Source organism: Nocardioides luteus (assembly GCF_000960475.2).
Classification (GTDB): Bacteria; Actinomycetota; Actinomycetes; order Propionibacteriales; family Nocardioidaceae; genus Nocardioides; species Nocardioides luteus_A.
The window spans coordinates 1-57671 of the sequence record NZ_JZDQ02000012.1; the positions used below are offsets into that span (position 1 = coordinate 1).

General features: G+C 69.5%; 51 protein-coding genes (1 of these 51 running past the window's edge). 29 read left to right on the forward strand and 22 right to left on the reverse strand.

Going from position 1 to position 57671, the window contains the following annotated elements; genetic code table 11:
* Positions 1–145: 145 nt before the first annotated feature.
* Together UG56_RS09950 and UG56_RS09955 are read left to right on the forward strand one after the other, a co-directional pair.
* Positions 146–997, forward strand: a complete 852-nt coding sequence (locus UG56_RS09950) for a bifunctional methylenetetrahydrofolate dehydrogenase/methenyltetrahydrofolate cyclohydrolase (RefSeq protein ID WP_045549337.1) — start codon at positions 146–148, stop codon at positions 995–997.
* A gap of 51 nt (positions 998–1048) precedes the next feature.
* Positions 1049–1360: a DUF3017 domain-containing protein gene (locus tag UG56_RS09955; protein WP_084100853.1), complete on the forward strand. Its 312-nt coding sequence runs from the start codon at positions 1049–1051 to the stop codon at positions 1358–1360.
* Positions 1361–1419: 59 nt separating this feature from the next.
* Here the strand turns inward: UG56_RS09955 and UG56_RS09960 are convergent, their stop codons facing one another.
* Complete coding sequence (locus UG56_RS09960; protein ID WP_071327002.1) at positions 1420–2520, reverse strand: MIP/aquaporin family protein; 1101 nt, start codon at positions 2518–2520, stop codon at positions 1420–1422.
* A 223-nt stretch (positions 2521–2743) separates the two neighbouring features.
* Here UG56_RS09960 and UG56_RS09965 point away from each other — a divergent pair, with 223 nt between their 5' ends.
* Together UG56_RS09965 and UG56_RS09970 are read left to right on the forward strand one after the other, a co-directional pair.
* Positions 2744–4936, forward strand: a complete 2193-nt coding sequence (locus tag UG56_RS09965; protein ID WP_045551708.1) for an NADP-dependent isocitrate dehydrogenase — start codon at positions 2744–2746, stop codon at positions 4934–4936.
* 253 nt (positions 4937–5189) lie between these two features.
* Entirely contained in the window at positions 5190–8705 is a 3516-nt protein-coding gene (locus UG56_RS09970) for an ATP-binding cassette domain-containing protein (RefSeq protein ID WP_256206537.1), read from the forward strand.
* A 34-nt stretch (positions 8706–8739) separates the two neighbouring features.
* Here UG56_RS09970 and UG56_RS09975 read toward each other — a convergent pair whose 3' ends face one another.
* Both UG56_RS09975 and UG56_RS09980 read right to left on the reverse strand, forming a co-directional pair.
* Entirely contained in the window at positions 8740–9276 is a 537-nt protein-coding gene (locus tag UG56_RS09975; RefSeq protein ID WP_045550003.1) for a Clp protease N-terminal domain-containing protein, read from the reverse strand.
* On the reverse strand, positions 9276–9488 hold the full coding sequence (locus UG56_RS09980; protein ID WP_008364037.1) for a helix-turn-helix domain-containing protein: 213 nt from the start codon (positions 9486–9488) through the stop codon (positions 9276–9278). Before UG56_RS09980 ends, UG56_RS09975 begins: the two co-directional genes overlap by 1 nt.
* 121 nt (positions 9489–9609) lie before the next feature.
* Here UG56_RS09980 and UG56_RS09985 point away from each other — a divergent pair, with 121 nt between their 5' ends.
* Positions 9610–10812 (forward strand): MFS transporter, encoded by a 1203-nt coding sequence (locus UG56_RS09985; protein WP_045550002.1) that lies wholly within the window; start codon positions 9610–9612, stop codon positions 10810–10812.
* Here the strand turns inward: UG56_RS09985 and ggpS are convergent.
* On the reverse strand, positions 10809–13094 hold the full coding sequence (gene ggpS, locus UG56_RS09990) for a glucosylglycerol-phosphate synthase (protein WP_256206538.1): 2286 nt from the start codon (positions 13092–13094) through the stop codon (positions 10809–10811). The genes UG56_RS09985 and ggpS overlap by 4 nt on opposite strands.
* Before the next feature lie 402 nt (positions 13095–13496).
* Between ggpS and trpS the strand changes: the two genes are divergently transcribed.
* From trpS to UG56_RS10015, 5 genes are all read left to right on the forward strand, one after another.
* Positions 13497–14534: a tryptophan--tRNA ligase gene (gene trpS / locus UG56_RS09995; protein WP_045550000.1), complete on the forward strand. Its 1038-nt coding sequence runs from the start codon at positions 13497–13499 to the stop codon at positions 14532–14534.
* 13 nt (positions 14535–14547) lie between these two features.
* On the forward strand, positions 14548–15072 hold the full coding sequence (locus UG56_RS10000; RefSeq protein ID WP_045549999.1) for a 2'-5' RNA ligase family protein: 525 nt from the start codon (positions 14548–14550) through the stop codon (positions 15070–15072).
* Positions 15073–15113: 41 nt separating this feature from the next.
* A complete protein-coding gene (locus tag UG56_RS10005) occupies positions 15114–16001 on the forward strand; it encodes a YihY/virulence factor BrkB family protein (protein ID WP_052693806.1) in 888 nt (295 codons plus the stop codon).
* A gap of 133 nt (positions 16002–16134) precedes the next feature.
* On the forward strand, positions 16135–17190 hold the full coding sequence (locus UG56_RS10010) for a hypothetical protein (protein WP_143054985.1): 1056 nt from the start codon (positions 16135–16137) through the stop codon (positions 17188–17190).
* Positions 17191–17326: 136 nt separating this feature from the next.
* Positions 17327–17551, forward strand: coding sequence for an SCO4848 family membrane protein (locus UG56_RS10015; RefSeq protein ID WP_045549997.1), 225 nt, complete (start codon positions 17327–17329; stop codon positions 17549–17551).
* Position 17552: 1 nt separating this feature from the next.
* Here UG56_RS10015 and UG56_RS10020 read toward each other — a convergent pair whose 3' ends face one another.
* Positions 17553–18014 carry a MarR family winged helix-turn-helix transcriptional regulator gene (locus UG56_RS10020; protein ID WP_045549996.1) on the reverse strand — a complete coding sequence of 154 codons (462 nt, stop codon included), beginning with the start codon at positions 18012–18014 and terminating at the stop codon, positions 17553–17555.
* Positions 18015–18062: 48 nt separating this feature from the next.
* On the opposite strand from UG56_RS10020, the gene UG56_RS10025 reads away from it, so the two are divergent.
* Positions 18063–18479: an organic hydroperoxide resistance protein gene (locus UG56_RS10025; RefSeq protein ID WP_045549995.1), complete on the forward strand. Its 417-nt coding sequence runs from the start codon at positions 18063–18065 to the stop codon at positions 18477–18479.
* Positions 18480–18909: 430 nt separating this feature from the next.
* Positions 18910–19170 carry a hypothetical protein gene (locus UG56_RS10030; RefSeq protein WP_143054986.1) on the forward strand — a complete coding sequence of 87 codons (261 nt, stop codon included), beginning with the start codon at positions 18910–18912 and terminating at the stop codon, positions 19168–19170.
* 81 nt (positions 19171–19251) lie between these two features.
* Here UG56_RS10030 and UG56_RS10035 read toward each other — a convergent pair whose 3' ends face one another.
* The 4 genes from UG56_RS10035 to UG56_RS10050 all read right to left on the reverse strand — a co-directional run bounded on the left by UG56_RS10035 (position 19252) and on the right by UG56_RS10050 (position 23988).
* Positions 19252–19992: a succinate dehydrogenase/fumarate reductase iron-sulfur subunit gene (locus tag UG56_RS10035; RefSeq protein ID WP_045549993.1), complete on the reverse strand. Its 741-nt coding sequence runs from the start codon at positions 19990–19992 to the stop codon at positions 19252–19254.
* Positions 19989–22043: a fumarate reductase/succinate dehydrogenase flavoprotein subunit gene (locus UG56_RS10040; RefSeq protein ID WP_045549992.1), complete on the reverse strand. Its 2055-nt coding sequence runs from the start codon at positions 22041–22043 to the stop codon at positions 19989–19991. The genes UG56_RS10035 and UG56_RS10040 overlap by 4 nt, the downstream gene beginning before the upstream one ends.
* Before the next feature lie 13 nt (positions 22044–22056).
* Positions 22057–22776: a succinate dehydrogenase cytochrome b subunit gene (locus UG56_RS10045; RefSeq protein ID WP_045550005.1), complete on the reverse strand. Its 720-nt coding sequence runs from the start codon at positions 22774–22776 to the stop codon at positions 22057–22059.
* Between the two features lie 108 nt (positions 22777–22884).
* Positions 22885–23988, reverse strand: coding sequence for a glycosyltransferase (locus tag UG56_RS10050; protein ID WP_045549991.1), 1104 nt, complete (start codon positions 23986–23988; stop codon positions 22885–22887).
* 170 nt (positions 23989–24158) lie between these two features.
* On the opposite strand from UG56_RS10050, the gene UG56_RS10055 reads away from it, so the two are divergent.
* The 7 genes from UG56_RS10055 to UG56_RS10085 all read left to right on the forward strand — a co-directional run bounded on the left by UG56_RS10055 (position 24159) and on the right by UG56_RS10085 (position 34629).
* Positions 24159–25667 carry a sulfatase-like hydrolase/transferase gene (locus tag UG56_RS10055; RefSeq protein ID WP_045549990.1) on the forward strand — a complete coding sequence of 503 codons (1509 nt, stop codon included), beginning with the start codon at positions 24159–24161 and terminating at the stop codon, positions 25665–25667.
* Between the two features lie 48 nt (positions 25668–25715).
* On the forward strand, positions 25716–27260 hold the full coding sequence (locus tag UG56_RS10060) for a sulfatase-like hydrolase/transferase (protein ID WP_071327004.1): 1545 nt from the start codon (positions 25716–25718) through the stop codon (positions 27258–27260).
* The gene (locus UG56_RS28330) at positions 27257–27625 is read left to right on the forward strand and encodes a DUF1707 domain-containing protein (RefSeq protein ID WP_071327005.1); all 369 of its coding nucleotides are present in this window, start codon (positions 27257–27259) and stop codon (positions 27623–27625) included. The genes UG56_RS10060 and UG56_RS28330 overlap by 4 nt, the downstream gene beginning before the upstream one ends.
* A gap of 50 nt (positions 27626–27675) precedes the next feature.
* Positions 27676–28692: a type IV toxin-antitoxin system AbiEi family antitoxin domain-containing protein gene (locus UG56_RS10070; protein WP_084100859.1), complete on the forward strand. Its 1017-nt coding sequence runs from the start codon at positions 27676–27678 to the stop codon at positions 28690–28692.
* Between the two features lie 186 nt (positions 28693–28878).
* Positions 28879–30669: a methylmalonyl-CoA mutase family protein gene (locus UG56_RS10075; RefSeq protein WP_045548588.1), complete on the forward strand. Its 1791-nt coding sequence runs from the start codon at positions 28879–28881 to the stop codon at positions 30667–30669.
* Positions 30666–32837, forward strand: coding sequence for a methylmalonyl-CoA mutase (scpA, locus tag UG56_RS10080; RefSeq protein WP_045548587.1), 2172 nt, complete (start codon positions 30666–30668; stop codon positions 32835–32837). The genes UG56_RS10075 and scpA overlap by 4 nt, the downstream gene beginning before the upstream one ends.
* Before the next feature lie 52 nt (positions 32838–32889).
* Positions 32890–34629, forward strand: coding sequence for a serine/threonine-protein kinase (locus UG56_RS10085; protein WP_143054988.1), 1740 nt, complete (start codon positions 32890–32892; stop codon positions 34627–34629).
* Here UG56_RS10085 and UG56_RS10090 read toward each other — a convergent pair whose 3' ends face one another.
* Together UG56_RS10090 and UG56_RS10095 are read right to left on the reverse strand one after the other, a co-directional pair.
* Positions 34630–35616: an LLM class F420-dependent oxidoreductase gene (locus UG56_RS10090; RefSeq protein WP_045548586.1), complete on the reverse strand. Its 987-nt coding sequence runs from the start codon at positions 35614–35616 to the stop codon at positions 34630–34632. It abuts the gene before it with no gap.
* 40 nt (positions 35617–35656) lie between these two features.
* Positions 35657–36394, reverse strand: coding sequence for an SDR family NAD(P)-dependent oxidoreductase (locus tag UG56_RS10095; RefSeq protein ID WP_045548595.1), 738 nt, complete (start codon positions 36392–36394; stop codon positions 35657–35659).
* A gap of 76 nt (positions 36395–36470) precedes the next feature.
* Between UG56_RS10095 and meaB the strand changes: the two genes are divergently transcribed.
* Both meaB and UG56_RS10105 read left to right on the forward strand, forming a co-directional pair.
* Positions 36471–37469: a methylmalonyl Co-A mutase-associated GTPase MeaB gene (gene meaB / locus UG56_RS10100; RefSeq protein WP_371264383.1), complete on the forward strand. Its 999-nt coding sequence runs from the start codon at positions 36471–36473 to the stop codon at positions 37467–37469.
* 12 nt (positions 37470–37481) lie between these two features.
* Positions 37482–38666, forward strand: coding sequence for an amidohydrolase (locus tag UG56_RS10105; protein ID WP_045548584.1), 1185 nt, complete (start codon positions 37482–37484; stop codon positions 38664–38666).
* Here the strand turns inward: UG56_RS10105 and UG56_RS10110 are convergent.
* The 4 genes from UG56_RS10110 to UG56_RS10125 all read right to left on the reverse strand — a co-directional run bounded on the left by UG56_RS10110 (position 38663) and on the right by UG56_RS10125 (position 43924).
* Positions 38663–39946, reverse strand: a complete 1284-nt coding sequence (locus UG56_RS10110; RefSeq protein WP_177191454.1) for an ABC transporter permease — start codon at positions 39944–39946, stop codon at positions 38663–38665. The two genes, UG56_RS10105 and UG56_RS10110, sit on opposite strands and share 4 nt — an antisense overlap.
* 2 nt (positions 39947–39948) lie before the next feature.
* Positions 39949–41229, reverse strand: coding sequence for an ABC transporter permease (locus UG56_RS10115; protein WP_177191455.1), 1281 nt, complete (start codon positions 41227–41229; stop codon positions 39949–39951).
* Positions 41226–42740 (reverse strand): ABC transporter ATP-binding protein, encoded by a 1515-nt coding sequence (locus UG56_RS10120; RefSeq protein ID WP_045548583.1) that lies wholly within the window; start codon positions 42738–42740, stop codon positions 41226–41228. Before UG56_RS10120 ends, UG56_RS10115 begins: the two co-directional genes overlap by 4 nt.
* 95 nt (positions 42741–42835) lie before the next feature.
* Complete coding sequence (locus tag UG56_RS10125) at positions 42836–43924, reverse strand: BMP family lipoprotein (RefSeq protein ID WP_045548582.1); 1089 nt, start codon at positions 43922–43924, stop codon at positions 42836–42838.
* 179 nt (positions 43925–44103) lie between these two features.
* Between UG56_RS10125 and UG56_RS10130 the strand changes: the two genes are divergently transcribed.
* The 3 genes from UG56_RS10130 (at position 44104) to UG56_RS10140 (ending at position 47023) form a co-directional block, all read left to right on the forward strand.
* Positions 44104–44517, forward strand: coding sequence for a cytidine deaminase (locus UG56_RS10130; RefSeq protein WP_045548581.1), 414 nt, complete (start codon positions 44104–44106; stop codon positions 44515–44517).
* A 17-nt stretch (positions 44518–44534) separates the two neighbouring features.
* On the forward strand, positions 44535–45818 hold the full coding sequence (locus UG56_RS10135) for a thymidine phosphorylase (protein ID WP_045548580.1): 1284 nt from the start codon (positions 44535–44537) through the stop codon (positions 45816–45818).
* A 161-nt stretch (positions 45819–45979) separates the two neighbouring features.
* Positions 45980–47023 (forward strand): S66 family peptidase, encoded by a 1044-nt coding sequence (locus UG56_RS10140; RefSeq protein WP_045548579.1) that lies wholly within the window; start codon positions 45980–45982, stop codon positions 47021–47023.
* Between the two features lie 2 nt (positions 47024–47025).
* Here UG56_RS10140 and UG56_RS10145 read toward each other — a convergent pair whose 3' ends face one another.
* The gene (locus tag UG56_RS10145) at positions 47026–47481 is read right to left on the reverse strand and encodes a MaoC family dehydratase (RefSeq protein WP_045548578.1); all 456 of its coding nucleotides are present in this window, start codon (positions 47479–47481) and stop codon (positions 47026–47028) included.
* A gap of 35 nt (positions 47482–47516) precedes the next feature.
* Here UG56_RS10145 and UG56_RS10150 point away from each other — a divergent pair, with 35 nt between their 5' ends.
* Positions 47517–48596 carry an adenosine deaminase gene (locus UG56_RS10150; RefSeq protein ID WP_045548577.1) on the forward strand — a complete coding sequence of 360 codons (1080 nt, stop codon included), beginning with the start codon at positions 47517–47519 and terminating at the stop codon, positions 48594–48596.
* Here the strand turns inward: UG56_RS10150 and UG56_RS10155 are convergent.
* Together UG56_RS10155 and deoC are read right to left on the reverse strand one after the other, a co-directional pair.
* Entirely contained in the window at positions 48571–49182 is a 612-nt protein-coding gene (locus UG56_RS10155) for an ATP-binding protein (protein WP_045548576.1), read from the reverse strand. The two genes, UG56_RS10150 and UG56_RS10155, sit on opposite strands and share 26 nt — an antisense overlap.
* A gap of 30 nt (positions 49183–49212) precedes the next feature.
* On the reverse strand, positions 49213–49890 hold the full coding sequence (gene deoC / locus UG56_RS10160; RefSeq protein ID WP_045548575.1) for a deoxyribose-phosphate aldolase: 678 nt from the start codon (positions 49888–49890) through the stop codon (positions 49213–49215).
* Between the two features lie 208 nt (positions 49891–50098).
* Here deoC and UG56_RS10165 point away from each other — a divergent pair, with 208 nt between their 5' ends.
* The gene (locus tag UG56_RS10165; protein ID WP_045548574.1) at positions 50099–50668 is read left to right on the forward strand and encodes a hypothetical protein; all 570 of its coding nucleotides are present in this window, start codon (positions 50099–50101) and stop codon (positions 50666–50668) included.
* A gap of 67 nt (positions 50669–50735) precedes the next feature.
* Here the strand turns inward: UG56_RS10165 and UG56_RS10170 are convergent, their stop codons facing one another.
* Genes UG56_RS10170 through UG56_RS10180 form a run of 3 tightly spaced genes read right to left on the reverse strand, consistent with a single transcriptional unit; the run spans position 50736 to position 53689 of the window.
* Complete coding sequence (locus UG56_RS10170; protein WP_045548573.1) at positions 50736–52385, reverse strand: phospho-sugar mutase; 1650 nt, start codon at positions 52383–52385, stop codon at positions 50736–50738.
* A gap of 34 nt (positions 52386–52419) precedes the next feature.
* Positions 52420–53217, reverse strand: coding sequence for a purine-nucleoside phosphorylase (locus tag UG56_RS10175; protein WP_045548572.1), 798 nt, complete (start codon positions 53215–53217; stop codon positions 52420–52422).
* A gap of 19 nt (positions 53218–53236) precedes the next feature.
* Positions 53237–53689: a gamma-glutamylcyclotransferase family protein gene (locus UG56_RS10180; RefSeq protein WP_071327006.1), complete on the reverse strand. Its 453-nt coding sequence runs from the start codon at positions 53687–53689 to the stop codon at positions 53237–53239.
* A gap of 72 nt (positions 53690–53761) precedes the next feature.
* On the opposite strand from UG56_RS10180, the gene lpdA reads away from it, so the two are divergent.
* Positions 53762–55162 (forward strand): dihydrolipoyl dehydrogenase, encoded by a 1401-nt coding sequence (lpdA, locus tag UG56_RS10185; protein WP_045548571.1) that lies wholly within the window; start codon positions 53762–53764, stop codon positions 55160–55162.
* 67 nt (positions 55163–55229) lie between these two features.
* Here lpdA and UG56_RS10190 read toward each other — a convergent pair whose 3' ends face one another.
* Complete coding sequence (locus tag UG56_RS10190; RefSeq protein WP_045548570.1) at positions 55230–55763, reverse strand: TetR/AcrR family transcriptional regulator; 534 nt, start codon at positions 55761–55763, stop codon at positions 55230–55232.
* 120 nt (positions 55764–55883) lie between these two features.
* On the opposite strand from UG56_RS10190, the gene UG56_RS10195 reads away from it, so the two are divergent.
* A complete protein-coding gene (locus UG56_RS10195; protein ID WP_045548569.1) occupies positions 55884–56399 on the forward strand; it encodes a DinB family protein in 516 nt (171 codons plus the stop codon).
* A 35-nt stretch (positions 56400–56434) separates the two neighbouring features.
* On the forward strand, positions 56435–57671 hold the 5' portion of the coding sequence (locus UG56_RS10200) for an NAD(P)H-quinone dehydrogenase (protein WP_218145185.1). It continues 164 nt past the right edge of the window; the window shows 1237 of its 1401 coding nt (coding positions 1–1237); it begins with the start codon at positions 56435–56437; the stop codon falls past the right edge of the window.

Sequence of the window (57671 nt, forward strand, 5' to 3'; positions counted from 1 at the left end):
CCCCGCCGAGTCGGCTCGTCATGACGAGCCGACTCGGCGGGAAATCGTGTCAGAACGCGCCGACTCGGGCCTTGATCTGGTCAAGATGCGCCGGGTCGGCGTCGCGTACAAGGAATACAGAGACTCGAGTGACAGGATTGACATCGTGACAGCACAGAAGCTGGACGGCACCGCGACGCTGAAGGCGATCAAGGCCGAGCTCGCCGAGCGGGTCGAGAAGCTGAAGGCCCAGGGCATCACCCCGGGCATCGGCACCGTTCTGGTCGGCGACGACCCCGGCTCGCACTGGTACGTCAACGCCAAGCACAAGGACGCCGCCGAGATCGGTGTCGCCTCGACCCGTGTCGACCTGCCCGCCACCGCCACCCAGGCGGAGGTGGAGAAGGTCATCGACGAGCTCAACGCGGATCCGGCCGTCACCGGCTTCCTCATCCAGCAGCCGACCGGCCTGGACGAGTTCGCGCTCCTCTCCCGCGTCGACCCCGACAAGGATGTCGACGGCCTGCACCCCTACAACCTCGGCAAGCTGGTCCTCGGCGAGGACGGCCCGCTGCCGTGCACCCCGGTGGGCTGCATCGAGCTGCTGCGTCGTCACGGGGTCGAGATCAACGGTGCCGAGGTCGTCGTGGTCGGTCGCGGGCTGACGGTCGGTCGTCCGCTGGGCCTGCTGCTCACCCGCCGCTCGGAGAACGCCACGGTCACCCTGTGCCACACCGGCACCCGCGACCTGGCCGCGCACACCCGCAACGCAGACATCGTGGTGGCCGCGGCCGGCGTGCCCGGCATCATCACCAAGGACATGGTCAAGCCCGGCGCGGCCCTGTTGGACGTCGGTGTCTCCCGGGTCGACGGTAAGATCGCTGGAGACTTGGCCGACGACGTGTGGGACGTGGCTGGCTGGGTGTCGCCGAACCCGGGTGGGGTGGGTCCGATGACACGCGCCATGCTGCTCTCCAATATCGTCCTCAGCGCCGAGAAGGCTCTCGAAAGGCTCTGACACCGTGTCCGTCCCCCGCCGCTCACCCCCACGCCGCAGGCTCCCGCGCCGGTGGCGGTCGCTCCCGAGCACGACAAGACGGACCAACACGTACGCAGCTTCCCCTCGACCATCGGCGGCTACGTCTACCTCGGCGTGCTGACGGCGGCGATCGTCGGTCTCGGCCTGGTCGGCTTCGGCCACTGGCGGGCGGGGATCATCGTCCTCGCCGCTGGGGTGGGGGCCGCGTCGCTGGGGCGTGCGGTGCTGCGTACGAAGGACGCCGGGATGCTGGCGGTGCGCAACCGCTGGTTCGACGTGGCGCTGCTGGCGCTGACCGCCGGCGCGCTGTGGATCCTCGCGGTGACGGTTCCGGGCGACTAGGACACACATAGACAGAACGAAGGCCGCCCCGAGGGGCGGCCTTCGCGCTGTTCAGCGGGTCACTGCTCGATCGGGACCCATTCCTGCTTGGCGTAGTCCCAGCGCCAGCCGTCCTGCTCGTAGACCGGCAGGTCGCCCTCGGCGCCCTGGGTCGGCTGCTGCCAGGCCTGCTGGCCGCCGCCGGCGCTGCCGGAGACGATGGTGCGGTCGCTGGTCTCGGGCGTCGCCGCCGGCGCTGCCGGGGCGGCCGCCGGAGCAGCGGGAGCGGCAGGAGCCTCCGGCGCTGCCGGAGCAGCAGTGGCCGGCGCCGGGGCCGCGGGGGCGGCCGGTGCGGCAGCCTCGGAGCCCCAGACGCTCGGGGCCGGGCTCAGGTTGTCGCCGCCGAAGGCGAGGCCGGCACCCGCGATCTCGGAGCCGTCCTTGTCGAAGAGCAGCGGGTAGACGAAACCGGCGATCGCGCCGCCGAGGGCGGGGACGATCAGGAAGACCGGCAGATGGATCAGCGCGTCGGTGCCCGAGAAGAGGGCCGGACCGAACGAACGGGCGGGGTTGACCGAGGTGCCGGTCAGCGGGATGCCGACGAAGTGGATCGCGGCCAGGGCGAGACCGATGGCGAGCGGGGCGACGGCGGCGTTGGTGCCGGCCCGGACGTCGGTGACGCCGAGGATGACGAAGACGAAGATGAAGGTGAGGACCAGCTCGACCAGGATCGCGCCGACGATGCCGGTGCCGGCTCCGTCACCGAAGCCGTTGGCGCCGAGGCCGCCGTCGTTCCAGGAGTTGTAGCCCGAGGAGATCGCGATGACGAAGAGCGCGATCGCGCCGATGATCGCGCCGACGAACTGAGCACCGATGTAGGCGCCCGCGTCCTTCCAACTGATCCGGCCGGCCGTGGCCACACCCAGGGTCACCGCCGGGTTGAAGTGGCCGCCGGAGATGCGGCCGAAGGTGTAGGCGCCGATCACGACGGCGATACCGAAGGCGAGGCCGACGGCAGCGACCTCGAGCCCCCAGGTGGGCTGTCCGGCGTGGCTGGCACCGGCGACGATCGCAACGACTGAACCGCACCCGATGAAGACGAGGATGAATGTCCCGATCACCTCGGCTGCGAGTTTCTGGATGAAGGTCGGCTCAGCCGCCGACAGTGATTCCTCGGTCATGTCCCCTTAACCCTTCAATGTCTGTTGACGTCGGTCAGACCCATCGACACCCGAGAAGCACTCAGGCATCAGCAGTCACCTGAACAACATGGAGGTGTTGACACACAGTAACTCTTTTGTGACGGCACATCGTGGTGCTTAGGTAGGGCGGGGCGGTGTTGCGCCGGTCCTTCTGTTATCTTGATGTCAAGACACTTTCGTTTCGTCAGGAGTAGCCACAGCAATGGCCGCACGAATCATCTACACCCACACCGACGAGGCGCCGCTGCTCGCGACGTACTCCTTCCTTCCGATCGTCTCGGCCTACGCGGCCAAGGCGGGCGTCGAGATCGAGACGCGTGACATCTCGGTGGCCTCGCGCATCCTGGCGCAGTTCGGTCTCGCCGACGACGCGCTCGGCGAGCTCGGTGACCTGGCGAAGACGCCGGAGGCCAACATCGTCAAGCTGCCCAACATCTCCGCCTCCATCCCGCAGCTCAAGGCCGCGATCAAGGAGCTGCAGGAGAAGGGCTACGAGATCCCCGACTACCCCGAGGCGCCGAGCACGCCCGAGGAGGAGGAGATCCGCGCGAAGTACGACAAGGTCAAGGGCTCCGCGGTGAACCCCGTCCTGCGTGAGGGCAACTCCGACCGTCGTGCGCCGGGCTCGGTCAAGGCGTACGCCAAGGCCCACCCGCACACCAACAAGCCGTTCGGCGACGACTCGAAGACCGAGGTCGCCACGATGGGCGCCCACGACTTCAAGTCCAACGAGAAGTCGGTGACCCTCCCGGCCGACGACACCCTCTCCATCGTGCTGGAGAAGGCCGACGGCGAGACGGTGACGCTGCTCGCCGAGCTGCCCGTGCTCGCGGGTGAGATCGTCGACGCGACGTACATGTCCGTCGCCAACCTGCACGCCTTCCTCGAGAACGCGCTCGCCAAGGCCAAGGCCGAGAACGTGCTCTTCTCGCTGCACCTCAAGGCGACGATGATGAAGGTCTCCGACCCGATCATCTTCGGCCACGTCGTGAAGGCCTACTTCAAGGACGTCTTCGAGAAGTACGGCGCCGACCTCGAGGCCGCCGGCCTCTCCGCCAACGACGGTCTGGGTGCGATCCTGTCGGGTCTGTCCGGCCTGGAGAAGGGCGCCGAGATCGAGGCCGCCTTCAAGGCCGCGATCGAGGCGGGCCCCCGCCTGTCCTACGTCAACTCCGACAAGGGCATCACCAACCTGCACGTCCCCTCCGACGTCATCATCGACGCCTCGATCCCGGCCCTGGTCCGCAACGGCGGCAAGCTCTGGGGTGCCGACGGCGGCGAGGACGACACCCTCGCGGTGATCCCGGACTCCTCCTACGCCGGCGTCTACCAGACCGTCATCGAGGACGTGAAGAAGAACGGCCCGCTCGACCCGGCCACGATCGGCACCGTGCCCAACGTCGGTCTGATGGCGCAGAAGGCCGAGGAGTACGGCTCCCACGACAAGACCTTCCAGATCGAGGCCGCCGGCACCGTCCGCGTCCTCAACAAGGCCGGCGACGTGCTGCTCGAGCACGACGTCGAGGCCGGCGACATCTGGCGCGCCTGCCAGACCAAGGACATCCCGGTCCGCGACTGGGTCAAGCTCGCCGTCAGCCGCGCCCGCGACTCCAAGACCCCGGCCGTCTTCTGGCTCGACGAGTCCCGCGCCCACGACGCCGAGCTGATCAAGAAGGTCACGACCTACCTCACGGAGCACGACACCGAGGGTCTCGAGATCAAGATCCTCTCGCCCGAGCTGGCGACCGCGTACTCCCTCGAGCGCCTGCGCAACGGCGAGGACACCATCTCGGTCACCGGCAACGTGCTGCGTGACTACAACACCGACCTGTTCCCGATCCTCGAGGTCGGTACGTCGGCGAAGATGCTCTCCATCGTCCCGCTGATCGCCGGCGGCGGTCTGTTCGAGACCGGCGCGGGCGGCTCGGCCCCGAAGCACGTGCAGCAGCTGGTCGAGGAGGACTACCTCCGCTGGGACTCGCTGGGTGAGTTCTTCGCGCTGGTGCCGTCGTTCGAGAAGTATGCCGAGCAGGCCTCGGCGCCTTCCGCGAAGGTGTTGGCCGCCGCGCTCGACCGGGCGACCGCCACCTTCCTCGAGAACGACCGCTCCCCGGGCCGCAAGCTCGGCACGACCGACAACCGTGGCTCGCACTTCTACCTGGGTCTCTACTGGGCCCAGGAGCTCGCCGCGCAGACCGAGGACACCGAGCTCGCCGCCGCGTTCAAGGGCCTCGCCGAGACCCTCGCCGCCAACGAGGCCAAGATCGTCGAGGAGCTCCTCGCGGTCCAGGGCAAGCCCGCCGACATCGGCGGCTACTACCTGCCCGACGCCGAGAAGGTCACCGCCGTGATGCGTCCCTCCGCGACGCTCAACGAGGCGATCGACTCTCTCTGATCCGCTACACGACGGCCCGGCACGGACTCCGTGCCGGGCCGTCGCGCCTTCTCCGGGACACCTTCCCGACGTGGGTGACCTTGCTCTCCAAATCTTTCTTCTGATTCCTATAGGTGCAGGTCAGCATGGTGTTTATCGCTGGTTGGCGGCGGAAAACCTTTAGGTGACTGTCGGTGGTCGCGCCTACCGTGATCTATTGATGACTGCGACCCTCTCGACTCCGCCCGTGCCCACCTCAGGCAAGGCTTCCGGAGTGCCTGCCAACCCTGCCGACGCGAGCCGGCAGGTCGACTGGCGACGCCTGAAAGGGCCGGTGACGGTCGCCGCGCTGATCGCGCTGGCGGCGGCCATGGTGGGCCAGTCGATCGGCACGGTCGTGGCCGGACGGCTGGCCGAGAACCCGACGGCGAGCCTGGTCGGGTGGCTGGCGCTGTGCGTCATCGGCGCGTCCCTCGTCGACTCCACGGCGAAGATCGCCTGGGTCGGGGTCTCGGACCGGGTCGAGGGCAAGCTGCGCGAGGACGTGCTCCAGGCCGCCATGCGACAGCCGCTCTCCGAGCTGAGCGAGCAGGCCGTCGGCGAGATCCTCGACCGGGTCGACGACGACTCCCACGAGGTCGGCAACTTGCTGCGCTGGCAGCTGTGGATGCTGTTCCGCTCGGTCTTCGCGGCGCTGCCGATGTGGATCGTGGCCAGCTTCACCTGGTGGCCCTCGGTGGTCCTGTTCCCGCTCCTCGCCGCCGTGACCTGGTTCTCCATCCGCGGTCTGCTCGGCAAGATCTCTCAGCTCAAGGTCATCGAGGAGGCGTCCTGGACCGACCACGCCGCCGTGCTCGAGGAGGGCATCGCGGGCCGCGACGACCTGCGCACGAGCCTGGGCCAGTCCCACGTGGTCGCCCGGGTGGCGAAGCTCTCGGCGACGGTCCACGAGAAGTTCCGCGCGGTGGTCACGGTCGAGGCGAAGGTCGGCCGCCGTGCCGGCGTGCTGCTGCACTCGCTGCTGGCCGGCATCGGCCTCGCCGGGGTGGCGCTCGCCGCGACGGACCGGCTCGAGATCAGCGCGCTGGTGACCTTGTTCCTGGTCACGAGCACCTTCGTCGGCCAGATCGCGATGCTCGCCAACCACCTCCCCGACATCCAGGCGGGCCTGGGCGCGGTCATCCGGCTGCGCCAGATGATGGCCGCCGAGCCGGAGCCCGAAGGCGGTGCGCCGGTGCCCGACGGGGGAGCGCTGGAGGTCGACCTGCGCGACCTGACCTTCTCCTACGCCGAGGGCACCTTCGCCCTCCAGGGCATCTCGCTCACGGTCCCGGCCGGCGACACCATCGCCCTGGTCGGCCGCACCGGCTCGGGCAAGTCGACACTCGCCTCGCTGCTCTCCCGGGCGGTCGAGCCGCCGCGCGGCTCGGTGTTCCTGGGTGGTGTGGACGTACGCGACCTCGACCTGCAGCAGCTGCGCGCGTCCGTGGGCGTGGTGACGCAGCGTACGGAGATCCTGGCCGGCACGCTCGCGGAGAACATCGCGCTCTTCGACGACTCGCGTCCGCGCGAGGACATCGAGCGGGCGGTCGCCCGGCTCGGGCTCTCGGAGTGGGTCGCGGGCCTGCCCGAGGGGCTCGACACCCTGCTCGGCCCCGGCGGCACCTCGCTGTCCGCGGGGGAGGAGCAGCTGGTCGCGTTCGCCCGGCTGCTGGTGCGCGACGTCCGGGTGGTCGTCCTCGACGAGGCGACCGCGCGGATGGACCCGCTCACCGAGCGTCGGGTCGTCGCGGCCGCCGACCGGCTGCTGACCGGGCGCACGGGCATCCTGATCGCCCACCGGCTCTCCACCATCGAGCGGGCGCCGCACGTGGCCGTGCTCGACCACGGCCGGGTGATCCAGCACGGCCTGCGGGCCTCGCTGGCGACTACGCCCGGGCCGTTCCACGACCTGCTGGAGGCCAGCCGCACCGATCACCACGACTCGCCTGCGACGGACGCCAAGCCGGTGGACCACTCCACCCTCGACCATGTCGCGGAGGGCAGTGCCGGCGGGGTCGGTGGCAAGCGTCGCTCGGGCGCTCCGCCGGAGGTCCCCGAGGTCGGCACCGGGCCGTCGCTCGCCCGCGGGATGCTGCACGTCCTGTTCCTGCGCCCCGAGTGGGGCGTCGCGGGTGCGCTGCTCTTCCTGTTCGCCTCGATGACTGGTGCCCAAGGCGCCTTCACCGGCCTGCTGTGGGGCCGGATCGTCGAGTCGCTGCAGGATGGTGGCAGGCCGACCGTGATGGCGGTGCTGCTGGTGGTCAGCCTGCTGGCCGCGCCGCTGATGCTCGCCGATGCCTTCTACCGCTACCCGCGCTGGTGGATCGAGGTCATGCTGCGGGCCCGGATGGCCGTGCTCTACGGGCAGACCCGCCAGCACCGCCTGACGCGTACGCCGCCGGGCGAGGTCGTCGCGCGGTCGATGGATGCGGACCGCTACGCCCGCTACGCCGACCGCTGGGTCGACTTCGTCAACGGTCTCGTGATCGCGACGATCACCGCCCTGCTGGCCGGCACCGCGCTCGCCGGCGCCGTGCTCCTGGTCGTCATGGTCGCCTCGGCGCTGGCCTCCGCGGTCGGCCGGCCGATCGCCGGCCGTTCGGCCGCCGCCTCCTCCGCCGCTCGTGCCCGGTTCGGCCGCGCGGTGGTCTCCGCGCTGGAGTCCGTGCGCACCGTGAAGCTGGCCGCGGCGACCCCGCAGGTCCACGCCCACCTGCAGCACGTCGACGCAGGCCGGGTCGAGGCAGCGGTGAAGGAACACCGGGTGCAGGCATTCCTCGACGGGGTGCCCGCGCTCATGGTGCAGTGCGGCGTCGTCGCTGCCTGGGGGATCTACTTCGGCGGCGGCTGGGGCCTGGCCACCGCGCTGCTGGTCGCCAACGCGGTCTCGGGCTTCGACTGGTTCGGCCGGGTGGCCGGCATGGTCGTCACCGAGGCTCCCGGCACGCGTGCCTGGCAGAAGGAGACCAGCCGGTTCGCCGGTGGCCGGGACCTGATGGACCTGCCGCCGGGTGTCGACCTGGTCTCCGGCGACGCGCCGGATCCGGGTCCGGTCGAGCAGGTGCCGCTCGAGTCCCTCGAGCTCTCGGCCCTGTCAGCGGTCCACGACGACGGCACGATCGGTGTCTCCGACGTCTCGCTCACCATCGAGCGCGGCGAGCTGGTCCTGCTCGTGGGACAGGTCGGCTCCGGCAAGTCGTCCCTGCTGGCGTCGCTGGCCGGCCTCATCGAGCACACCGGCACGATCCGGTGGAACGACGAGCTCGTCGAGGACCCGCAGGCCTTCTTGAGGCCGGGGCAGGTGGCGTACGTCGCCCAGGTGCCGCGGGTGCTCTCCGGCACCTTCGCCGACAACATCCGGCTGGGTCACGACCGACCGTTCGACAGCCCGGTCGCCGACGCGCGGCTCGAGCTCGACGTCAAGGAGGCGGGCGGCGCGGACGCGATCGTCGGTCACCGTGGCGTACGCCTCTCCGGAGGGCAGGTCCAGCGCCTCGCCCTGGCGCGGGCGCTGGCCGCCGGCACCGAGCTGCTCCTGGCCGACGACGTCTCCAGCGCGCTCGACGCAGCGACCGAGATCGAGCTGTGGCGGGCGCTCCGCGAGCGGCACACGACCGTCATCGGGGCCACCTCGAAGCGGGCCGCTCTCGCCCAGGCCGACCGGGTGGTCGTCATGGTCGACGGCGAGGTCGCGGCTGTGGGTCCGTGGGCCGAGCTGACCCCGGCCTGGTCCCACCTCGCCGGCTGATCGCCACCTGGGCAGGCCGTCTGACGCCTCGGCGTCAGGCGGCCTCGCCGTGCTCGAGCGTGCGGCGCAGCGCAGCAACGTCCACGCCGAGGGCCCGTAGGGCAGCATGTCCTTCCCCTTCCGCGCGCAGGATGCCGAGCAGGATGTGCTCGGTGCCGATCGAGCGGTCCTTGAGCCGGATCGCCTCGCGCAGCGAGAGCTCGAGGGTCTTCTTGGCCTCCTTGGAGAAGGGGATGTGCCCGCCGCGTCGCCGCGGGCCGCCCTTGTCCAGGGCTCCGGGGCCGAAGGCCTCTTCGACCTTGTCTCGTACGGCGTCGAGATCGATCCCGAGGGCGGCGAGCGCCTCGGCGTCGTCAGGTCCGAGGTGGCCGTTGGCCGTCGCGACCTCCGAGCGCAGCCGATCCCGGTCGATGCCCGCCTCGAGGAGCGCCCGGGCAGCGGGATTCTCGGGGTCGCCCATGATCGCGATCAGCAGGTGGTTGGTGTCGATCTGGGTGTGGTTCAGCTCTCGGGCGACGCCCTGCGCCTCGACCACCACCAGCTGGGCCTGCTTCGTGAATCTCTCGAACATCACAGCTCCTTCGCGTACTTCTTGTGGACCGCCTGTCGGCTGACCTCCAGCGCGTCGGCGATCTCCTGCCAGGCCCACCCCTGCCGGCGGGCGTTCGCCACCTGCAGCCGCTCCAGCGAGTCGGCGAGGCGACGCAGTGCGAGCGCGGCTCGCAGTCCGGTGCGAGGGTCGGCGCTCGCGGCCGACTCGGCGAGGTCCTTGGCATCCGTCATGATGTCAATGTAGGTTGACATCGGCGGAATGTCAACCAAGATTGACAGCGGTCCGCAGAAACGGGACCCGGGTCACACCGATTCGTGGAATAGGGAATAAATCGCGGAAGGTTAAGCCGTAGTGACCGACACCGCCAGCACCGAGACCGCCCTGAGGCAGGTCACCCCCGTCCGGTTCGCGATCGCCGTGATCGCCCTCGCGACGGGCGGCTTCGCGATCGGTACGACCGAGTTCGTCACCATGGGCGTGCTGCCCGAGATCGCCGAGGGCGTCGGTGTCGGAACCTCCACGGCCGGCCACCTGATCAGCGCCTACGCGGTCGGGGTGGTGGTCGGCGTACCGATCCTCTCGTTCTTCGTCGCCCACCTTCCGCGCAAGGGGCTGCTGCTGTCGCTGATGGCGGCGTACGCCCTGTTCAACCTGCTCAGCGCCGTCGCGGTCGACTACCAGATGCTGCTGGTCGCGCGGTTCCTGGACGGGCTCCCGCACGGCGCCTACTTCGGTGTCGCGACCATCGTCGCGACGTCGATGGCCGCGCCGAAGCACCGCGGCCGGGCGGTCGCGCTGGTCATGCTCGGGCTCTCGGTCGCCAACGTGATCGGTGTCCCGTTCGCGACCTGGCTCGGGCAGAGCGCCGGCTGGCGGGCCCCGTACGCAGCCGCAGCAGGCCTCGCCCTGCTGACCGTGATCCTGGTGCAGCTCTCGGTGCCCCACTTCCCGGGCGACCCGAACGCGACCGGCCGCAGCGAGGCCGGCCGGTTCTTCACCAACAAGCAGGTCTGGCTGACCATGCTCGCGGGTGCGATCGGGTTCGGCGGCATGTTCGCGGCCTACTCCTACATCGCCCCGATCGTCACCGACACGGGCGGGCTGGCCGAGGGCGCGGTGCCCTGGTTCGTCTTCGCGTTCGGTGCCGGGATGGTCGTCGGCACCTGGATCGCGGGGGAGCTGGCGCGGTGGTCGGTGATGGGGTCGCTGCTCGCGAGCAGCCTCGGCATGGTGGCCGTGCTGACGCTCTTCTGGCTGGTCGCCCCGGCCGGGTGGTGGCTCGCGCCGGTCGCCTTCCTGACCACCGCGATCGCCTCGGTGCTGGTGATCAACCTGCAGGTGCGCCTGATGGACGTCGCCGACGACGCCGTCACGCTCGGTGCCGCGATGAACCACGCGAGCCTCAACATCGCCAACGCCCTCGGCGCCTTCGCCGGTGGCGTGGCCCTCGACGTGTGGAGCGTCCGCGAGGCGCCGCTGGTCGGCGCCGGCCTGGCCGCGGCCGGGATGCTGGTGCTCCTGTGGAGCACCAGCATCCACCGGCGCCGGGTCTAGAGCTCCACGCCGTCGTCCGGAGCCGTGGCGGTGGCCGCCTCGACCGCGGCGAGGAACCCGTCGGCCCAGGCCTTGGAGTCGTGGTGGCGGATCGTGTCCCACAGCCCGCGCATCCGGTCCTTGGCCTCGGCCTCGTCCATGTCGACGGCCTGCAGGAAGACCCGGACCATGTCGGAGACGTCGTGGGGGTTGGTCAGCACCGCGCCGCGCAGCTCGGCGGCCGCGCCGGCGAACTCCGAGAGCACCAGCGTGCCGCTCGTGCCGCGGAGACCGTGGACCGCGGCGTACTCCTTCGCGACCAGGTTGAGGCCGTCGCGCAGCGGCGTGATCCACATGACGTCGGCGTTGGCGTAGTAGGCCAGCAGCTCCTCGAACGGGATCGGCCGGAAGTAGAAGTGGACCGGCATCCAGCCCATCCGGGAGAACCGCCCGTTGATCCGTCCGACCGCCTGCTCGATCTGGTTCTGGAGCGTCTTGTAGACGGTCATCTCGCCGGCCGCGGGCACGCACACGAGCACCAGCGACAGCTCGCCCAGCAACGACGGGTCCTCGAGCAGCGCCCGCTCGAAGGCCTCGAGCTGCTGGAGCACGCCCTTGGTGTAGTCGAGCCGGGATACGGCCAGCGCGATCCGCTGCCCCTCGAACTCGTCCTTGACCCGAGCGATCGACTTCTGCACCGCCGGCGAGGCCAGCGTGTCCTCGATCCGCCGGGTGTCGACGCTGACCGGGTTGGCGCCCAGGTGCACCCGCCGCCCGCCGACGTCGATCACCGAGGGCATGGTGTCCAGGCCGAGGGCGAAGCCATAGGTGCGGAACCGAGGAGCCGAGTCCTCGGTCTCGACCACCTCGACGGGTGCCACGCCACGGGCCACGTCGACGAAGTTCTCGACCTGGCGGGGGATGTGGAACGAGATGTAGTCGCACTGCAGCAGCGAGCCGATGATCTCGCGGCGCCACGGCACCACGTTGAACACGTCCGCGCCGGGGAAGTGGGTGTGGTGCAGGAACGCGATCTTCACGTCCGGCCGCATCTCCCGCAGGTAGGCCGGCACCATCCACAGGTTGTAGTCGTGGATCCAGACGATGCCTCCGTACGCCACCTCGGCCGCCGCCTGCTCGGCGAAGGCCCGGTTGACCCGGCAGTAGACCTTCCAGTCCTCCTCCTTGAACTTCGCGCGCTCCCAGAAGGTATGCAGCAACGGCCAGAACGCCTCCTTGGAGAAGCGTTTGTAGAAGACGTCGACGTCCTTCTTCGACAGCGGCAGCCGGGAGGCCACCAGGCCGGGGTAGAGCTTGGGATCGACGACCGTGTGGGTGGCGAACTTGCCGCGTTTGGGATCGTCGATCGACCACGCGACCCAGGATCCGGTGCGCTCGGTGAAGAAGGAGAGCAGCGTCGGGATGATGCCGTTGGGCGACTTCGGGCGCCGGCGCTTGACCTCGCCCTCCTCGATCACCTCGTCGTAGGGGAGCCGGTGATAGACCATCACGAGGTCGGACTTCCCGGGGTCGTCGGCGTCGTTCTCCGGGTCGTAGATGTGCTCGTCGTCGAGCAGGTTGAAGTGGCGGATGGCCTGCAGGATCCCGCCGGTGCCGGGAGCGGTGGCGTGAAACGTACGGTCCTTGTCGCGGGTCGCGTCCAGCAGCAGGTCCTCGGCCTCGCCGACGCAGACGCCCGGGAACCCGATGTCGTACATCGACAGGTCGTTGAGGGTGTCGCCGGCCACCAGCACGCGGTCCTTGGGGATGCCGAGGTGCTCGACGAGCTTCGTGACGGTGTGTCCCTTGTTGATCCCGCCGGGCAGCACGTCGAGGTAGTGGCTGGCGGAGTAGAGCAGGTCGCAGCCGATCTGGGCGACCAGCGGGGCGAGGTCGTCGGTGACGGCCTCGGGGTCGCAGAAGTAGGAGACGCGTCGGTCCTGGGGCACGTTCTGCCGCACCAGTCCAGGTCGGTCGCCGATCTTCTCCAGCACGGTGAGCTCACCGGGCCACTTGGCGGCGATCTCCTGCTGGATGGGTTCGACAGCGAGCAGGTCGTGTCCGGTCACGATCGTGGCGCCGACGTCGCAGATGATGAAGTCGGGCGTGGGGATGGTCGGGTCGGCGAGCAGTGGCAGCACCGACTCCAGCCCACGACCGGTGACGAAGGACAGCAGTACGTCCTCGCGGCGGCTCAGCGTCTGGTAGAGCTTGACCTTCGCCTCCGGGTCGCCGGCTAGGAAGGTTCCGTCCAGATCGGTCGCGAGCAGCATGCGCGCATTGGCAGCGGACGTGTGGTTCACAAGTCTCCTCGAGGGTCGCCTGGCCTCGAGGCCGATTCGGCAGCTGGCCCGAGGCTGCGGACCCCTTGGAGGATCCGCGGGTCGACCAACCACGGTAACAGGGCCGGGTTTCACAGGGGAAACGAGCATTCGACAGGCCATCGAATCCGAGCTGAGTAGAGCCTCTCAGGAGGTCCACAAATTCGTAAGAAATTGGATGCGCTTGTTCGATAACCCGGCAGAGGATCCGTCGTTGATGGGTCATGCGGATCCTGCTCGCGGCCTCCAAGACTGCGAGCGACCATGGTCCTCGACGTTGATCACGGGGGGCGCCGAGGCCCATGGCCGGCACGCAGATCAGTGCCGCGGGCAGGATCCACTGTCATTTCGAGCCTTTCGGCGAGCGGCTGACAGAATGCGCACATGACCGGCAGCACCGCTCCCACGACTCGGCCCAGGGTCCTTTCCGGCATCCAGCCGACCGCGGACTCCTACCACCTCGGCAACTACCTCGGCGCGGTCCGGCAGTGGGTGAACCTGCAGGAGGAGTACGAGCCGTTCTTCTTCATCGCCGACCTGCACGCGATCACGGTCGAGCAGGACCCGAAGGTGCTCCGGGAGCGTACGCGGCGGGCCGCCGCCCAGCTCCTGGCCGCCGGTGTCGACCCGGAGCGGTCCGCGATCTTCGTCCAGTCCCACCTCCCCGAGCACGCTCAGCTCGGCTGGGTGATGCAGTGCATCACCTCCTTCGGCGAGGCCCGGCGGATGACCCAGTTCAAGGACAAGTCCGCCAAGGGTGGTGAGGGCGCGGCCTCCGTCGGCCTCTTCTCCTACCCGATGCTGATGGCCGCCGACATCCTGCTCTACCGCCCGGCGTACGTCCCGGTCGGTGAGGACCAGCGCCAGCACCTGGAGCTGACCCGTGACCTCGCCCAGCGGTTCAACAGCCGCTACAAGAAGACGTTCCGGCTGCCGGAGCCCTACATCCTCAAGGAGGTCGCGAAGATCTACGACCTCCAGGACCCGACGATCAAGATGTCCAAGTCCGCCTCGAGCCCGACCGGACTGATCGACATGCTCGACGACCCGAAGGTCTCGGCGAAGAAGATCCGCTCGGCGGTCACCGACTCGGAGATGGAGATCCGTTTCGACGAGGAGGCCAAGCCGGGCGTCTCGAACCTGCTGCGGATCTACTCGGCGCTGACCGGATCCGACATCGACACCCTGGTCGGCAAGTACGCCGGCAAGGGCTACGGCGACCTGAAGAAGGATCTCGCCGAGGTCGTCGTCGACTACGTGACGCCGTTCCGGGAGAAGACCTTCGAGGTCCTCGAGGACCGCGCCTACCTCGACGGCGTCCTGCAGCAGGGCGCGGAGAAGGCGGGCGTGGTTGCGCGCAAGACTCTGGCCGACGTCTACGAGCGGGTTGGCTTTGTGGCCCCCGCAGCCTCGCTCGGCTAGTAAGGTTCGGCGCATGCGCACCATCGGTGTTGCCATCGCTATCCCGGAGCCATGGGCAAGTCAGCTTCAGGACTACCGGACGTCTCTCGGGGACGCGACGGCGACCATGATCCCGACGCACATCACTCTTGTGCCACCGACGGAGATCCACGACGACCTCCTGCCGGACGTCGAGAGCCATCTGGAGGCCGCGGCCTCCAGGGTGGGTCCGTTCAGCGTGCACCTGCGCGGCACCGGCACCTTCCGGCCGGTGTCCCCGGTGGTGTTCGTGGCTGTGGTGCAGGGCATCTCAGGCTGTGAGCAGCTGGCCAACGCGGTCCGGCAGGGTCCGCTCGACCAGAAGCTCACATTCCCCTATCACCCGCATGTCACGATCGCTCACGACCTTCCCGACGCTAGCCTCGACAAGGCTTTCGGTGAGCTGGCGGACTTCGAGTGCGAGTGGTCGGTCGAGGAGTTCCACCTCTATGTCCACGACGACACGGACGGCTGGCGCCCCACCCGGGAGTTCGCACTGAGAGCAGCACTGACCGGTTAGGCGGGCTCGGGTCCGCTCACGACGACGGATGGGGACTCGGGATGCTCAACAAGGAGAAGATCAAGGCGAAGATCGCCGAGCTGCGGGCTCGCTTCCCGGCACTGGACCGGGTGCTGCGTACGCAGGAGCACTACGGCGAGGTGGGCGCCTCCCAGCAGGCCGGCGCGATCACCTACTTCGGCTTCCTGTCGACCTTCCCGATCCTCGCCCTGGCCTTCTTCGCCGTCGGCCAGATCGCCAAGCTGTACGCCGGTGCCGAGAGCGACCTCGTCGACGCGATCGACCAGGTCCTGCCCGGGCTGGTCGGCGACGGCGCCGGGCAGCTGAAGATCGCCGACATCGAGAGCGCCGCCGGCGCCGTCGGGATCGTCGGTGCCGTCGGTCTGCTCTACGCCGGGCTCGGCTTCGTCGACGGCCTGCGCAACGCGCTCCAGGCGGTCTTCCTGGTGCCCGAGGACGAACAGCCGGGGTTCCTCGCGGCCAAGGCCCGCGACCTGGTCGCACTGATCGGCCTCGGCCTGATCCTGCTCGTCGCGGTGGCGTTCACCGGCCTCGTACGCACCTTCTCGGTCAACGTCCTGGACTGGATCGGCCTCGACGAAGGCTTCGGCTGGCTGATCGTGCTGCTCACCCTCGTGCTCGGCCTGGCGGCCAACACCGTGCTCTTCTTCTCGATGTTCCACCTGGCGCCGCAGAAGGACACCCCGAAGGGCCCGCTGTGGGCCGGTGCGCTGCTCGGCGCGGTCGGCTTCGAGATCCTCAAGCAGGCCTCGGCGCTGCTGCTCACGGCCACCCAGGGGCAGCCGGCCTTCCAGGCCTTCGGCATCGCCCTCATCCTGGTCGTCTGGATCCACTACACCTCGATGGTGATCCTGTACGCCGCCTCTTACGCTCACGTTCGGGCGACCCCGGCCGACTCGGACGGGTAGTCCAGGGAGTCTCCGTCGGTTTACCCGTCAGTAACCGACGGAAACTCCCTGGACTACCCCGGCGGAAAGGGAGTTATCCACAGGTCCGAGTTATGCGGGTGCGGAACGTCTGGGGGTGGCGCACTCTCATGGCATGGTCCGACGACGCCCGCAGTTCATGCCTGTGCCGCAGTTGCGGCGGGGGTTGGAGCTCGTACGCCCGGTACGCGTCGACCCGTCCGGCGAGGCCGGGCCGACCGAGCGTCAGGCCCGCGGTCGGGGATGGCGCCGGAGCAGCCGAGGGCTCTATGTACCAGCCGGAGTCGATGGTGACCTTGCGCAGCAGCGGGTGCTGGAGGCGGCGGCCGCGGTGCCGGAGGGCTACATCACCGGGTGGGCGACGTTCGCGTGGTCGGGGGCGCGCTGGTTCGACGGCACCGATCGCGCCGGCCAGCCTGTTCCGGTGCCGATCGTGGTCCACGAGAATCGCAGAGATGCTCAGCCCGGTTATGTGATCACGCAGGAGCGTCTCGCGCTCCGCCACTGTCGCGAGCTCGACGGGGTGCGCGGCACCGATCCGACGCGTTCGATCGCGTACGAGGCACGTTACGCCCCCGATCTGGTCGGTGCGGTGGTCGCTCTCGACATGGCGATGAACACGGATCTGGTCTCGAAGGTGGAGGTTGCTGCCTATGCGGCCTCGCTCAACGGTTGGACCGGCATCCCGCTGCTGCGCGAGGCCATTCCGTACGTCGTGGAGAACAGTTGGTCGCCGATGGAGTCCGAGATGCGGCTTCTCTGGGAAGTCGAGCTCGGGGTCAACTGGATCGCCTGCAACCACCCGGTCTTCGACCTGGCCGGCAACCATGTGGGTACGCCCGATCTCCTGGATCTCGAGGCGGGAGTCGTGGGCGAGTACGACGGCGCGCTTCACCTCGCCGGCAAGCAGCGCTCCCGAGACCTCAAGCGTGAAGGCGACTTCCGTCGCCTGGGCCTCGAGTACGTCACCATGGTTGCCGGTGATCGCCGGGACCCGTCAGACTTCCTGCAGCGTACGCAGGATGCGCGACGGCGCGCGCAGCAGAAGCTCGGTCCACGACAGTGGACCATCACCCCGCCGCAATGGTGGACGCCGACCACGACGGTCGAGCAACGTCGCGCCCTCGCAGCCGATCAGCGCGCCCGATACCTCCGTCCTCGGTCGGCGTGAGCCCGGATGAGTCCCGGCTCGGGATAGTCCAGGGAGTTCTCGTCGGTCTACCGGTCAGTAATGGACGGAAACTCCCTGGACTATCCCGACCGGGCCGCCCCCGAAACCCACAGGACTGGATGAGAGAGTCATACCCATGAAGCTCGAGAAGACTGACGGCGCGCTCCTCCTGGTCATCGGGATCTGGACGATCGCGATCTGGACCAACTTCGGCCGCAACCTCGTCAAGACCGCCAAGGACCCGGAGCAGACCCGGCCCAAGCCCTACTACGTCGCCCACGCGGTGCTCGTGGTCGTCGACGTGCTTCTGGGTGGGCTGCTGATCAAGCTGGGCGTGCAGCGGCTGCTGACCAGGGGATAGATCAGGGGGACTCGGCGGTGTCGAGGTGGTCGACCAGCTCGGTGAGCTGGTCGCGCAGCGCGAGCGCCTCGTCACGGGTGATCCCCATCGACGCGCCGAGCTGCTGAGGCACACCGGAGACCTGCTCCTCCATGGCGACGCCCTCCTCGGTCAGGCTGACCAGCACCCGGCGCTCGTCGCCGGGGTCGCGGTCGCGGCGTACCAGACCGGCGGTCTCGAGGCGCTTGAGCAACGGCGTCAACGTGCCGGAGTCGAGCCGCAGACGCTGACCGAGGGAGGTCACCGAGAGCGGCTCGTCGCTCTCCCAGAGCACCAGCATCACCAGATACTGCGGATAGGTCAGGCCGGTTCCCTTGAGCAGCGTCACATAGCGCTTGGTGACGGCTCGGGTCGCTGCGTACAGCGGGAAGCAGAGCTGTAGGTCGAGCGCGAGCTGCGGATAGGTACGTCCGGACACATTCATCAGTCTACTCCCTTGCGCTATTAAGTTGTGCGCAATATAGTTGTGCACATGACACCTCTCTACACAGCCACCGCAGTCAGCACCGGCGACGCCCGCAACGGCCACGTCCAGTCCACCGACGGCCTCATCGACGCCGACGTCCGCGTCCCCAAGGAGATGGGTGGCGAGGGCGGCGCCACGAACCCCGAGCAGCTCTTCGCCGCCGGGTACGCTGCCTGCTTCCACTCGGCGCTCAAGCTGGTCGCCGGCAAGGCCAAGGTCGACATGACCGACTCCGAGGTGGTTGCCGACGTGAGCATCGGCAGCAACGGTGAGGGCGGCTTCGGCCTGGCCGTGCAGCTCGAGGTGACCATCCCCGGCGCCGACGCCGCGACCGCTCAGCAGCTCGCCGAGCAGGCCCACCAGGTCTGCCCCTACTCCAACGCCACCCGCGGCAACATCGAGGTCAAGCTCACCGTCGCCTGAGCGGTTCCTTCGTCAAGGTATGCAGACGAACGAACACATCCCGTGCGGAGCTCCGCACGGGATGTGCTCCTTTTGCTGCACACCTTGACGAAGGGTCAATCGGCAAACAGATGGCGCGGCCGCCGATATTGTTCGGCGCGCCATGACATCGACAACGACTCAACCCGAGAAGGCTCCGTCGGTCCTTGCTTGGAGAAGCCGTCACGTCCTGGTGATTCGGGGCCGACGGGTTGACGAAGTGAAAGGGATGCTCGACGGGCAGAGGATCGGATCTTGGTGGTCCGATGGGCTACGGGTTCGGTACCGGCGTGGTCGTGTCACCGCGAGGATCGTTGAGACTGGCCGGTATGGAAACCACCGCCCGGTGTTCCGGGCGCGAATCGAGGCCCGTGAGCGTGAAAGTCACCTGGTGGGTCACGTCGGTTGGGGCATGCTGAACCTGCAGGCGGTGATCTTCGCAGCATTGCCGATCATCGGCGTATGGGGAATCGTGTCCCTGATCAGCATTGCCCTCGACCGGAATGAGTGGCTCGACTGGGTCTTCATCCTCGTGTTCATCGGGATGACGGTGATGGCCGGTCACCTAGCCTGGATCTGCGGAATCGAGCGGATGCTGCCGGCATCTCGCATCGCTGAGGTCGAAGATCTGGATGACGAGCTTCGTCAGGCGCTCGGCGCGCGCCCCTACTGATCTCGCCACGCGCCGGCGTCGGAGGGCACACAGGGCCGCCCTCCCGAAGGAGAGCGGCCCCGTGTCGTTAGAACCTTGGTGTCAGCCGAGGATCATCGACTTGCGCAGGTCCTTGTTGAGCTGGGAGATCACGTCGAGCGGGATCTCCTTGGGGCAGGCGGCGGCGCACTCACCGATGTTGGTGCAGCCACCGAAGCCCTCGGCGTCGTGCTGGCCGACCATGGACTGCACGCGGGAGTAGCGCTCCGGCTGGCCCTGCGGCAGCTCACCGAGGTGGGTGATCTTCGCGCCCAGGAACAGCGACGCGGAGCCGTTGGGGCAGGCGGCGACGCAGGCGCCGCAGCCGATGCAGGTGGCCGTGTTGAACGCCCGCATGGCCTTGTCGCGCGGCGCCGGCACCGAGTTGGCCTCGGGGGCCGAGCCGGTGTTGGCCGAGATGTAGCCGCCGTTCTGGATGATCCGGTCGAACGCGGAGCGGTCGACGATCAGGTCCTTGACGATCGGGAACGAGGTGGCGCGCCACGGCTCGATGGTGATCGTGTCGCCGTCCTTGAACGAGCGCATGTGCAGCTGGCAGGTCGTGGTGACCTCCGGGCCGTGCGCCTCGCCGTTGATCATCAGCGAACACATGCCGCAGATGCCCTCGCGACAGTCCGAGTCGAACGCGACCGGCTCCTCGTCGTTGTGCAGGAGCTGCTCGTTGAGCAGGTCGAGCATCTCGAGGAACGACATGTCCGAGGACACCCCGTCGAGCTCGTACGTCTTGAGCGCACCCTTCTCGGACGCGTTGGCCTGCCGCCAGATCTTGAGGGTGAGCTTCACTTGTAGGACCTCTGCTTCATCTCGATGGCGGTGTAGATCAGGTCTTCCTTGTGGAGGATCGGGGCGCCGTCCTCGCCACCGAACTCCCAGGCCGCGACGTAGGCGAACTCGTCGTCGTGACGCAGCGCCTCGCCGTCCTCGGTCTGCGACTCGGCCCGGAAGTGGCCGCCGCAGGACTCGCGCCGGTTGAGCGCGTCGATGCACATGAGCTCACCGAGCTCGATGAAGTCGGCGACACGGCCGGCCTTCTCGAGGTCCTGGTTGAGGGAGTCGGCCGAGCCGAGGACCTTGACGTTGGTCCAGAACTCCTTCTTGAGCTCGCGGATCAGGCCGATGGCCTTCTTGAGGCCCTCCTCGGTCCGCTCCATGCCGCAGTACTCCCACATGATCAGGCCGAGCTCCTTGTGGATGGACTCGACCGAGCGGGTGCCGTTGATGGACATGAACTTGTCGATCCGCTCCTGGACCGCCTGCTTCGCCTCGACGACCGCCGGGTGGTCCTCGGAGATGGGCTCGAACGGACCGTCGGCGAGGTATTCGCGGATGGTGTTCGGGAGCACGAAGTAGCCGTCGGCCAGACCCTGCATCAGCGCCGAGGCACCGAGGCGGTTCGCGCCGTGGTCGGAGAAGTTGGCCTCACCGGTGCAGTAGAGACCCTCGATGTTGGTCGAGAGCTCGTAGTCGACCCACAGGCCGCCCATGACGTAGTGCACGGCGGGGTAGATGCGCATCGGCAGTTCGTAGGGGTTCTCACCCGTGATCCGCTCGTACATGTCGAGGAGGTTGTCGTACTTCTCCTCGATCGCGGCCTTGCCGAGGCGCTCGATCGCGGCACCCAGGTCGAGGTAGACGCCGCGGCGGAACTTCTTCACGGTGCCGTCGGGCTGGGTCTCGTCGACCTCCGGACCGACACCGCGGCCCTCGTCGCACATGTACTTCGCGGCACGCGAGGCGATGTCGCGGGGGACCAGGTTTCCGAAGGACGGGTAGATCCGCTCCAGGAAGTAGTCGCGGTCCTCCTCGGGGATCTCACGCGGGTCCTTGGCGCAGTCCTCGGCCTTCTTGGGCACCCAGATGCGGCCGTCGTTACGCAGGGACTCCGACATCAGGGTCAGCTTCGACTGGTGGGCACCGGTCACCGGGATGCAGGTCGGGTGGATCTGCGTGTAGCAGGGGTTGGCCATGTAGGCGCCCTTGCGGTGCGCACGCCACGTGGCGGTGACGTTGGACCCCATCGCGTTGGTGGAGAGGTAGAAGACGTTGCCGTAGCCGCCGGTCGCGAGGACGACCACGTCGGCCAGGTGGGTCTCGATCTCGCCGGTGACCATGTCGCGGGCGATGATGCCGCGGGCCTTGCCGTCGGCGACGATCAGCTCGAGCATCTCGTGACGCGTGAACTGCTCCACGGTGCCGGCGGCGACCTGGCGCTCCATGGCCTGGTAGGCGCCGATGAGGAGCTGCTGCCCCGTCTGGCCGCGGGCGTAGAACGTACGCGACACCTGCACGCCACCGAAGGAGCGGTTGTCGAGGAGGCCGCCGTACTCGCGGGCGAAGGGCACGCCCTGGGCCACGCACTGGTCGATGATGTTCACCGACTCCTCGGCGAGGCGGTAGACGTTGGACTCGCGGGCGCGGTAGTCGCCGCCCTTGACCGTGTCGTAGAAGAGGCGGTAGGCCGAGTCGCCGTCGCCCTTGTAGTTCTTGGCGGCGTTGATGCCGCCCTGGGCGGCGATCGAGTGGGCGCGACGCGGGGAGTCCTGGTAGCAGAAGGACTTCACGTTGTAGCCGGCCTCGCCGAGCGTGGCGGCAGCGGCGCCGCCGGCCAGGCCGGTGCCGACGATGATGATCGACAGCTTGCGGCGGTTGGCCGGGTTGACCAGGCGGTTCTCGAACTTGCGGGTCGTCCAGCGCTCCGCGATCGGGCCGGTCGGGGCCTTCGGGTCGACCAGCTTGTCGCCGAGCACGTAGTAGCCCGCGGCGTCGTCGGATTTCTGGACCGGTGCCTCGTTGGTCGGGGTGAGGCCGGGCAGGTAGTGGGTTCCAGCAGCCATGTGTCAGATGTCCTTACGAGATGACGCCGAAGACGGTGAACAGGGGAACCAGCGAGAAGCCGCCGGCGACCACGATCGCGACGACCCAGCCGGCGACGCGGGCCCTGGCACGCGACTCAGCGGTGTTGGTGAACCCGAGCGTCTGGATGGCGCTGAAGGTGCCGTGGTGCAGGTGGAACGCGAGCGCGAGCATCGCGAGCAGGTAGATGACGACCATCCACCACTGCTCCGGCTGGAACGCCGCGGTCAGCAGCCGGAACGGGTTCTCGGTGACCTCAGCAGCCTGTCCGCCCGCACCCACGTTGATCTTCACGATGGTGAACTGGAGCAGGTGCCAGACGACGAAGAGGAGCAGGGCCACGGCGCCCCAGCGCATGGTGCGCGAGGAGAGCGACGAGGCCTTGTTCTTCTTCACCGCGTACTTCACCGGGCGCTGCGCGTGGGCGCGCATCGAGAGGGCCACCGCCGAGCCGACGTGGGCCACCAGTGAGCCCAGCAGGACCACCCGGAGGATCCAGAGGAGACCGCCGTAGGGAAGGTACGGCTCCCCGAACGTACGCAGGTGCTCGGCGTACTCGTTGTAGGCGAGCTCGCCGCTGAACGCTTTGAGGTTGCCGTACATGTGCACCAGCACAAACAGGATGAAGACGATGCCGCTGGCCGCCATAAGGAGCTTCAGGGCGATCGTCGAGCGCGTCGACCGCGCGCCTTTGATCAGAGTCGTGGTTGCCACGGCACGCACGCTACTACTCCCGATACCTGAACTTGTACGCAGGGAGTATGTGACATTCACGGCCCGAAGTGGCCGGATGGAGTTACCGACGAGTAACGCAGGTATGGGTTAGGCAAGCCTAACAGCGGGACCCGCATTCTCGGACGGAGAGGCGTGAGATCGTGAGGATCGGACGTCGTTCAGTGTGACCAGACGGGTCAAGAGGTCGTCGACGGCATCGGTCCACGGGCGGGTCGCGGCGAGCTCCCGGCCGCGGTCGCCGAGCAGGTGCCGACGGGGGTCGGAGACGACCGATGCGACCGCGTCGGCGAGCTCTCGGCTGCGTGCCGGGTCGTAGAGGATCCCGGTCTCCATGTGCTGCACGATCTCGGCAGCCGCGCCGGCGCGCGGAGCGACCACCGGAACGGCGCTGGCCGCGGCCTCACGCAGGATGTGGCCGCATCCCTCCTCCTCGCCGGGGTGGACGAGAACGTCGAGCGAGGCCAGTGCGATGGCCAGGTCGCCGGTGCCCAGCGGCCCGGTCAGCTTGGCCTGCGGGACCCGCTGCCTGAGCCAGCCGCGCTGGGGTCCGTCGCCGATGATGACGAGGCGGATGCCGGGCACGGCGGTGAGCTCGGCGAGGCGGCGTACGCCATGGCTCTTGGCCAGGTTTCCGGCGTAGCCGACCACGACCAGCGGGGTCGGTCGGGACTTGGCCCGGGACCAGCGCCGGTGGAGCCAGTCGTCGCGCAGACTGGGGGAGAAGGCGGCCGTGTCGACCCCGGGCTCCCACACCTCGGCGGCCACGTCGATCGAGGCGAGCACGCGCCGCAGCCACTCGCTTGTGACGAAGATCTCATCGGCGTACGCCGCGATCGAGGTGCTCCAGGTGAGCGCCGCCTTGGGGGCGAGCGGGGACTGCTGGACGACCAGCGTGGTCGCCGCGGCTGCGGTCGGGGACGCGAGCGCCTTGCGACCCAGGCGGCCCGGGTCGAAGGCGATCACGACGTCCGGGTCGAAGGACTCCAGGGCGCTGCGTACCTGGCGGCCGGTCTTGGCGATCGGCGAGATCCGCACGACCCGGCTGTTGCGGTAGACCGAGAGGCCGGGGCCGGGAGCGATGAACCGCACCTCGTGTCCCGACTCGATCATGCGGTCGGCGATGGCCTTCACCGTGGTTGTGACACCATCGATGGTAGGAAAGAAGCTCTCGGTGACCAGCGCCATCTTCATGGGACCAGCGTCCTGCTCGGGGATGGCGAGAGCGCGACACGTGCGTTGATCTGGGATGAATCATCGGCACCAGTAGACGACCAGCGTGATGAGGACAATCAGTGGCGGTATCCCAACGGGTCCGGACGCTTTCGGCGGCACTCGCGGTGGCCGGTGTCGTAGGCGGAGCGATGGGACTGGCGGGCTGCGGTCATGCCCCCACCCAGCGGCCGTCGGCCGAGCACTCCCCGCAGCCGTCGACCGCGACGCCCGCCTTCGAGATGCCGGTCCAGAAGCCCAACCTGCTGATGATCACGGTCGATGACCTCGCCTCCATCGACATGGACTACCTGCCGAGCGTGAAGAGGCTCGTCGGGCAGAGCGGTGTCACCTTCACCGACGCGGTCTCACCGACGCCGATCTGCGTGCCGGCCCGCGCCTCGCTGCTCTCCGGGCAGTACGCCCACAACCACGGCGCCCACACCATCCATGGTCCCGAGGGCGGCTACCCGTCCTTCGACGACTCCGCCACCGTGGCCACCTCGCTGCAGGAGGCGGGCTACACGACCGTCTTCACCGGGAAGTACCTCAACGAGTACGGCGAGGAGGGGACCGAGCGCGACCTGCCTCCGGGGTGGGACGAGTGGCGCGCGACCGTCGACCCGTCGACCTACAACTATCTGGGCGCGAAGTTCAACGTCAACGGCCACCTGGTGAAGCCGAAGGGCTACTCGACCACCGTCATCACCCAGCAGGCGGAGGCGGCGCTGCGGGACGCGAGGAAGAAGTCCGGGGCCGAGGCGAAGCCGTGGTTCCAGTGGGTCAACTACGTGGCGCCGCACCTCGGCGGGCCGACGGAGAAGGGCGACCCGAAGCAGCGCTTCCCCGGCACGAAGGGGGCGATCGGCGTACCGGTGCCCGACAAGCAGGACCGGGACGCGTACGCCGACAAGCCGATCCCGCCGCAGCCCAACCTGTTCCCGGACAAGCGCAAGGAGTTCCCCCGGGGGTCGCCGTCCCGGAAGAACCCGTCGCAGGTCGAGAAGGACGCCTTCCGGCTCTCCTACCAACGGCGGATCGAGTCGGCGCGCAGCCTGGACCGCAACATCGCCTCCCTGCTCGGTCGGCTGAAGAAGAGCGGCGAGCTGAAGCGGACGTTGGTCGTCTTCACGTCCGACAACGGCTTCTCGACCGGCTACCACAACTTCAACGGCAAGCTCTGGTACTACGAGGAGTCGCTGCAGATCCCGGTGCTGATGAGCGGCCCCGGCGTGCCGAAGGGGCGCACGGTCGCGACCACGCTCACCAACCCGGACATCGCCACGACGCTGCTCGCGGCGGCCGGCGCCGAGGACCCGCACGAGCCGGACGGCATCGACATCCTGCCGTGGCTGCGCGCGCCCCAGCAGGTGCGTGTCGTCCCGATCGAGGCCTGGCCGACGGCCGACGGGACCTCGCGGCTCTGGTCCGGTGTGCGCGTGGGGCGGTGGACCTACGTCGAGCTCACGACCGGTGGGGTCGAGCTCTACGACCGCACCAACGACCCCTACGAGATGAACAACCTCGCCAAGGACCCGGCCTATGCCGAGACGGTCTCGCAGCTGGCCGACCTGACCGACAAGTATCGCGACTGCGCCGGCGACGACTGCCCCAAGAAGATGTACGCCGCGGATGGACCGCTTGATCTGGCAGGACTCTGACGGGTTAAAGTAGACTAAATAACTCATATTACTTGGGAGTGTTTGGTCATGCCGGTCGGCAACCTGTTCACGCGTCGCAAGCGTGCTGCCGTGGCGACGGCTGCGATGAGCGCCCTCGCCGTGACCGGCCTGGTGCACGAGCCGGCCGCCGTGGCGGCGGCCCCGTCGCGTACGCCTGCGGTGGAACGGCCCGTCGCGAAGCCGAACCTGCTGATGGTGACGGTCGACGACCTCTCCTACCTCGACATGGACTATCTGCCGCAGGTGCGCAAGCTCGTCGAGAAGACCGGGGTCTCCTTCTCCGAGGGGATCGCGCCGACGCCGATCTGCGTGCCGGCGCGGGCCTCGCTGCTGACCGGGCAGTACGCCCACAACCACGGTGCCCGCACGATCGAGGGGCCCCACGGTGGATATGCCGCCTTCGACGACTCCTCGACGGTCGCGACGTCGCTGCAGGAGGCGGGCTACTCGACGATCCTGGCCGGGAAGTACCTCAACGGCTACGGCGAGGGTTCGACTCGCGGTGATGTGCCGCCCGGCTGGGACCAGTGGCGCGCGACCGTCGATCCGTCGACCTACAACTTCCGCTCGCCGAAGTTCAACGTCAACGGCGAGATCATCAAGTCGAAGGGCTACTCCTCGACCGTTATCACCGAGCAGGCGAAGGCGGGGATCGCGGCCGAGCGCGGGTCGGGGAAGCCCTGGTTCACCTGGGTCAACTACGTGGCGCCGCACCACGGCGGGCCCTCGGGGCCGGACGATCCCAAGAAGATCTACCCCGGCACCGACGCCGCGCTGTCGGTGACCGTGCCCGACCGGCAGGATCGCGGGTTCTACGACAACGTCCGGATCCCGGCGCGCCCCAACCTCTTCCCCGAGGACACCTCCGGCTATGCCAAGGGCTCGCCCGGGCGTGGGAAGTTCAACCCGCGGAAGAAGGACGCGCTCCGGATCGCCTACCAGCGCCGCCTCGAGGCCATCCGTAGCCTGGACCGCAACATCTCCTCGCTGCTGGGTGGGCTGAGGAAGAGCGGCGAGCTGAAGCGGACGCTGGTCGTCTTCACCTCCGACAACGGCTTCTCGAACGGCTATCACAACCTCAACGGCAAGCTGTGGCACTACGACGAGTCGCTCCGGATCCCGGTGCTGATGAGTGGTCCCGGCGTGCCCCGCGGCCGGACGGTGCGGACCCCCGTCACCAACCCGGATCTCGCCGCGACGCTGCTGGCAGCGGCCGGTGCCCGGCCGCCGCGGGCGCCCGACGGGATCGACATCATGCCGTGGCTGCGGGCGCCCGAGCAGGTGCGCGCGATCCCGATCGCCGGCTGGCGGGTCACCGACGGGAGCAGGCAGCTGTGGTCCGGCGTCCGGGTCGGCTCCTGGACCTACGCCCGCCTGCACACCGGCCAGGTCGAGGTCTACGACCGCTCCTCGGACCCCTACGAGCAGCACAACCTCGCCGCCGACCCGCCTGTCGCGGAGACGGTGAAGGCACTTGCCCGGCTGGCTGCTCGCTACGAGGACTGCGCCGCCTCGACGTGTCCGAAGGATCTGTACGCCGCCGGGCGGGCCCTCGACCTGGAGGGGCTGTGACGGGCGCTGTGACCAGGGTCGGCGACCTGGAGCGTGAGGCCGCGCGGGCGCGGCTCGTCGAGGCGTACGCCGCGGGGCGGATCGACGCACCCGAGCTGGAGACGCGCGCCGAGGCGGTGTGGGGCGCGGCCCGGGCCGTCGAGCTCGCCGCGGTGGTCGACGACCTGGGTGAGGATCCTGTCTCGCCGGGCGGGGCAGACTCCCGATTCGTACGGGATCTCCTGGTGTTCCTGATCTGCGGCGCGATCGCTGTCGCGGCCTGGCACCTCACCGGCCGAGGTTTCTTCTGGCCGGTGTGGGTGCTGGTCTACACGGGCCTGCCGCTGCTGCGGTTCCTGATCCCTAGGAGCGCCACGCACACCTGATGTGCCTCACGCTCCTAGGGTCCGGTTGGCCTTCATGGGATAACTGGATCATGGGAGTCTCGGGGGAGTCTCGTGCGGGCGATGACGGGTGGGAGCGCGAACGGCTGCGTCTACAGCTGGAGAGTCAGCGCAGGATGCAGGACGGGGTGCTCACCCATGCTCAGCTCGTGGCGGCCGGCCTGACACGTGCGGATCTGGCGAGGATGCAGCGGCGCAACGAGCTGAGGCGGGTGCATCCGCGGGTCTATGTCGACCACACCGGTCCGCTCAACTGGCATCAGCGAGCATGGGCGGCTGTCCTCTATGCCGCTCCTGCCTATCTGTACGGCCCGAGCGCGGAACCCCCGAGGACGGAGCAGCTCGCGCGCCCGGGATTCGTCCCCGGTCCGATCCATGTCGCGATCGATCAGTCGCGCCGGGTCAAGACGCAGCCAGGCATCGTGATCCACAGGATCACCAACCTGGAGAGCCACGCCTATGGCGGCACTCCACCGCGGCTGAGGCTCGAGGACAACGCGTTGGCGATGGCACATGAGGCACGCTCGGACATCGACACGGTGGCGAGTCTCGCCAACGTCGTCGGGCGGTCGTACGTCACGCCGGACTCGCTGCGTGCAGCCCTCCACCGCTTCCCGTCGCTGCGCCGGCGAGCGTGGATCGCGACGATCATCGACGACCTGGAGTCCGGGACACACTCCGTCCTCGAGCACGGCTATCTCACCAAGGTCGAGCGCGCCCATGGCCTGCCGCAGTCCGACAGGCAGGTTCCGCGCATCTCGCCGAGTGGCAGCCAGTTCCGCGATGTCGAGTACGAGGCGTACGGACTCGTGGTCGAGCTCGACGGCGCGCTGGGGCATGACACCTGGCGGGATCAGGCCCGCGACGCGGACCGTGCTCTCGACGACCTGGCCGCGACCGGTGCGGTGACCGCGCGGCTGCGCTGGCATCAGGTCTATGACTCGCCCTGTCGCACGGCCCTTTCCCTGGTTCGGATCCTGAGGTCGCGAGGCTGGGCGGGACGCCCGGTGGCCTGTTCGGATTCCTGCCCGATCGGGGCAGAGCCTTAGGAGTGCCAGGCACATCGGGTGTGTCTGGCACTCCTGGGGTTCGTGCCGAGAAAGCGTGTCGGGCGGGACGAAGCCGCGGTGCACATCGACGGTCCGGTGCGTTCAACTCGACGACGCGTCTCAGTTAGCGGTTGTAAACCTCACACTTTGTGGTCACCGCCACTTCATCCGCCTAAGGTTCGATCCATGAACGACGCCGCTCGCGCCGACTCGTTGCGCCTTGCCCAGCCGGCGGATGCCCATTCCCAGGCAGAGTGGGAGGCGGCGACCGCTGCTGTCCTCCGCAAGAGTGGTCGGCTGAGCGCCGACGACGCCGACTCTCTCGTCTGGGACAAGCTGGCCCGCACCTCACTCGACGGACTCCGGATCGCCCCGCTCGGGCTGCCGGGCACGTCCTTCGCTGACGAGGCGCGCCCCACGCGCGCCGGCGCCTGGGACATCCGCTCCCTGGTCTCCGGCCTGTCCGGGGTGGACGCCAAGGCTGCCAACGAGGCCGCCCTGGTCGACCTGGACGGTGGGGTCTCCTCGCTGTGGGTGGCCGCCGACGAGACCACCGACCTGAACGTACTGCTCGACAAGGTCCTCCTCGACCTGGCGCCCGTCGTGCTCGACGCGCCGATCGGTGCGGTGAAGGTCGCCCAGAACCTGCTCGCCCTGATCGCCGAGCGTGGCACCGGGCTGCACGCCGCCACCAACCTGGGTGCCGACCCGATGGGTGCGCTGCTGCGCGACCTGCCGCTGGCGCCCGACGAGGCGTTCGCCGAGCTGGTCGACCTGGCCCGTCTGGCCCAGGGGATCGGCGTGCGCGCGATCGTCGTCGACGCCACCGCTGCCCATGATCTCGGTGCCTCCGACGTGCAGGAGCTCGGCTGGTCGATCGCGGTCGGCGTCGCCTACCTGCGCGCGCTGACCGAGGCCGGGTTCTCGCCGGCCGTCGCGGCGAGCCTCATCGAGTTCCGTTACGCGGCCACCGACGAGCAGTTCCCGACCATCGCCAAGCTCCGCGCCGCGCGTCAGCTGTGGGCTCGCGTCCTCCAGCTCTCCGGCGCCGAGGGCGTCGAGATGCGCATCCACGCGGTCAGCTCGCGGCCGATGCTGTCGAAGTACGACCCCTACGTGAACATGCTGCGCGGCACCGTTGCGGCCTTCGCCGCCGGTGTCGGCGGGGCGGACGCGGTGACCGTGCTGCCCTTCGACTCCGCCAACGGGGTGCCGGACGGGTTCGGGCGCCGGATCGCCCGCAACGTGTCCCACCTGCTGATCGACGAGTCCCACGTCGCGGCCGTCGCCGACCCCGCCGGTGGCTCCTACGCCGTCGAGCAGCTGACCGCCGACATGGCCGCCGCCGGCTGGGAGGCGTTCATCCAGCTCGAGGAGGAGTGGACCGGGGCCAACGCCGTCGGTGGCCACGACTTCTCGCCGTTCCGTGACCGGATCGCCGCGGTCTCCGCGGAGCGGGAGAAGGCGATCGCGCGCCGCAAGCGCCCGATCACCGGGCTCACCGAGTTCCCCAACCTCGCCGAGACGCTCCCCGAGCGGCCGGTCGACCCGCTCAACGAGCGGGTGGTGCGCTACGGCGCCTCCTTCGAGGCCCTCCGCGACACTCCCGCCACCGCCAAGGTCTTCCTGGCCACTCTCGGCACCGTCGCCCAGCACACCGCCCGGGCGACCTTCGCGACCAACCTCCTCGCCGCCGGCGGCATCGGCGTCGAGGTCGCGGGTGCCACCGCGGACGCCGAGGACCTGGCCGGGAAGCATCGAGCGGCCGGTGCGCCGCCGGTCGTCTGCCTGGCCGGCTCGGACAAGACGTACGCCGAGTGGGGCGCGGCCGCGATCGCGGCCCTGCGCGAGGCCGGCGCCACGCACGTGATCATCGCCGGGAAGCCCGACGCCGTCGACGCCGAGGTGGACGACGCCGCCTCGATGGGTGTCGACGCGCTCGCCTTCCTGACCGCTACGAGGGAGAAGCTCTCATGACGATTCCCGGCTCCTTCAAAGGGATCCCGCTGAACGGCGACGAAGCCCCGATCGCCTCGTCCACCGGTGTGACCGGTGAGGGATGGCTGAGCCCCGAGGGCATCGAGATCCAGCCGGCGTACGGGCCTGCGGATCTGGACGGCCTCGACGCGCTCGACACGTTCCCGGGCCTGAGCCCGTTCCTGCGCGGGCCCTACCCGACGATGTACACGACCCAGCCGTGGACCATCCGGCAGTACGCCGGCTTCTCGACCGCGGAGGAGTCCAACGCGTTCTACCGCCGCAACCTGGCGGCCGGCCAGAAGGGCCTGAGCGTCGCCTTCGACCTGGCTACCCACCGCGGCTACGACTCCGACCACCCGCGGGTGCGCGGTGACGTCGGCATGGCCGGTGTCGCGATCGACTCCATCTACGACACCAGGACGCTGTTCGACGGCATCCCGCTGGACCAGATGTCGGTCTCGATGACCATGAACGGTGCGGTGCTGCCGGTGCTGGCGCTCTACATCGTGGCCGCCGAGGAGCAGGGGGTGCCGCCCGAGAAGCTGGCCGGGACCATCCAGAACGACATCCTCAAGGAGTTCATGGTCCGCAACACCTACATCTACCCGCCGGCGGCGTCGATGCGGATCATCGGCGACATCTTCTCCTACACCGCCGCGAAGATGCCCCGGTTCAACTCGATCTCGATCTCCGGCTACCACATGCAGGAGGCCGGCGCGACGGCCGACCTCGAGCTCGCCTACACGCTGGCCGACGGTGTCGAGTACCTGCGGACCGGTCTGGCCGCGGGCCTCGACGTGGACGCGTTCGCCCCTCGCCTGAGCTTCTTCTGGGCGATCGGGATGAACTTCTTCATGGAGGTCGCCAAGATGCGCGCGGCCCGGGCTCTCTGGTCCCGGCTCGTGAGCCAGTTCGACCCGAAGAACCCCAAGTCGCTCTCCCTGCGGACCCACTCCCAGACGAGCGGGTGGTCGCTGACCGCTCAGGACGTCTTCAACAACGTCGGCCGCACCGCGATCGAGGCGATGGCCGCGACCCAGGGTCACACCCAGTCGCTGCACACCAACGCCCTCGACGAGGCGATCGCGCTGCCGACCGACTTCTCCGCCCGCATCGCCCGCAACACCCAGCTGCTCCTGCAGCAGGAGAGCGGCACCACCGAGATCATCGACCCGTGGGGCGGCTCCTACTACGTCGAGAAGCTCACCCACGATCTCGCCGAGCGCGCCTGGGCCCACATCCAGGAGGCCGAGGCGGCCGGCGGCATGGCCAAGGCGATCGAGCAGGGCATCCCGAAGATGCGCATCGAGGAGGCCGCGGCCCGCACCCAGGCGCGGCTCGACTCCGGCGCCCAGAAGCTGATCGGCGTCAACACCTTCCGGCTGCCCTCCGAGGACCCGCTCGACGTGCTCAAGGTCGACAACGACCAGGTCTACAAGCAGCAGGTCGCCAAGCTGGAGCGGCTGCGCGCGGAGCGCGACGACGAGGACGTACGCCGGGCGCTGGAGGCCATCACGAACGCGGCCGGGGCCGAGAAGTCCGGGGCGAGCCTGGAGGGCAACCTGCTCGCGCTGGCCGTCGACGCGGCCCGCGCCAAGGCGACCGTCGGGGAGATCTCCGACGCGATGGAGAAGGCGTGGGGGCGGCACCAGGCCGTCATCCGTACGATCTCCGGTGTGTACCGGGACGAGGCGACGACGTCGGGGGACTCCAAGGTGAGCGAGGTGCTGAAGGCGACCAAGGAGTTCGAGGAGGCCGAGGGTCGCCGCCCGCGCATCCTGGTCGCGAAGATGGGCCAGGACGGCCACGACCGTGGTCAGAAGGTCGTGGTCTCGGCCTTCGCCGACCTCGGCTTCGACGTCGACGTAGGCCCGCTGTTCTCCACCCCGGAGGAGGTCGCGCAGCAGGCGGTCGACGCCGACGTACACATCGTCGGGGTCTCCTCGCTGGCTGCCGGTCACCTCACGCTGCTCCCCGCGCTCAAGGCGGCGCTGGAGGAGCAGGGGCGCCCGGACATCATGATCGTCATCGGCGGCGTCATCCCGCCCGACGACGTGGCCACGCTCGAGCAGATGGGCGCTGCCGCGGTCTTCCTCCCGGGCACCGTCATCGCCGACTCGGCGCTCGACCTGCTCGCTCGCCTGCGGGAACAGCTCGATCACTGATCCATCGCGAATGTCCTCGCCGGAGGCGTAGGGCTCGTCTAGCCTCAGAGCTGTGACGGACCTACGCCCCGGGCGGGCATCCGGGGACGGGCTGGTGAGGGTCGGGGCCTACGAGATCCTCACCAAGCTCGGTGAGGGCGGCATGGGCGTCGTCCACCTGGCCCGCCACGAGGAGACCGGTGAGCGGGTGGCGCTGAAGGTGCTGCGTACGCATGTCGTGGGGGACGAGGAGACCCGCGCCCGGCTCGAGCGCGAGGTGCGGTCGCTGCGGCAGGTGCGCAGCCCCTGGATCGCCGAGATCGTCGACGCCGACCCCTATGCGGAGCTTCCCTACGTCGCGACCCGCTACGTGCCGGGGCCGACCCTGTACGACCGGATCAAGGACGACGGCCCCGTCCGCGGCGAGGACCGCTTCTGGCTGGCGCGCTGCCTGGCAGGTGGCGTCGCCGCCTGCCACGACGCCGGCGTGCTGCACCGCGACGTCAAGCCCTCCAACGTGGTGATGGAGGGGCGTACGCCGGTGCTCATCGACTTCGGGCTCGCCCGGGTCGCCGACGATCCCAAGATCACCCTCACCGGGTGGCTGGTCGGCACGCCGGGCTATCTGGCGCCGGAGATCCTCGAGGGGACACCCGCGACGCCGGCGAGCGACGTGCACTCGTGGGCGGCCACGACCGCCTATGCGCTGCTGGGCAGGCCGCCGTTCGGGACCGGGCCGTCGATGGCCGTCCTGGATCGCGTACGTCGCGGCCAGCACGATCTCGACGGGATCGATGGTTCGATGCGGGATGTCCTGACGGCCGCGCTCGCGACGGATCCCGCCGACCGCCCGGGCCTCGAGGAGCTGCGCGAGTGGCTGATGGAACCCGAGGTGCCGTGGTCCGGGGGCGATGCCGCGGCGGTGACGAAGGTGCTGCCGCTGACGATGCCGCTGACCGCCGCATCGGTGGACGCGGGGCTGAAGCCGACGCTGGTCGACCCGGACGCTGCCGGCGACGCGGTGACCGAGGTGGCGGAGGTGGCGGAGGTGGCGGAGGTGGCGGAGGTGGCGGAGACCGACGAGGTGCCGCCGACGGCCGTGACCGTCGCGGAAGCGCCTGTCGAACCGCTGGTGGTGCGCCGGTTCGACCCGCACTCGACACCCCCACCCGCGCCGCCACCCGAGCCGGGTTGGAGCCCACCCAGCAAGCACGCCAACCTCAAGCGCTGGCCAGGCCCGATGCACTTCCTGATCCTGGTCGCGCTCGCCGCGATCCTGGCCGGGGTCGTCGCTGCGTACCCGTTCCTGGGCGCCGCCCTGCTCGGCGTCGGGGTCTGGCTGCTGCGTGCCGCGTCGCTCTCCTCCGACCACCTGACGAAGCGCCGCGAGGCGCGCGGGCGGAAGTGGTACGACGGGCCGTGGGCGCTCATCCGCTCGCCGTGGGACCTGGTGCGCGCCATCCCCGGCACGGCGGCGCTGACCACGCTGACCGGGGTGATCGCGGCCGCTGTCGGTGTGGGCTTCCTGGCGCTGGGCGTGCCGCTGACCGCCGTGCTCTACGCCGCCGCGCTGACCTTCATGTCCGCCGCCTGGCTCGCCTCGCAGCGGGTCCGCGACACCGTCGGGCCGGTCGCCCGCGCCGCCTCCTCTCCTTCCCAGAGATGGTTCGTCGCCGTCGTCGGCTTGGCGATCATCGCCGCAGCCATCGCCTGGTACGTGCTGCAGGCGGGTGTCTCGTGGGTGCCCCTGGACGACGCCCGGTCGAGCCGGCTCCCCGACGTCCTCCGCGACGTCCTGCGACGCGCTCGGTGATCAGGGCGCGGCCGCTCGGAGCCGCTCGAGCAGCGGCGGGGCGGCCTCGGCGAGGAACCGGTCCTGGGTGTCGTCGCCGATCTGCACCAGCGCGACGTCGGTGAAGCCTGCCTTCCAGTAGGCCGAGACCGCCTCGACGATCGCGTCCAGGTCGGGGCCGCACGGCACCGACCTGGCGACGTCCTCGGGACGGACGAGCTGGGTGGCCGCGGCGAAGCCGGCCGGCGTGGGCAGATTGGCGTTGACCTCCCAGCCACCGCTGAACCAGCGCATCTGCTCGTGCGCACGGCGTACGGCGGTCTCCTCGTCGGGGTCCCAGCAGATCGGGATCTGGCCGATCGCGCGGGCCTCGGAGCCGATCCGCCTGGCGCCCTCGACACCGTTCCAGGTGTCGACCAGCGACGCCTCGGGCTCGACGGCGATCAGGTGGTCGGCGAGCGGCGCGAGCTCCTCGATGGCGCGTTCGCCGCCCACGGCGAGCCCGATCTCGACGGGCTCCTCGGGGAGGTCCCAGATGCGGGCGGAGTCGACCTGGAAGTACTCACCGCGGTGGTCGACGAGCTCGCCGGTGTGCAGGTCGCGGATGATCCCGACCGCCTCGCGGAGCATCGCGTGCCGTTCCTGGACCGCGGGCCAGCCCTGGCCGACGGCATGCTCGTTGAGGTTCTCGCCGGAGCCGAGGCCGAGCCGGAAGCGCCCTTCGGCGAGCAGCTGCACGGTGGCGGCCTTCTGCGCCACCACGGCCGGGTGGTAGCGGAGCGTCGGGCAGGTGACGTACGTCATCAGGCCCACGCGCGAGGTGGCATGGGCGACCGCGCCGAGCACGCTCCAGGCGTACGGCGCGTGCCCCTGCTCCGTCAGCCACGGCGAGTAGTGGTCGCTCATCACCTCGAAGTCGAAGCCGGCCTCCTCGGCGGAGGATGCGTACCGGACGAGGTCGCGAGGTCCGCTCTGCTCGGTGAACAGGGTGTAGCCGAGATCCGTCATGCCTGTTCGGTACCCATGTCCTGGGTGGCCATTCGTGCAGTCACAGTCGCGCCAGGAGCGCTCCACCGTGGATGCCGACGACCTGGCCCGTGGTGAAGCCGGCTTCCGGCGAGCCAAGGTGAGCCACCAGCGCGGCGATCTCCTCAGGGGCGCCGGGGCGTCCGACGGGGATCTGCGAGGTGCGCTGCGCGATCAGCTCAGGGCTGCGGCGGGAGTCCCAGAACTCGGTGTCCGGGACGAAACCGGGAGCGACCGCGTTGGCGGTGATCCCGTCCGCCGCGACCTCCGCCGCGAGCCCGGTGATCCAGGTGTTGATCGCGCCCTTGGAGGCTCCGTAGGACCCCGGGCCGCGCAGCGCCGCGATCGAGCTCATCGCGACGATCCGGCCGCCCGGCCGGGCCAGTCTGGACAACAGCGCCTCGACCGGGAGCACCGCGGTGAGCACGTTGAGCCGGTAGTCGGCCGCCCAGTCGTGGGCCAGCGCCTCGAGGTCGTCGCCGGTCGAGGGCGTGAGGCCGCCGGCATTGAGGACGAGCACGTCCACGCGGTCGGGGCAGGCATCGGCCAGGGCACGTACGTCGTCCGGATCGGCGCAGTCGGCGACGACGTACGTGACCCGGTCGGCCCCGACGGCGGCGTTGATCTCCTTGGTCGCGGTCTCGAGCACCTCGGCCCGGCGACCGACGATGGTCACCTCGAGCCCGTCCGCCGCCAGCCGATCGGCGATCGCGCGTCCCAGCCCGGTCCCGCCGCCTGTCACCACCGCTGTTCTCGTCATCTCGGTCACGTCGGTCGAGCGTACCGGCGCTCACCAGGCTCCGCTGGTCGAGCCGGACCGCGGGTGCCGGGTGTTCTTGGCTAAGGTGCTGGCCATGCCAGGGCCCGACGTACAAGACCTCCTCGACGGCATCAGCGACGGCAAGCGGGCGGCGGTGTCACGGGCGATCACGCTCGTGGAGTCGACCAAGCCCCAGCACCGCGACATCGCGCGCGAGCTGCTCACCAAGCTCCCCGCGGGCGACACCGTGCGGGTCGGGATCTCCGGTGTCCCCGGGGTCGGCAAGTCCACCTTCATCGAGGCGCTCGGCAGCCGGCTGACGGCCAACGGCCTCAAGGTCGGGGTACTGGCGGTCGACCCGTCGTCGGTACGCACCGGCGGCTCCGTCCTGGGCGACAAGACGCGTATGCAGCGGCTCTCGGTGGATCCCAACGCCTTCATCCGGCCCTCTCCGTCCGCCGGGACGCTCGGCGGCGTCGCCAGGGCGACCGTGCAGGCGATGGCCGTGCTGGAGGCGGCCGGCTACGACGTGATCCTCGTCGAGACGGTCGGCGTCGGCCAGTCCGAGGTGACCGTGGCGGGGATGGTGGACACGTTCCTGTTCCTCACCATCGCGCGCACCGGTGACCAGCTGCAGGGGATCAAGAAGGGCATCCTGGAGATCTCCGACGTGATCGCGGTCAACAAGGCCGACCCGAACGACCCCCACCGCGCCCAGGAGGCGCGCGCGGCCGCGCGTGAGCTCGCCGGCGCGCTCCGGCTGGTGCGCTCCCGCGAGGAGTGGGCGCCGCCGGTGATCACCGCGTCGGCGCTCCACGACGACGGGGTCGACTCGGTCTGGGAGCAGGTGATGGCACACCGCGCCCACCTCGGCGAGCACGGGCTGCGCACCAAGCGTGCCGAGCAGCAGCTCGACTTCACCTGGGCGCTCGTCCGCGACGAGCTCGACCAGCGGCTCAAGCACTCCGCGGGCGTCAAGGCGATCCGCGACCAGGTGCGTGACGAGGTGCTCTCCGGCGAGCTTCCGGCCACTGTGGCCGCGGACAGAATCCTGGCCGCCTACGACAGGGATTAGTCTGACGGGACCATGCTGGAGCCTGCTGCCTTCCTCGCCGAGCGAGTCGATGCCTACGACGCCGAGCTGACCGACCTGCGCCGGGACATCCACGCGCACCCGGAGCTGTCCTGGCAGGAGCATCGCACCACCGAGCTGATCGCCGAGCGGTTGGAGAAGGCGGGCTGGCAGGTCGACCGGCCCTCCGCGACCGGTCTCATCGCCGATCTGGGCCAGGGGGACAACGTCGTCGCGCTGCGCGGCGACATGGACGCCCTGCCCGTCGACGACGTCACCACCGACATCTGGACGAGCACCGTCCCCGGGGTCGCGCACGCCTGCGGCCACGACGTACACACCACGGCGCTGCTCGGCGCCGGTCTCGCCCTGGCCGACCTGCACCGCGAGTCACCGCTGCCCGGTGGCGTACGCCTGCTGTTCCAGCCCGCCGAGGAGGTCATGCCGGGCGGGGCGCTGCACCTGATGAGCCTGGGTGCGCTCGACGACGTGGAGCGGATCTTCGCGCTGCACTGCGACCCGACCGTGGACGTCGGGCGCGTCGGGCTCCGCTCCGGCGCGCTGACCAGCGCGGCCGACCTGATCGATGTCCACCTCAGCGGCACCGGTGGCCACACCTCGCGCCCGCACCTGACCGGCGACCTGGTCTTCGCGCTCGCCAAGGTGACCACCGAGCTGCCGGTGATCCTGAGCCGCCGGATGGACCCGCGGGCCGGCGTGAGCGTGGTCTGGGGCAAGGTCACCGCCGGCCAGATCCACAACGTGATCCCCGCCCACGGCTCGGTCGGGGGGACGGTGCGGATCCTCGACAGCGACGCCTGGAGCGAGGTCGAGCACGTGGTCCGCGAGGTCGTCGCCGAGATCATCGCGCCCTACGGGGTGACCGCCGCGGTCGACTACACCCGAGGAGTCCCGCCGGTGAGCAACGACGAGGAGTCCCACCAGATCCTCGTCGAGGCCATCCGTGAGGTGCTGGGGGAGCGGGGCGCGGTCGTCTCCGCGCAGAGCCTCGGCGGCGAGGACTTCGGCTGGTATCAGGAGCAGGTCGCGGGGTCGATGTTCCGGCTCGGCGTACGCACCCCCGGCGGCCCCACCTACGACCTCCACCAGGGCGACCTGCGCATCGACGAACGAGCGGTGGGCGTCGGCGCCAAGGTCCTGGCCGCCGCCGCCCACCGCACGCTGAGCAGGCCCAGCTAGCCTTTCCGGTAGGGCACGCCGTCGGCGGCCGGGGCGCGCGAGTTGCCGACGAGCCCGGCGACGGCGAAGATCGTCACGACGTAGGGCAGCATCAGCATGAACTGCGACGGCACCGGCGAGCCGATGACCGAGAGCACCGACTCGACGTTGGACGCGAAGCCGAAGAGCAGCGCGGCGAGCGTCGCCTTGATCGGGTCCCACTTGCCGAAGATCACCGCGGCCAGCGCGATGTAGCCCGCGCCGCCGGTCATCTCGCGGCCGAAGGACGGCACCGAGACGAGGGTGTAGGTCGCCCCGCCGATACCCGCGATGGCGCCGGCCAGCAGGACGGTGCGGTAGCGGGTGGCGATCACGTTGATGCCCACGGTGTCGGCGGCCTTCGGGTGCTCGCCGACCGCACGGACGCGGAGGCCCCACTTGGAGCGGTAGAGCGCCCAGGCGACCAGGAAGACCGCGACGTACATCATGTAGACCAGCACGGTCTGCCGGAAGAAGATCGGGCCGATCACCGGGATGCCGGACAGCACCCAGATCTCCAGGCGCGGGAAGTGGGGCGGGTTGTTGAGCGCCGCCGAGTTCTCCGAGAGCACCTGGGAGAACATGAAGCTGGTGAAGCCGATCACGAGCACGTTGAGGACGACACCGACGATGACCTGCTCGACCCAGTAGGTGATCGCGAACAGGCCGAGCAGCAGCGCGACCAGCATCCCCGCGATCATCGCTGCGATCAGGCCGACCCACGGCGAGCCGGTGAGGGAGGCGGCGATCGCGGCACCGAAGGCGCCGAAGAGCAGCTGCCCGTCGATGGCGATGTTGACGACGCCCGCCCGTTCACCGAGTACGCCACCCAGCGCACCGAACACGAGCGGCACCGCCAGCGCGAGCGCGCCGGCGAGCAGGCCGACCACGGGCAGCGTCTTGCCCGCGACCGCCCAGGACATGAAGCCGGACACCGCGAGGACCGCGAAGGCCGAGACCAGCACCAGGGGAGTCTTGCGGCCGGCGCGGGCGTTCCAGGCTGCGTACGCGGTGCAGAGCAGGCACAGCGCCACGGCCGTCCACACGATGCCGTTGGCTGGCAGCGAGATGTCCGGGATGGTGAACCAGTCGCCGTCCCGGCTCCACCGGAAGGTGGAGTCTCCCGAGCGGGGACGGATCAGGACGAGCAGCGCCACCAGCACGGTGAACGCGGCCATGACACCGGGCGTCTTCCACAGACCCGGGATGCGCTCGGCGACGGCAGGCGCCTCGGAGTTGACCGGAAGATCGACAGTGGACACGGTCAGGCCTCCTTCGTGGGGAGTCGGAAGATCGCCTTCACCAAGGGTGGTGCGGCGAGGAAGAGCACGATCAGGGACTGGATGACCAGGACGATGTCGACCGGGATGCCCTCGGAGGCCTGCATGAAGAAGCCACCGGACTTGAAGGCGCCGAACAGGATGCCGGCGGCCAGGATGCCGAACGGTCGCGAGCGTCCCAGCAGCGCGACGGTGATCGCGTCGAAGCCGATGCCGGCGTCGAGCCCGCTGGTCGCGCCGTCGGTCACCGAGCCGAGCACCTGGTTGACACCGGCCAGTCCGACCAGGGCGCCGGAGATCAGGAAGGCGCTGGTGTAGGCGACACCGACGTTGATGCCGGCCGCCCTCGCCGCCGAGGGGTTCTCGCCCACCGCACGGAACCGGTAGCCGAGGGAGGAGCGGTTGAGGATCCACCAGACCAGGAAGGTCGCCAGCACCGCGAGCAGGAACCCGGCGTGCAGGTTGAACTTCGGGCCGAGGAGGTCCGGCAGGATCGCCGACTCCGGCATCGGCGCCGACTTCGGGTTGCCCGAGCCGGGCGCCTGGAGCAGCGACTTGCGGGTCAGCGCGTAGAAGACCAGGTAGTAGCCGACGTAGTTGAGCATGATCGTGACGATCACCTCATGGGCGCCGGTGAGCGCCTTGAGGATGCCGGGGATCCCGCCCCACAGGGCGGCGACCAGCGCGCCGACGAGGATCGCCAGCGGCAGGTGCACGATCATCGGCAGGTCGAGCTTGACCGCGACGAACGCGGCCGCGGCGCCACCGAGAAGCATCTGCCCGCGGCCACCGATGTTGAAGAGCCCGGCGCGGAAGGTCAGGCCGATGCCGAGCCCGGCCAGCGTCAGCGGCGCGGCGAACTTCAGGGTCTCGGTGATCGGCTTGATCTGCTGGGTGAACGTGCCGCCCAGGTCGTTGAAGACGGCACCCCGCCACAGCGAGACGTACGCCCCGGAGATCGCCTCCCACGCGTAGTAGAACGTGTCAGAGGGGCGGGCGAAGAAGTAGGAGAGCCCGTAGCGGACGTCCTCGTCGGTGAAGAGGATCATCAGCGACCCGAAGAACATCGCGAGCAGCACCGAGAGCACCGCGACCAGCGCGTTGCCCGTGGTGATCTCCCGCATCGCCAGGTGCCAGCGACTGGCCTCGGGGACGCGGTCGGCGTCGGAGGCCGCCTTGGTCTCCTCCGTCGGCTCCGTCGGCTCCGTCGGCTCGGTCGGCTCCGACGTCTCGACCGGCTGATTCTCCGGCCCCTTCTCGCTCACGACTCGCTCCCTTCCGGAGACTCGCCGGCCATCATCAGGCCGAGGGTGTCGCGGGAGGTGTCGGCGGGGACGATGCCCACGACCCGCCCGCGGTAGAGGACCATGATCCGGTCGGCGAGAGCGGAGATCTCGTCGAGCTCGGAGGACACGACGAGCACGGGGACACCCGAGTCCCGCGCCGCCACGATCTGCTTGTGGATGAACTCGATCGACCCGACGTCGACGCCGCGCGTCGGCTGGGCCGCGACGAGGAGCCGCAGGTCGCGCGAGAGCTCGCGGGCGACCACGACCTTCTGCTGGTTGCCGCCCGAGAGCTGCCCGGCCAGGGTCGAGACGCCGGGGGCGCGTACGTCGTACTCGGCCAGCTTCTCCTTGGCGAAGGTGTCGAGCTTCTTGAGGTTCAGCGAGCCGCGGGAGACGAAGGGCTTGTCGTAGCTGCGGTTGAGCATGAGGTTCTCGGCGATGGTGAAGTTGCTGACCAGGCCCTCGATCTGGCGGTCCTCGGGGATGAACCCGATGCCTGCCTCGAGCGCCTTGCGCACCGAGCGCCCCACGATCTCGCGGCCGTCGAGCTTGATCGAGCCCTCGACGTGAGGAGCCAGCCCGACCATCGCCTCGGTGAGCTCGGTCTGACCGTTGCCCTGGACACCGGCGACGGCGAGGATCTCGCCGGCGTCGATGTGGAAGCTGATGCCGTCGATGTGGACGTGGCCGGTCTCGTCGGCCACGGTGAGGTCGGAGACGACCAGCGCGCGCTCGCCCGGCTGGGCCGGGTCCTTGTGCACCTTGAGCTCGACGGGGCGTCCGACCATCAGGGCCGCGAGCTCGGCGTTGGAGGCCTCCGGGGACGCCTCGCCGACCACGGTGCCACGGCGGATGACCGTGATCCGGTCGGCCACCTCGCGCACCTCGCGCAGCTTGTGGGTGATGAAGACGATGCCGGTGCCGGACTCCTTGAGCTGGCGCATGATCGCCATCAGCTCGTCGGTCTCCTGCGGCGTCAGCACGGCGGTCGGCTCGTCGAAGACGAGCACCTCGGCGTCGCGCGAGAGCGCCTTGATGATCTCGACCCGCTGCTGCACGCCGACCGGGAGGTCCTCGACGAGCGCGTCGGGGTCCACCTGGAAACCGAAGCGATCGGAGATCTCCCGGACCCGCCTGCGGGCGGCGTCGAGGTCGAGGCTGCCGGCGAAACCGGTGGTCTCGTGGCCGAGCATCACGTTCTCGGCGACGGTGAAGACGGGGATGAGCATGAAGTGCTGGTGCACCATGCCGATACCGGCGGCCATCGCATCGCCGGGGCCCTTGAAGTGCTGCGGCTCGTCGTCGATGAGGATGTCGCCCTCGTCGGCCTGGTAGAGGCCGTAGAGGACGTTCATCAGCGTGGACTTGCCCGCGCCGTTCTCACCGAGGAGGCAGTGGATCTCACCTGGCTCGACGGTCAGGGAGATGTGGTCGTTGGCGACCAGGGAGCCGAAGCGCTTGGTGATGTCGCGAAGCGCGAGTCTCATGGCACGGATCATTCCTTGCAGGGGTGGAGATAGTCCAAAGTACGTGGCGAGGGGGCCGGGTCCCCGGCCCCCTCGCGTTGCTCGTCAGAGCAGGATCACTTGGCCAGGTAGGAGTTGACCTTGATCGAGCCGTCCTTGATGCCGGCGGTGACTTCCTCGATCTCGTCGGGGAGCGTCTCGGACACCTTGGACTCGAAGTTGTGGAACGGCGCCAGGCCGACCCCACCGTTCTCGAGGGTGCCGACGTACGGCGTCGCGTCGAACTTGTCGTCGCCGGCGGCGACGATGACGTCCTTGGTGGACGTCTTCATGTTCTTCAGGATGGAGGTGAGCACGACGTCCTGGGTCTTCGGGTCGGTCTCGTAGAAGTCGGCGTCGACACCGATCAGGGCGACGTCCTTGCCGGAGTCGTCGATCGCGGTGAGCGCACCCTGGTAGATCGGGCCGCCGACCGGCAGGATCACGTCGGCGTTCTGGTCGATGATCTGGCGGGCGGTGTTGGTGGCCTTCTCGTTGGCCACGAACTCACCGGTGAAGGAGCCCTTCTCGCCACCCTCGTAGCCGACGACCTTGACGTCCTTCTTCTTGGTCTTCGCGTAGTACTCCACGCCCTGCTTGAAGCCGTCCATGAAGATCGTCACGGTCGGGAAGGGCTGGCCGCCGTAGGTGCCGACGACGCCCGTCTTGGTGTAGTCGGCGGCGACGTAGCCGGCCAGGAACGCGGCCTGGGCGGTGTCGTAGAGGATCGGCTTGATGTTCTCGGCGTCGGTCTTGCCGTCGAAGTCGGCGTCGGCCGCGTCGTCGATCAGGACGTACTCGGTCTCGGGGTTGGCCTTGGCGGACTCGATGGTCGCCGCGGAGAGCGCGAAGCCGACGGTGACGATGGTGTCGCAGCCCTGGCCGGTCAGGCCCTCGAGGTTGGCGGAGTAGTCGTTCTCGCTGTTGGACTCGACGGCCTTGTACTTCGAGCCCAGCTCGTCGGCGGCGTCCTTCAGGCCCTCGTAGCTGAGCTGGTTGAACGACTTGTCGTCGAACCCGCCGGCGTCGGAGACGATGCAGGGAAGGTAGTCGCTCTTCTTCTCCCCAGCGCGCTCGGCCGGTGCCTCGCCACACGCGGCGAGGGCGGCAGCCGACAGGACGACGGCGACGCCGCCGGCGGCGGCCTTCTTGATGTTGTTCTTCACTGGTGCCTCCAGGTCGTTGCCCCGCGAATCACGGCGCAAAGGACATTCATGTCCGAACGTTCTCCCCAAAGACCGAGCCACGCCAGGGATTACGCGAACGGTTACCAACTTTTGATCTCGACGAAGCCTAAGCCTCGTAGGTTGTGCCCGGTTGTCCGGACAGGCTTTAAGGTCGATCCATGACCGAGAAGCAGACGTACGCCGCAGAGGGCTTTGACTGGGAAGGCCTGCGTGAACAGGCGGTCGAGGCCGCAAAACATGCGTACGCGCCCTACTCCAACTTTTCCGTCGGAGTGGCCGGAATCGCTGACGACGGACGCCTTCTCCAGGGGTGCAACGTGGAGAACGCGGCCTACGGCGTGACCCTGTGCGCCGAGTGCGGCCTGGTCTCCTCGCTGCACATGACCGGCGGCGGCCGGCTCACCCACGTCGTCTGCGTCAACGGCTCCGGCGAGGTCATCATGCCGTGCGGCCGCTGCCGCCAGCTGCTCTGGGAGAACGGTGGCCCCGAGCTGCTGCTGATGACCGTCTCGGGCGTGAGGCCCATGTCCGAGGTGCTTCCCGACGCCTTCGGTCCGGAGGCTCTGGCCTGATGCCTAGGGTGGTACCCATGTCACAGCATGATGCGGTCGAGGTGATCCTCGCCAAGCGCGACGGTGGCGAGCTGAGCGACTCGCAGATCGACTGGATGATCTCGGCCTACACCCAGGGGGTGGTGGCCGAGGAGCAGATGTCGGCGCTCAACATGGCGATCCTGCTCAACGGGATGTCGCGGCGCGAGATCGCGCGCTGGACGGCGGCGATGATCGCCTCCGGTGAGCGGATGTCGTTCGACTCCCTGGACCGGCCGACCGCCGACAAGCACTCCACCGGCGGCGTGGGCGACAAGATCACGCTGCCGCTGGCGCCGCTGGTGGCGGCGTGCGGAGTGGCCGTGCCGCAGCTGTCCGGGCGCGGGCTCGGCCACACCGGCGGCACGCTTGACAAGCTCGAGTCGATCCCCGGGTGGCGGGCGTCGCTCACCAACGACGAGATGCTGGCCCAGCTCGCGTCGGTCGGCGCGGTGATCTGCGCGGCCGGTGAGGGGCTGGCCCCGGCCGACCGCAAGCTCTACGCGCTGCGCGACGTCACCGGCACCGTCGAGTCGATCCCGCTGATCGCCTCCTCGATCATGTCCAAGAAGATCGCCGAGGGCACCGGGGCACTGGTGCTCGACGTCAAGGTCGGCGCCGGGGCGTTCATGAAGACGCTCTCCTCCGCGCAGGAGCTGGCCCGCACCATGGTCGACCTCGGCACCGACGCCGGCGTCAACACGGTCGCTCTCGTGACCGACATGGCCACGCCGCTGGGTCTGACCGCGGGCAACGCGATCGAGGTCACCGAGTCCGTCGAGGTCCTCGCCGGCGGCGGTCCCGCCGACGTCGTCGAGCTCACCGTCGCGCTGGCCCGGGAGATGCTGGCCGCTGCCGGTGTGTCCGGTCCGGATCCGGCCGAGGTGCTGGCCTCCGGGAAGGCGATGGACGCCTGGCGGGCGATGATCTCGGCCCAGGGCGGCGACCCGTCGGCGCCGCTGCCGGTCGCGCGCGAGACCCACGTGGTCACCGCGCCTTCGTCGGGAGTCCTCACGCGGCTCGACGCGATGGCCGTCGGTCTCGCCGCCTGGCGCCTCGGCGCCGGCCGCGAGCGCAAGGAGGACGCCGTCCAGGCCGGGGCCGGGGTCACCTGGCACGCCCGCCCGGGCGACTCCGTCACGGCTGGTGCGCCGCTCTTCACGCTCCACACCGACACGCCCGAGCGCTTCGACCGGGCTCTGGCGGCGCTGGAGGGTGGCTATGAGATCGGGGATGGGGCTGCGTACGAGGCGACGCCGCTGATCCTCGACCGGATCAGCTGACCGGCGCACCTCTGCCGCGCGAGCTGTAACACGTCGTTCGTAGGACTACTCGCCCTATCTGAACGACCGGATAGTCGGTGTAACAGCGTGTTACACCTCGCCCGCCGGGTCCGAGCGATAACAGTTGGTCTCGCAGGCCGATGGGCGACGAGACTTCCTCCATGGAGATCGTCAAGCCACCCAAGGCCGTCGCGGGCGACAAGGTCGCCGTGCTGTCACCCTCGTTCGCCGCGCCGGGGGTGGCGCCGGCGATCCACGAGCAGGCGCTGGCGCGGCTGACCGAGGTGACCGGGCTGGTGCCGGTGGAGTACCCGACGACGCGGAAGGTCGGGGCGACGGCGCAGGAGCGCGCGGCGGACGTGAACGCGGCGTTCGCCGACCCGGAGATCCGGGCGGTGCTGGCGACGATCGGCGGCGAGGACCAGATCACCGTGATCCCGCACCTCGACGCGGACCTGGTCCGCAAGGACCCGAAGCCGTTCCTCGGCTACAGCGACAACACCAACCTGCTCAACTGGCTGTGGACCAACGGGGTCGCCGGGTTCTACGGCGGTTCGACGCAGGTCCACCTAGGCCCCGGCCCAGGGCTCGACGAGGTCCACCAGGCGTCGCTCACGGCCGCGCTGCTCACCGGCGAGCGCCTCGAGATCACCGAGCCGGGGGAGTCCGAGGACATCGGTCACGACTGGAACGACCCGCGGGCACTGACCGAGTACGGCGTGCGTGACAAGACCGAGCCGTGGACCTGGGCGGGCCCGGCCGGCACCGTGACCGGCCGCACCTGGGGCGGCTGCATCGAGGTCGTCCAGTGGGCGCTCACCGCCGGACGCTTCCCGGCCGACCCGGGGGTGCTGGCGGGCGGCGTACTCCTGCTGGAGACCTCCGAGGAACTCATCCCGGCGCGCGAGTTCGCCTGGATCACGCGTTCGCTGGGCGAGCGCGGGCTGCTCGAGGCGGTCGACGCGGTGGTGGTCGCGCGCCCGCCGACGTCTGACTTCCAGCGGCAGCCCAGCGCCGAGGAGCGAGCCGCCAAGCGCGCCGAGCAGCGGGACGCGGCGATCGAGACCGTCGCCCGCTACAACCCCGACGCGGTGGTCGTGGTCGGCCCGCCGTTCGGGCACACCCGGCCGCAGTGGATCCTGCCGTACGGCGGCGAGATGACCGTCGACGGCGCTGCGCAGCGCCTGTGGGCCGACTACTCCTGAGATCAGCCCTCGAGGAGCAGCACGACCGACTCCGCGACACAGGCCGGCTTGGCGGAGCCCTCGATCTCGATCGTGGTCTTCACCACGAGCTGCAACCCGGTCGGCAGCTCGGTGACCTCGCCGAAGGAGACGACCGGACGGATCCGCGAGCCGACCAGGACCGGGGTGGGGAAGCGGACCTTGTTGAGGCCGTAGTTGAGCTTCGCGCCCGGGGTCTCCAGCGAGTAGACGCTCACACCGAGGTAGGGGATCAGGGACAGCGTCAGGTAGCCGTGGGCGATGGTGCCACCGAACGGGCCCGTCTTCGCCCGCTCCTCGTCGACGTGGATCCACTGGTGGTCACCGGTGGCGTCGGCGAACGCGTTGACGCGCTCCTGGTCGATCTGCAGCCATTCGCCGGTGCCGATCTCGGTGCCTGCGGCGTCGGAGACTTCTTCGAGAGTGGTGAATGTACGCACCCCCGGAATCTAGCGGCATGCGGAATAATGAGCCCATGGAACCGTCCGACATGCAGATCAAGGCAGCCCCGAAGGTGCTGCTCCACGACCACCTCGACGGTGGCGTACGTCCTTCGACCCTCATCGAGCTCGCCGCCGAGGTCGGTCACGAGCTTCCCGAGGGCACCCAGGACGACCCGGTCGCGCTGGAGGAATGGTTCGTCACCAGTGCGGACTCGGGGTCGCTGGAGCGCTACCTCGACACCTTCGCGCACACGCTCGCGGTCATGCAGACGCTGCCGGCGCTGACCCGCGTGGCTCGCGAGTGCGTCGAGGATCTCGCCGAGGACGGCGTCGTCTACGCCGAGGTCCGCTGGGCACCCGAGCTCCACCTGGCCAACGGTCACGAGCCGGAGGAGGTCGTCGCCGCCGTCCAGGCCGGGTTCGACGAGGGCACGGCCGCCGTCGCCGCGACGGGGAAGAAGATCGTCGTACGCCAGCTGCTCACCGCCATGCGACAGGCAGCCCACGCCACCGAGATCGCCGACCTCGCGGTGGCCTGGCGCGACCGTGGCGTCGCCGGCTTCGACATCGCCGGACCGGAGAAGGGCTTCCCGCCGAGCCGGTTCCTGGCGGCGTTCGAGCACCTGGCCGCGGAGAACATGCGCTTCACCATCCACGCCGGCGAGGGCTTCGGGCTGCCCTCGATCTGGGAGGCGGTGCACCCGTGCGGCTGCGACCGGCTGGGCCACGGCGTACGGATCGTCGAGGACATCACGATCGAGGAGGGCGAGGCCCCGCGGCTCGGCCGGCTCGCTGCGTACGTCCGGGACCGGCGGATCCCGCTCGAGCTCTGTCCGCGGTCCAACGTGCAGACCGGGGCGGTGAAGTCGATCGCCGAGCACCCGATCGGCCTGCTCTACGACCTCGGGTTCCGGGTGACCATCAACACCGACAACCGGCTGATGTCACGCACCTCGATGTCGGCGGAGATGGCCGGCATCGTGGAGGCGTTCGGCTGGGGGCTGCCCGAGCTCCAGCGGCTGACGACCAACGCGATGAAGTCCGCGTTCATCCCCTACGACGAGCGGGTCGACCTGATCCACGAGATCAAGGACGCGTACGCCGCCCTGTGATGCGCCCGATGGCGACGTAGCCGTGCTTCGGGTAGACCGCGGCGCAGCCCTTGGCGGCTGCGTCCGCGACCACCTGCGGCTGTGCGCGCATCAGAGCCAGGCCCCGCTTGACCAGCACGAACGGTGGTTTGCGGCGCTCGCGGAGGTCGCGGGTGAGCCGCCGCCAGAAGGTCACCGTCGGCGACTGGGTGACGCAGAAGGCGGCGGCCAGCAGGCCCGCGTCGCGGCACTCGGCCACGATGTCCTGGGCGAAGATCCCCTCGGCGACGAAGAACGCATGCTCCCCGAGGGAGAGCTCCTGCCAGCCGGTGCGGCCGTCGTGGGCGATGTCGTAGACGGGTACGTCGGCGACGCCCGTCTCGCAGAGCGCCGCGATCGCCTTCACCGCGTCAGCGGGGAGCCAGGAGTCGGGGTGGTCCCAGTCGACCAGGCCCGCGTTGGGGCCCTCGGTGATCCGGGGGAGCGAAGGGTCGGAGCCGTCCTTGTAGAAGTCGTCCAGCCGGAGCACCGGCAGACCGAGCCGCTCGGCCAGACGGGACTTGCCGGCACCGGAGGGGCCGGCGAGGACGATGACCTGAGCACGCACCGGAGCATTCTCCCCGAGAGTGCGTGAAAGTCAGTAGCCGGCGCCGGAACCCGACCCCGGCGCCCCCGCCAGCAGGGCGCGAGAGCCCGAGACGCCGAGCCTGTTCGCGCCGGCGGCGATCATCTGCTCGGCCTGCTCCATGGTCCGCACCCCGCCCGAGGCCTTGACCCCGATGTCGGGACCGACGGTCTTGCGCATCAGCTCCACCGCGTGGACGGTGGCGCCGCCCGCCGGGTGGAAACCGGTCGAGGTCTTCACGAAGTCCGCGCCGGCGCGGACGGCGGCCTGGCAGGTGCCGATGATCTCGTCGTCCTCCAGCGCGGCCGACTCGATGATCACCTTCAGCACCGTCGGAGCCGGAGCCGCGGCCCGGACGGCGGCGATGTCGGCCTCCACATCGGCGTAGCGCTTCTCCTTCGCGGCGCCGATGTCGATGACCATGTCGATCTCGTCGGCGCCGGCCTCGACGGCCGCCGCGGCCTCGGCGGCCTTGACCGAGGAGATGTGCTTGCCGCTCGGGAAGCCGCACACGACGGCGAGCTTCAGCTCGGCGGGGGCGGTGACCGGCAGCATCGAGGGCGAGACACACACCGAGTAGGTGCCGAGCTCGGCGGCCTCCACGATCAACGCCTCGACGTCGGCGCGGGTCGCCTCGGGCTTGAGCAGAGTGTGGTCGATCAGCTTGGCGATCTCTGTGGAGGTAGGCACGGCCTCAGCATAGGCATCTCCGGGTGGAGGGCTGGTGGCGCGTCCTGGAAGTTCCTGAATGCTTGGCGTCGTCAGGGTGTGTGCATGGCAAGGCGGCGCCGCGAAGTCATGCCGGGCGTCTCGTGAGCGGCGCCAACGCGGCCAGGTGCGTGCCATGGCGGCGCGAAGCGCTTAGGAACTTCTGGGACGCGCCACTAGTGTTTGCGGCGTGAATGACGATCAGCCCGAGGAGTGGTTCCGCAACTCCAGCAGCACTGCCTGGGGTCTCCTCTCGGCGGGGGCCGCGGTCGCGGTCATCGTGATCGATGCCGCCACCGGCTGGCACCCCGCGACGACGGCCGGCGGCGTGCTCTTCGCGCTGGTGGCGTACGCCGCGTTCTTCCGCACCAAGGTCGGGGTGAGCGAGGGCGACTTCGTGCTCCACCACCTCTACTCCACGGTGCGCTTCCCGATGGCCGCCCTGGAGAGCGTCGCGGTCGGGCGCACCCTCGGCGCCTACGCCGGCGGCCGCACGTACGTCAGCGGTGCCGTCGGGCGTTCGATGCGCGAGGCGGTCAAGGGTTCCAAGCGCGAGCACAAGCCGCTGAGCAACCAGGCCGACTTCATCGAGGACCGGCTCAACGCGCTCGCCCAGGACGCCCGCGACCGGCGCCGGATCAAGCGGGACTCCGAGGAGCAGTTCGCCCTCGCCAAGGACGTACGCCGCACCTGGGACTGGCCGCTGATCGCGGTCACTCTCGCGGTGGCGGTCGTCTTCGTGATCCTGCTCGTGCTCTGACAACGCTGGTCGAGCCGCCGGAGACGCTCGGCGGCGGGGCGGCCTCGCAGCTCGACCAGCGGCGAAGCTACAGACCGAGGGCGGCGCGGATGTCGACCTTGAGGGCCCCGAGGGCGATCTCGGCGTCGGCACGCGCCTCGGCCAGCGCGGAGGCGTCGGCGACCGGCTGGACGACCTCGAGGTAGCACTTGATCTTGGGCTCGGTGCCGCTGGGCCGCACGATCACCCGCGACCCGCCGGCCAGCTGGTAGCGGATCCCGTCGGTGGGCGGCAGCCCCCCGATACCGGTGGTGAGGTCGTCGAGCTGCTGCACGGTGGCGCCGGCCAAGGCAGTCACCGGCCGGTCGCGGAGCCGCTGCATCGCGGCCGCGATCTGGGCCGGGTCCTCGAGCCGGATGGAGAGCTGGCTGGTGGCGTGCAGGCCGTGCTGGACGGCGAGCTCGTCGAGCAGGTCGGCCAGGTCACGGCCCTCCGCCTTCAGCGACGCCGCCAGCTCGCACAGGAGCAGCAGCGCCGAGATGCCGTCCTTGTCGCGGACGTGCTCGGGGTCGACGCAGTAGCCCAGCGCCTCCTCGTAGCCGAAGGCGAGCCCGGGGGCGCGCGAGATCCACTTGAAGCCGGTGAGCGTCTCGGCGTAGGCCTGCCCGGCCGCCGCGGCGATCTTGCCGAGCAGCGAGGAGGAGACGATCGAGGCGGCGTACGTCCCGGTCACGCCCTTGCGGATCAGGTGGGTCGCCAGCAGGGCACCCACCTCGTCCCCGCTGAGCATCCGCCACTTGCGCCCGACAGGGATGGCCGCGGCGCAGCGGTCGGCGTCGGGGTCGTTGGCGATGACCAGGTCGGCGCCCTTCTTGCCGGCGAGCGCCATCGCCCGGTCCATCGCCCCGGGCTCCTCGGGGTTGGGGAAGGCGACGGTCGGGAAGTCGGGGTCGGGCCGCTCCTGCTCCTTGACCACGAGCGGCTCGGGGAAGCCGGCGAACTTCATCGCCAGCTGCACGAGGTCGCCGCCGACGCCGTGCAGCGGCGTGTAGACCGTCCGGAGGTCGCGAGGACCGCCTTCGGCGAGCAGACCGACGACCGTGTCGAGGTAGCTGTCGACCAGGTCCTCGCTGATCGTGTGGCCGCCCGGGCCCAGCGGCACCGAGCCCACCTTGTCGATCGCCGCGATCCGCTTCGCGATCTCGATGTCGGCCGGCGGCACGATCTGGGAGCCGTCGCCGAGGTAGACCTTGTAGCCGTTGTCCTGGGGCGGGTTGTGGCTGGCCGTGACCATCACGCCCGCGCTCGCGTTCAGGGCCTTGACGGCGTAGGCCAGCACCGGGGTCGGCAGCGAGCGCGGCATCACCAGCGCCCGCAGCCCGGCTCCGGTCATCACCTGGGCTGTGTCCTGGGCGAAGACGTCGGAGTTGTGCCGGGCGTCGTAGCCGATCACCACCGGCCCCTGCGCGCCGGTGGCGAGCAGGTAGCGGGACAGCCCTGCGGCGGCCTTGATCACGACCACCCGGTTCATCCGGTTCGGCCCGGCCCCGAGCGCGCCCCGCAGCCCGGCGGTGCCGAACTGCAGGGTGCCCGAGAACCTGTCGGCCAGCTCGGCGGCGGCAGCCGGGTCGGTGGAGGTGAGGAGGTTCTCGAGCTCCGCCCGGGTCTGCGCGTCGGGGTCGTCGGCGAGCCATTCCCGGGCCTGGACGACAAGCGCGGAGTGATCGGTGGGGACCATGGACCAGACCCTAGGTCATCGGGTGCCCGGAGGCTCAGATCTTGGGCAACAGGTCGCCGAGAAGTGCGCCCATCCGGGTGGCGGCGCTGCGGCCGGCCTCGAGCACCTCGGCGTGGTCGAGCGGCTGGTCGGAGATGCCGGCGGCCAGGTTGGTGACCAGGGAGATCCCGAGGATCTCCATGCCGGCCTCGCGGGCCGCGATCGCCTCGAGGGTGGTCGACATGCCGACCAGGTCGCCACCGATGATGCCGGCCATCTTCACCTCGGCCGGGGTCTCGTAGTGGGGTCCGGGGAACTGGACGTACACGCCCTCGTCGAGCGAGGAGTCCACCTCCTTGGCGAGACCCCGCAGACGCGCGGAGTAGAGGTCGGTGAGGTCGACGAAGTTGGCGCCGACCAGCGGAGACGCCGCAGTCAGGTTGATGTGGTCGCGGATCAGCACCGGGGTGCCCGGCGACCAGGACGGGTTGAGCCCGCCGCAGCCGTTGGTGAGCACCATCGTCGAGCAACCGGCCGCGGCCGCGGTGCGGACCGGGTGCACGACCGCGTCGACGCCCTTGCCCTCGTAGAAGTGGGTGCGGCTGAGGAAGACCAGCAGGTTGCGACCGCTCGCCGAGCGGATCGAGCGGATCTTGCCGCTGTGACCGACGACCGCGGCGGCGCTGAAGCCGGGCAGGTCGGTGGTGTCGATCTCGGTGTAGTCCTCGCCGAGCGCCTCGGCGGCGGGCAGCCAGCCCGAGCCCAGCACCAGCGCGATGTCGTGCGTCCGTACGCCGGTCTTCTCCGCGAGCGCGGCGGCGGCTTCCTTGGCGAGTTCGTAAGGCGTGGTCACTCGCCGAGTTTAGACCCGGTCAGTCGTTGGACCGGCACGGCCGCGTACGCAGCGCATGCAAGTAGTCGTCCGGCGCCCCGGCCGCCTCGGCGGCATCGGCGAGCGCGCCCAGGTGGCGAGCGTCCGGGATGCCACCCTCGTACGTGTCGAGCACGTAGGTCTCGCAGAGCAGCTCGCCGGCGAGCGCGGAGATCCGCACCTTGGTCTTGAAGTAGAGGCCGATGTCGGCCAGCTCCCACTTCTCCAGGGCCTCCATGTCCTGGTCGACGACGTCGTAGACCGCGACGAAGACCTGCTCGAACGGGTCCGGGACGATCGTGGTCGTCGGACCGTCGCCGAGCACGTTGTCCTCGCCCCCGAAGGTCAGCCGCCAGCCGTCCAGCCATCCGGTGGTGTGCAACGGAGAGTGCGGGCACCGCTCACTCATCAGCGCCGGGTCGAGATTGACGCCATAGGCCGCATAGAGAGTCACGGGTCACGAGGTTACCGCCCAGTCCTCACCCGCTTGGGATCTATCTGTTATTGGCGGTCTACCCTTGGATGCGTGACCCACTTTGATGTTCTCGTCCTCGGCGCTGGCCCCGGTGGCTACGTCGCCGCCATCCGTGCCGCTCAGCTCGGCAAGTCCGTCGCCGTCGTCGAAGACAAGTACTGGGGCGGTGTCTGCCTCAACGTCGGGTGCATCCCGTCCAAGGCGCTGCTGCGCAACGCCGAGATCGCGCACATCATCACCCACGAGAAGAAGACCTTCGGTATCTCGGGTGACGCGACCATGGACTTCGGCGCGACGTGGAAGCGCAGCCGCGGCGTCGCGGACGCCAGCGCCAAGGGCGTGCACTACCTGATGAAGAAGAACAAGATCACCGAGGTCGACGGCTGGGGCACCCTCACCGGGCCGAAGTCGATCGCCGTCAAGGGCAAGGACGGCGCCTCGACCGACTACACCTTCGACAACCTCATCATCGGCACCGGCGCGACCGTCCGCTCGGTCCCCGGCGTCGTGCCCAACGGGCAGAACATCGTGACCTACGAGGAGCAGATCCTCACCGAGCAGCTGCCGAGCTCGATCATCATCGGTGGGTCGGGCGCGATCGGCGTCGAGTTCGCCTACGTGCTGAAGAACTTCGGTGTGGAGGTCACGATCGTGGAGTTCCTCGACCGGATGGTGCCGACCGAGGACGCCGACGTGTCCAAGGAGTTGCTGCGCCAGTACAAGAAGCTCGGCGTCAACGTGCTGCTCTCGACCGCGGTCAAGGGCGCCGAGGACACCGGCTCGGGCGTGAAGGTCACCGTGGCTCCGGCCGCCGGTGGCGAGGAGCAGGTGCTCGAGGCCGACAAGTTCCTGGCGGCCTTCGGGTTCGCCCCGCGGGTGGAGGGCTTCGGCCTGGAGAACACCGGCGTCGCTCTCACCGACCGCGGCGCGATCGCGGTCGACGCGCGTGGCCGCACCAACGTCGAGGGCGTCTACGCCATCGGTGACTGCACCGGCAAGCTGATGCTCGCTCACACCGCCGAGGCGATGGGTGTCGTCGCCGCGGAGACCATCGCCGACGCGGAGACCATGGAGATCAACTTCGACATGATCCCGCGCGCGACGTTCTGCCAGCCGCAGATCGCCTCGTTCGGCTACTCCGAGGCCCAGGCCAAGGAGAAGGGCTACGACGTGAAGACCTCGTCCTTCCCGTTCTCCGCCAACGGCAAGGCCCGCGGCATGGCCGAGGGTGTCGGCTTCGTGAAGATTGTCGCCGACGCCGAGCACAACGAGATCCTCGGCGCCCACATGATCGGCCCCGAGGTGACCGAGCTGCTGCCGGCGCTGACGCTGGCCCAGCAGTGGGATCTCACCGCCGACGAGGTCGCCCGCAACGTCTTCGCCCACCCGACGCTGTCGGAGGCGATGAAGGAAGCCATCGAGGGCATCGCAGGTCACATGATCAACCTCTGATCGATCGGACGTACGAGGCCCGGATCCGCGATCGCGGATCCGGGCCTCGTCGCGTCTGCTGGTGTCGCTAGACCCCGGGCGTGACCGGGCCGATCTCGATCCCGAGCAGGCCCCACGCCCGGCGGGCGGTGGCCTCGCGTGCCTCGGGCGTCGGTCCGAGCACTGCGCCGGAGACCATCGCGACGGCGAGCATGACGTCGTCGGTGCCGTGGGTCTCCGTCGGGAGTCCGTCGATGGCGGTGCGTACCCGATCGGCCAGCTGTTGCGAGCTCTCCTCGCCGCCGATCCGGACGATGCTGACGAAGGCGGTAGAGCGGATCATCTGCCAGGTGATCACGCCGAGCACCTCGGCCAGCGTGGCATCTGGACGGGCTGCGACCTGCTCGATGTCGCGGATGTTCTCCTCCAGCACCGCCGTGGCCAGGGTGAGCCGATCGGGGAAGTGCCGGTAGAGGGTGCCCTGGCCGACGCCGGCGCGCTTGGCGACCGCGGACATCGGGGCGTCGAGGCCCTGCTCGGCGAGCACCTCGCGAGCGGCGGCGACCAGCAGGTCGCGGTTGCGGACCGCGTCGCTGCGGATCCGGTTCGCGGGGCTCGTCATCCCAGCAGCGTAATGGTCGGTGGATCTTTTTCGGGCCGTGGCTCATTGCGGACAGAAACTGACCTGAAGGACTCCTAGCGTTGTCGGTGTCAGAGGGACACACGACCAAGGAGCTGAACGATGACCGCCGCCACCACCACCCTGAGCCGCGAGCGCACCGACCTGCTGGAGACGCTGGCCAAGCACCGCGGGTTCCTGCGCTTCGCCGTCCGCAACCTGACCGACGAGCAGGCGCGGCTCACCCCGACCGCCTCCGCGCTCAGCCTCGGTGGCCTGATCAAGCACGTCGCCGCGTGCGAGCGCGGCTGGGCAGACTTCATCGTTCGCGGAGCGGTGGCGCAGGAGCTCACCCCGGAGAGGTACGCCCAGTTCGCCGCGGACTTCGTGCTCGCCGAGGACGAGACGCTGGAGGGTGTCCTCGAGGCGTACGAGGTCGTGGCCGCCGCCACCGACGAGCTGATCCGGACCGTCGACCTCGACGCGGACCACGCGCTTCCTGAGGCCCCGTGGTTCGAGGCCGGCGCCCGCTGGTCCAACCGCCGCGTACTCGCCCACATCCTGGCCGAGACCGCCCAGCACGCCGGCCACGCCGACATCATCCGGGAGACCATCGACGGTCAGAAGACGATGGGCTGACTCTGCCCTTCGGGGCGCGTGGAAGAATGCGGCCCATGGCGCGGGTGACGATCATTGGTGGAGGTCCAGGCGGGTACGAGGCGGCGCTGGTCGCGCAGCAGCTCGGGGCGGAGGTCACGGTCGTCGACCGTGACGGCCTCGGCGGCAGCGCGGTGCTCACCGACTGCGTGCCGAGCAAGACTCTGATCGCCACCTCCGAGCTGATGTCGGACATGACGCTCGCCCGCGACCTGGGCATCAACTTCCGCGACCACCAGGGCGACCCGGCCACCGAGCTCTACGCCGACCTGGGTCTGGTCAACAAGCGGGTCAAGTCGCTCGCGCTCGCGCAGTCGAGCGACATCGAGAGCCGGCTGACCCGCCGCGGGATCCGGATCGTCAAGGGCACCGGCCGCATCGACGCCGACAAGCGCCAGGTGATCGCGACCCTGGCCCAGGACGGCAGCGAGGAGGCCATCGAGAACGATGCCGTCCTGATCTCCACGGGCGCCCGGCCCCGGGTGCTGCCCACCGCCCAGCCCGACGGCGAGCGGATCCTGACCTGGGAGCAGGTCTACGACCTCGACGACCTGCCCTCGCACATGATCGTCGTGGGCTCCGGTGTCACGGGTGTCGAGTTCGCCAACGCCTACCTCAACCTCGGCGCGCAGGTCACCCTGGTCTCCTCGCGCGATCGCGTTCTCCCCGGTGAGGACGCGGATGCGGCGACGGTCCTCCAGGACGTGCTCGAGCGGCAGGGGATGAACATCCTCAGCAAGTCGCGGATGGAGTCGGTGACCCGGAGTGGTGACGTGGTGACGGTGAGGCTCACCGACGGCCGCGAGGTCACCGGCAGCCACTGCATCCTCGCGCTCGGCTCGATCCCCAACACCGAGGGCCTCGGCCTGGAGGAGGCCGGCATCGAGCTCGACGAGGGCGGGTTCATCCGGACCGACAAGGTGTCGCGTACGTCCGCCTACGGCGTCTACGCCGCCGGTGACTGCACCGGTGGCTTCATGCTCGCCTCGACCGCCGCCATGGCCGGCCGGATCGCGATGCGCCACTTCCTCGGCGACGCGGTCATCCCGATGGACCTCAAGGAGGTCGCGGCCAACGTGTTCACCTCTCCCGAGATCGCGACGGTGGGCTACTCGCAGGCCCAGGTCGACTCCGGCGAGGTCGTCGCCGACACCCTGCGCCTCGATCTCAAGGGCAACCCGCGGGCGAAGATGCAGGGCATCTCCGACGGCTTCGTGAAGCTCATCTCCCGCCCCGGCACCGGTGTCGTCATCG

Excerpts from the sequence above, each read along its gene's own strand:
- UG56_RS09960 (WP_071327002.1), bottom strand. The coding sequence starts at position 2,520 with ATGACCGAGGAATCACTGTCGGCGGCTGAGCCGACCTTCATCCAGAAA.
- UG56_RS09965 (WP_045551708.1), top strand. The coding sequence starts at position 2,744 with ATGGCCGCACGAATCATCTACACCCACACCGACGAGGCGCCGCTGCTC.
- UG56_RS09975 (WP_045550003.1), bottom strand. The coding sequence starts at position 9,276 with ATGTTCGAGAGATTCACGAAGCAGGCCCAGCTGGTGGTGGTCGAGGCG.
- UG56_RS09980 (WP_008364037.1), bottom strand. The coding sequence starts at position 9,488 with ATGACGGATGCCAAGGACCTCGCCGAGTCGGCCGCGAGCGCCGACCCT.
- trpS (WP_045550000.1), top strand. The coding sequence starts at position 13,497 with ATGACCGGCAGCACCGCTCCCACGACTCGGCCCAGGGTCCTTTCCGGC.
- UG56_RS10000 (WP_045549999.1), top strand. The coding sequence starts at position 14,548 with ATGCGCACCATCGGTGTTGCCATCGCTATCCCGGAGCCATGGGCAAGT.
- UG56_RS10005 (WP_052693806.1), top strand. The coding sequence starts at position 15,114 with ATGCTCAACAAGGAGAAGATCAAGGCGAAGATCGCCGAGCTGCGGGCT.
- UG56_RS10010 (WP_143054985.1), top strand. The coding sequence starts at position 16,135 with ATGGTCCGACGACGCCCGCAGTTCATGCCTGTGCCGCAGTTGCGGCGG.
- UG56_RS10015 (WP_045549997.1), top strand. The coding sequence starts at position 17,327 with ATGAAGCTCGAGAAGACTGACGGCGCGCTCCTCCTGGTCATCGGGATC.
- UG56_RS10020 (WP_045549996.1), bottom strand. The coding sequence starts at position 18,014 with ATGAATGTGTCCGGACGTACCTATCCGCAGCTCGCGCTCGACCTACAG.
- UG56_RS10025 (WP_045549995.1), top strand. The coding sequence starts at position 18,063 with ATGACACCTCTCTACACAGCCACCGCAGTCAGCACCGGCGACGCCCGC.
- UG56_RS10030 (WP_143054986.1), top strand. The coding sequence starts at position 18,910 with ATGCTGAACCTGCAGGCGGTGATCTTCGCAGCATTGCCGATCATCGGC.
- UG56_RS10040 (WP_045549992.1), bottom strand. The coding sequence starts at position 22,043 with ATGGCTGCTGGAACCCACTACCTGCCCGGCCTCACCCCGACCAACGAG.
- UG56_RS10050 (WP_045549991.1), bottom strand. The coding sequence starts at position 23,988 with ATGAAGATGGCGCTGGTCACCGAGAGCTTCTTTCCTACCATCGATGGT.
- UG56_RS10055 (WP_045549990.1), top strand. The coding sequence starts at position 24,159 with ATGGGACTGGCGGGCTGCGGTCATGCCCCCACCCAGCGGCCGTCGGCC.
- UG56_RS10060 (WP_071327004.1), top strand. The coding sequence starts at position 25,716 with ATGCCGGTCGGCAACCTGTTCACGCGTCGCAAGCGTGCTGCCGTGGCG.
- UG56_RS10070 (WP_084100859.1), top strand. The coding sequence starts at position 27,676 with ATGGGAGTCTCGGGGGAGTCTCGTGCGGGCGATGACGGGTGGGAGCGC.
- UG56_RS10075 (WP_045548588.1), top strand. The coding sequence starts at position 28,879 with ATGAACGACGCCGCTCGCGCCGACTCGTTGCGCCTTGCCCAGCCGGCG.
- scpA (WP_045548587.1), top strand. The coding sequence starts at position 30,666 with ATGACGATTCCCGGCTCCTTCAAAGGGATCCCGCTGAACGGCGACGAA.
- UG56_RS10090 (WP_045548586.1), bottom strand. The coding sequence starts at position 35,616 with ATGACGGATCTCGGCTACACCCTGTTCACCGAGCAGAGCGGACCTCGC.
- UG56_RS10095 (WP_045548595.1), bottom strand. The coding sequence starts at position 36,394 with ATGACGAGAACAGCGGTGGTGACAGGCGGCGGGACCGGGCTGGGACGC.
- UG56_RS10105 (WP_045548584.1), top strand. The coding sequence starts at position 37,482 with ATGCTGGAGCCTGCTGCCTTCCTCGCCGAGCGAGTCGATGCCTACGAC.
- UG56_RS10120 (WP_045548583.1), bottom strand. The coding sequence starts at position 42,740 with ATGAGACTCGCGCTTCGCGACATCACCAAGCGCTTCGGCTCCCTGGTC.
- UG56_RS10130 (WP_045548581.1), top strand. The coding sequence starts at position 44,104 with ATGACCGAGAAGCAGACGTACGCCGCAGAGGGCTTTGACTGGGAAGGC.
- UG56_RS10135 (WP_045548580.1), top strand. The coding sequence starts at position 44,535 with ATGTCACAGCATGATGCGGTCGAGGTGATCCTCGCCAAGCGCGACGGT.
- UG56_RS10140 (WP_045548579.1), top strand. The coding sequence starts at position 45,980 with ATGGAGATCGTCAAGCCACCCAAGGCCGTCGCGGGCGACAAGGTCGCC.
- UG56_RS10150 (WP_045548577.1), top strand. The coding sequence starts at position 47,517 with ATGGAACCGTCCGACATGCAGATCAAGGCAGCCCCGAAGGTGCTGCTC.
- UG56_RS10170 (WP_045548573.1), bottom strand. The coding sequence starts at position 52,385 with ATGGTCCCCACCGATCACTCCGCGCTTGTCGTCCAGGCCCGGGAATGG.
- UG56_RS10190 (WP_045548570.1), bottom strand. The coding sequence starts at position 55,763 with ATGACGAGCCCCGCGAACCGGATCCGCAGCGACGCGGTCCGCAACCGC.
- UG56_RS10195 (WP_045548569.1), top strand. The coding sequence starts at position 55,884 with ATGACCGCCGCCACCACCACCCTGAGCCGCGAGCGCACCGACCTGCTG.